38 protein-coding genes (1 of these 38 only partly in view) are annotated in these 41028 nt (G+C 72.3%); 31 read left to right on the top strand and 7 right to left on the bottom strand.

What is annotated here, in order from left to right; all coding sequences use genetic code 11:
* Positions 1 to 147: 147 nt before the first annotated feature.
* A complete protein-coding gene (locus ACIQWA_RS23635) occupies positions 148 to 1794 on the bottom strand; it encodes a hypothetical protein (protein WP_402485411.1) in 1647 nt (548 codons plus the stop codon).
* Positions 1795 to 1994: 200 nt separating this feature from the next.
* Between ACIQWA_RS23635 and ACIQWA_RS23630 the strand changes: the two genes are divergently transcribed.
* Entirely contained in the window at positions 1995 to 2441 is a 447-nt protein-coding gene (locus tag ACIQWA_RS23630; protein ID WP_402485408.1) for a thiol-disulfide oxidoreductase DCC family protein, read from the top strand.
* Here the strand turns inward: ACIQWA_RS23630 and ACIQWA_RS23625 are convergent.
* Complete coding sequence (locus ACIQWA_RS23625; RefSeq protein WP_402485405.1) at positions 2429 to 4477, bottom strand: elongation factor G-like protein EF-G2; 2049 nt, start codon at positions 4475 to 4477, stop codon at positions 2429 to 2431. The genes ACIQWA_RS23630 and ACIQWA_RS23625 overlap by 13 nt on opposite strands.
* 243 nt (positions 4478 to 4720) lie before the next feature.
* Between ACIQWA_RS23625 and pgsA the strand changes: the two genes are divergently transcribed.
* The 16 genes from pgsA to ACIQWA_RS23545 all read left to right on the top strand — a co-directional run bounded on the left by pgsA (position 4721) and on the right by ACIQWA_RS23545 (position 20694).
* Entirely contained in the window at positions 4721 to 5368 is a 648-nt protein-coding gene (gene pgsA, locus ACIQWA_RS23620; protein ID WP_360230134.1) for a phosphatidylinositol phosphate synthase, read from the top strand.
* 16 nt (positions 5369 to 5384) lie between these two features.
* The gene (locus ACIQWA_RS23615; protein WP_402485402.1) at positions 5385 to 6350 is read left to right on the top strand and encodes a phosphatidylinositol mannoside acyltransferase; all 966 of its coding nucleotides are present in this window, start codon (positions 5385 to 5387) and stop codon (positions 6348 to 6350) included.
* 41 nt (positions 6351 to 6391) lie between these two features.
* Positions 6392 to 7567: a glycosyltransferase family 4 protein gene (locus ACIQWA_RS23610; RefSeq protein ID WP_360230130.1), complete on the top strand. Its 1176-nt coding sequence runs from the start codon at positions 6392 to 6394 to the stop codon at positions 7565 to 7567.
* A gap of 121 nt (positions 7568 to 7688) precedes the next feature.
* A complete protein-coding gene (locus ACIQWA_RS23605) occupies positions 7689 to 8057 on the top strand; it encodes a 5-carboxymethyl-2-hydroxymuconate Delta-isomerase (protein WP_402485399.1) in 369 nt (122 codons plus the stop codon).
* A 43-nt stretch (positions 8058 to 8100) separates the two neighbouring features.
* Positions 8101 to 8646 (top strand): hypothetical protein, encoded by a 546-nt coding sequence (locus tag ACIQWA_RS23600; RefSeq protein WP_402485396.1) that lies wholly within the window; start codon positions 8101 to 8103, stop codon positions 8644 to 8646.
* Between the two features lie 128 nt (positions 8647 to 8774).
* A complete protein-coding gene (gene pdxS, locus ACIQWA_RS23595) occupies positions 8775 to 9686 on the top strand; it encodes a pyridoxal 5'-phosphate synthase lyase subunit PdxS (RefSeq protein ID WP_030286348.1) in 912 nt (303 codons plus the stop codon).
* A gap of 95 nt (positions 9687 to 9781) precedes the next feature.
* Positions 9782 to 10399 (top strand): pyridoxal 5'-phosphate synthase glutaminase subunit PdxT, encoded by a 618-nt coding sequence (gene pdxT, locus ACIQWA_RS23590; protein ID WP_402485393.1) that lies wholly within the window; start codon positions 9782 to 9784, stop codon positions 10397 to 10399.
* 89 nt (positions 10400 to 10488) lie between these two features.
* Positions 10489 to 11247 (top strand): YebC/PmpR family DNA-binding transcriptional regulator, encoded by a 759-nt coding sequence (locus tag ACIQWA_RS23585; protein ID WP_360230121.1) that lies wholly within the window; start codon positions 10489 to 10491, stop codon positions 11245 to 11247.
* Between the two features lie 163 nt (positions 11248 to 11410).
* On the top strand, positions 11411 to 11983 hold the full coding sequence (gene ruvC / locus ACIQWA_RS23580; protein WP_402485390.1) for a crossover junction endodeoxyribonuclease RuvC: 573 nt from the start codon (positions 11411 to 11413) through the stop codon (positions 11981 to 11983).
* A complete protein-coding gene (ruvA, locus tag ACIQWA_RS23575; RefSeq protein WP_402485388.1) occupies positions 11980 to 12591 on the top strand; it encodes a Holliday junction branch migration protein RuvA in 612 nt (203 codons plus the stop codon). The genes ruvC and ruvA overlap by 4 nt, the downstream gene beginning before the upstream one ends.
* Positions 12592 to 12652: 61 nt before the next feature.
* On the top strand, positions 12653 to 13723 hold the full coding sequence (ruvB, locus tag ACIQWA_RS23570; protein WP_360230115.1) for a Holliday junction branch migration DNA helicase RuvB: 1071 nt from the start codon (positions 12653 to 12655) through the stop codon (positions 13721 to 13723).
* A gap of 260 nt (positions 13724 to 13983) precedes the next feature.
* Positions 13984 to 14403, top strand: a complete 420-nt coding sequence (gene yajC / locus ACIQWA_RS23565) for a preprotein translocase subunit YajC (RefSeq protein ID WP_360230113.1) — start codon at positions 13984 to 13986, stop codon at positions 14401 to 14403.
* 147 nt (positions 14404 to 14550) lie between these two features.
* Entirely contained in the window at positions 14551 to 16401 is a 1851-nt protein-coding gene (secD, locus tag ACIQWA_RS23560) for a protein translocase subunit SecD (protein ID WP_402485384.1), read from the top strand.
* A 4-nt stretch (positions 16402 to 16405) separates the two neighbouring features.
* A complete protein-coding gene (secF, locus tag ACIQWA_RS23555) occupies positions 16406 to 17506 on the top strand; it encodes a protein translocase subunit SecF (protein ID WP_360230111.1) in 1101 nt (366 codons plus the stop codon).
* 29 nt (positions 17507 to 17535) lie between these two features.
* Positions 17536 to 18087: an adenine phosphoribosyltransferase gene (locus tag ACIQWA_RS23550; RefSeq protein WP_360230109.1), complete on the top strand. Its 552-nt coding sequence runs from the start codon at positions 17536 to 17538 to the stop codon at positions 18085 to 18087.
* 96 nt (positions 18088 to 18183) lie between these two features.
* Positions 18184 to 20694 carry a RelA/SpoT family protein gene (locus ACIQWA_RS23545; RefSeq protein ID WP_402485380.1) on the top strand — a complete coding sequence of 837 codons (2511 nt, stop codon included), beginning with the start codon at positions 18184 to 18186 and terminating at the stop codon, positions 20692 to 20694.
* A gap of 107 nt (positions 20695 to 20801) precedes the next feature.
* Here the strand turns inward: ACIQWA_RS23545 and ACIQWA_RS23540 are convergent, their stop codons facing one another.
* Positions 20802 to 22031, bottom strand: a complete 1230-nt coding sequence (locus ACIQWA_RS23540; RefSeq protein WP_360230107.1) for a DUF349 domain-containing protein — start codon at positions 22029 to 22031, stop codon at positions 20802 to 20804.
* A gap of 265 nt (positions 22032 to 22296) precedes the next feature.
* Positions 22297 to 23139, bottom strand: coding sequence for a peptidylprolyl isomerase (locus ACIQWA_RS23535; protein ID WP_360230105.1), 843 nt, complete (start codon positions 23137 to 23139; stop codon positions 22297 to 22299).
* A 237-nt stretch (positions 23140 to 23376) separates the two neighbouring features.
* Between ACIQWA_RS23535 and ACIQWA_RS23530 the strand changes: the two genes are divergently transcribed.
* The 8 genes from ACIQWA_RS23530 to rpsD all read left to right on the top strand — a co-directional run bounded on the left by ACIQWA_RS23530 (position 23377) and on the right by rpsD (position 31824).
* The gene (locus tag ACIQWA_RS23530) at positions 23377 to 24084 is read left to right on the top strand and encodes an MBL fold metallo-hydrolase (protein ID WP_360230103.1); all 708 of its coding nucleotides are present in this window, start codon (positions 23377 to 23379) and stop codon (positions 24082 to 24084) included.
* Positions 24085 to 24095: 11 nt separating this feature from the next.
* On the top strand, positions 24096 to 25358 hold the full coding sequence (gene hisS, locus ACIQWA_RS23525; RefSeq protein WP_360230101.1) for a histidine--tRNA ligase: 1263 nt from the start codon (positions 24096 to 24098) through the stop codon (positions 25356 to 25358).
* The gene (aspS, locus tag ACIQWA_RS23520; protein WP_360230099.1) at positions 25355 to 27145 is read left to right on the top strand and encodes an aspartate--tRNA ligase; all 1791 of its coding nucleotides are present in this window, start codon (positions 25355 to 25357) and stop codon (positions 27143 to 27145) included. The genes hisS and aspS overlap by 4 nt, the downstream gene beginning before the upstream one ends.
* Before the next feature lie 98 nt (positions 27146 to 27243).
* Positions 27244 to 27762, top strand: coding sequence for an N-acetyltransferase (locus tag ACIQWA_RS23515; RefSeq protein WP_360230097.1), 519 nt, complete (start codon positions 27244 to 27246; stop codon positions 27760 to 27762).
* Between the two features lie 132 nt (positions 27763 to 27894).
* Entirely contained in the window at positions 27895 to 28716 is an 822-nt protein-coding gene (gene ppk2, locus ACIQWA_RS23510) for a polyphosphate kinase 2 (protein ID WP_402485374.1), read from the top strand.
* 71 nt (positions 28717 to 28787) lie between these two features.
* Positions 28788 to 29405, top strand: coding sequence for a hypothetical protein (locus ACIQWA_RS23505; protein WP_402485371.1), 618 nt, complete (start codon positions 28788 to 28790; stop codon positions 29403 to 29405).
* Between the two features lie 31 nt (positions 29406 to 29436).
* Complete coding sequence (locus tag ACIQWA_RS23500; protein ID WP_402485368.1) at positions 29437 to 30897, top strand: replication-associated recombination protein A; 1461 nt, start codon at positions 29437 to 29439, stop codon at positions 30895 to 30897.
* A gap of 312 nt (positions 30898 to 31209) precedes the next feature.
* Positions 31210 to 31824, top strand: a complete 615-nt coding sequence (gene rpsD / locus ACIQWA_RS23495; RefSeq protein WP_030056230.1) for a 30S ribosomal protein S4 — start codon at positions 31210 to 31212, stop codon at positions 31822 to 31824.
* Positions 31825 to 31939: 115 nt separating this feature from the next.
* Here the strand turns inward: rpsD and ACIQWA_RS23490 are convergent, their stop codons facing one another.
* Positions 31940 to 32257: a tetratricopeptide repeat protein gene (locus ACIQWA_RS23490; RefSeq protein ID WP_360230089.1), complete on the bottom strand. Its 318-nt coding sequence runs from the start codon at positions 32255 to 32257 to the stop codon at positions 31940 to 31942.
* A gap of 48 nt (positions 32258 to 32305) precedes the next feature.
* Positions 32306 to 34525, bottom strand: coding sequence for an ATP-binding protein (locus tag ACIQWA_RS23485; protein ID WP_402485365.1), 2220 nt, complete (start codon positions 34523 to 34525; stop codon positions 32306 to 32308).
* 218 nt (positions 34526 to 34743) lie between these two features.
* Between ACIQWA_RS23485 and ACIQWA_RS23480 the strand changes: the two genes are divergently transcribed.
* From ACIQWA_RS23480 to mltG (ACIQWA_RS23460), 5 genes are all read left to right on the top strand, one after another.
* A complete protein-coding gene (locus ACIQWA_RS23480) occupies positions 34744 to 35223 on the top strand; it encodes a DUF948 domain-containing protein (protein WP_402485362.1) in 480 nt (159 codons plus the stop codon).
* A gap of 4 nt (positions 35224 to 35227) precedes the next feature.
* On the top strand, positions 35228 to 35659 hold the full coding sequence (locus ACIQWA_RS23475; protein ID WP_360230085.1) for a DUF6167 family protein: 432 nt from the start codon (positions 35228 to 35230) through the stop codon (positions 35657 to 35659).
* Positions 35659 to 38328 (top strand): alanine--tRNA ligase, encoded by a 2670-nt coding sequence (alaS, locus tag ACIQWA_RS23470; protein ID WP_402485359.1) that lies wholly within the window; start codon positions 35659 to 35661, stop codon positions 38326 to 38328. The genes ACIQWA_RS23475 and alaS overlap by 1 nt, the downstream gene beginning before the upstream one ends.
* On the top strand, positions 38328 to 38807 hold the full coding sequence (gene ruvX, locus ACIQWA_RS23465; protein WP_360230081.1) for a Holliday junction resolvase RuvX: 480 nt from the start codon (positions 38328 to 38330) through the stop codon (positions 38805 to 38807). The genes alaS and ruvX overlap by 1 nt, the downstream gene beginning before the upstream one ends.
* A 159-nt stretch (positions 38808 to 38966) precedes the next feature.
* Positions 38967 to 40202 carry an endolytic transglycosylase MltG gene (mltG, locus tag ACIQWA_RS23460; RefSeq protein ID WP_402485356.1) on the top strand — a complete coding sequence of 412 codons (1236 nt, stop codon included), beginning with the start codon at positions 38967 to 38969 and terminating at the stop codon, positions 40200 to 40202.
* Between the two features lie 185 nt (positions 40203 to 40387).
* Here the strand turns inward: mltG (ACIQWA_RS23460) and ACIQWA_RS23455 are convergent, their stop codons facing one another.
* Positions 40388 to 40618: a hypothetical protein gene (locus tag ACIQWA_RS23455; protein ID WP_402485353.1), complete on the bottom strand. Its 231-nt coding sequence runs from the start codon at positions 40616 to 40618 to the stop codon at positions 40388 to 40390.
* On the opposite strand from ACIQWA_RS23455, the gene mltG (ACIQWA_RS23450) reads away from it, so the two are divergent.
* On the top strand, positions 40601 to 41028 hold the start of the coding sequence (gene mltG, locus ACIQWA_RS23450; protein WP_402485350.1) for an endolytic transglycosylase MltG. It continues 1216 nt past the right edge of the window; 428 of the gene's 1644 nt are visible here — the first part of the coding sequence; it begins with the start codon at positions 40601 to 40603; the stop codon falls past the right edge of the window. The genes ACIQWA_RS23455 and mltG (ACIQWA_RS23450) overlap by 18 nt on opposite strands.

Below are 41028 nucleotides of genomic sequence, written 5' to 3'. Positions count from 1 at the left end.
GGGGGCGGCGGCGGCGGGGGGCCCCCCCCGCCGGGGGGGGGGGGGGGGCCGCGCGCCGGGGGGGGGCGGGGGGGGGGGGGGCGGGGGGGCCGGCCCGGGGGGTGGGGGGGGGGGGGCCCCCTCTCCCCACGTCGTTCTCGTTCCCGGTCAGTCGGCGCTGAACTCGTCGACCTTGTACGGGCGGGTGCCCTGCGCCTCGGACTTGATGATCGAGGTGCGGTTCTTGAAGAACCGGTCGGCGTCCAGGTCGTGCTCCTGGAGGAACTCCAGGGTGGCGGTGTGCACCGCGTTCAGCACCGGGACGGAGGCGTTGAGGGCGTTGTCGACCATCGAGCGGTTGTTCCAGGCGGTGCCGACCCAGGAGTGCCGGAGTCCGAACGGCTCGGGCAGGACGAGGCCGCCGCCGAGCCAGCCGAGCAGGCCGGGCATCTTGTGGAAGGGGGCGCGGACGGCCTGGCGGACCACCTCGTCGTTGTCGATCAGGGGGAGCTTGACGGTGCGCTCCTCCCAGAACTTCACCGTCTTGGCGACCGACTTCTCCTTGTCCTTGGGCTTGTCGAAGAAGACGCCCTTGACCGGGCCGAGCGCGTAGCCGGCCACCGAGATGCTGAGCACGTTGGCGAGCAGGGTCACCGTGACGGTGAAGGTGATGATCAGCTTGCCGTCGTGGGTGATGAACTGGGTGGCCAGGTAGTGCCGGGGGCCGCCGGGGAAGGTCTGCTTGTCGGCGAGGCTCTGGACGGCGAAGTCGCGCATCCGCTCGCCGTCCATGTCGGCGCCACCGGGGCGGCTGATCTCGTCGGCGCCCTCGCTGATGTCGAAGACCGCCCACTGCTTGACGGCGACGTTGGGGATGCCGCTGTTGGCGACGTGGCTGATCCCGAGACCCTTGAGGTGGGCGGAGATCCGGCGGATCAGGTCCCACGGGTGGAAGGCCCGGAAGTCGGCGTGGCCCTCGGCGGGGTGCAGGGTGTCGGCCAGGCGCCACTCGCCCCAGCGGCGGCCGGCACCGAGGATGCCCTTGGGGCCGGCGTAGTGGTGGACGTTGGTCTCCTGTTCGGCGTCCAGCCGGCCGAGCTTGTCGCGCAGCTCGTTGGCCTTCTTGTCCAGGTCGTCGCGGGGGACGGCCTTGGCGACGGTGGCGGCGACGGCGCTGCCCTCGACCAGGGCCTGCCAGCGGGAGCGGAGGTCGGTGGCGGAGCGTTCGACGATCCGGCGGGCGAGGTACCAGCCGAGCACCGGGGCGAGCATGGTGATCCGCAGGTAGATGCCGAGGAAGCCGGCCGCCGGGGGCCGGAGCAGCAGGAACCCGGCCAGGACGGCGGCCGCGATCAGGGCGAGGGCACCGTAGGTGTCGGCTCCCCGGGCGTTGTCCCGCTTGAGCCAGGCGCGCAGCTGGAAGGCGCCGAGCCAGATCAGGGTGCCGGGGAGGAACAGCAGGCCGGTGACGACGGTGACGGTGCTGAGCTGCCGGTCGCGGGCGTGCCGGAGTTCCTCGGCGGCCAGGCAGTGCTCGACGACCTGGCGGGTGTCGACGCCGAAGGAGGGGACGAGGGGCTTGCGGTCGCCGCCGAGGGCGCGGGAGATCAGGGCCTTGCTGTAGGCCTCGCCGAGGTTGGGGCGGAAGAGCGCGAAGCGACCCTTCTTCTGCTTGGCCTCGGGGACGTCGGTGACGAACTTGTCGATCTCGCCGTCGCGGTAGGCGGCGGAGGAGAGCGCCTGGGTGACGGCCGTCTGCGGGCCGGTGTCGGTCCGGGGTATCTGCGCACCCGGGGTCATGTCGAGTGTGGCCACGGTGGCGTCTGCTCCTCCCCTTGTCAGCGGCAGGTTACCGTGCCGTGGCACCCCTGCGCGGATGATCGTCTGAACTACCGTCACGAAGCGGTGCGTTCCGGCCGCACCCGGGCTCGAGGGGCATGATGCCCAGCTTCGGCCGGGTCGATACCCGCCCGGGCCGTCGGCGTGGGGGTGGAGGAGGATGGGAGGTGAAGGCGATGAAGGGGGTTGTCGTGGTGAAGGATCCGGTGCTGGTCTTCGACGGGGACTGCGCGTTCTGTTCGTCCTGCGTGCGCTGGGGGGAGCGGTACCTGCGGCAGACGCTGGCCTCGGGTGGCTGGGATTCGGTGCCGTTCCAGTTCGCGGACCTGGCGGAGCTGGACGCGCTGGCGGGCGGTCGCGGCGAGGTGTCGGCCGAGCGGGCCGAGCGCGAGGTGCTGTGGGTGACGCCGGCCGGCCGGGTGTACGGGGGCGCGCAGGCGGTGGCGCGGTTGCTGCTGCGCACCGGGGGCGCGTGGGCGTACCTGGGCGCGCTGTTGACCTTGGCGCCGGTGCGGCCGGTGGCGGGTGCGGTGTACCGCTGGGTGTCGCGCAACCGGCACCGGATGCCGGGGGGCACGGCGGCGTGCGCGCTGCCGAACCGGAAGGCCGCTCAGTCGGTGTAGCGCTCGGCCAGGGCGGCGGGCATGGGTTCGTGGCGCAGGTAGGCGCGGGAGAACTCGGCGGTGCCGTGGGTGAGCGAGCGCAGGTCGACCGGGTAGCGGACGAGTTCGAGTTCGGGGACCTCCGCGCGCAGCAGGGTCAGCCCCTGGCCGCCGGTCTCGGTGCCGAGGACGCGGCCGCGGCGCGCGGAGAGGTCGCCGAGGACGGCGCCGAGGTACTCGTCGGGCAGCAGGACGCTGACGGCGGAGACGGGTTCGAGCAGGCGGATGACGGCGTGCTCGGCGGCGTCGCGCAGGGCGAGGGCGGCGGCGTTCTGGAAGGAGGCGTCGGAGGAGTCGACGGAGTGCGCCTTGCCGTCGGTGAGGGTGACCCGGATGTCGACGAGCGGGAAGCCGGTGGCGACGCCCTTGGCGAGCTGGGCGCGGACGCCCTTCTCGACGGAGGGGATGAAGTGCTTGGGGACGGCGCCGCCGACGACGTGTTCCTGGAACTCGAAGCCGGAGCCGGCCGGGAGGGGTTCGACCTCCAGGTCGCAGATGGCGTACTGGCCGTGGCCGCCGGACTGTTTGACGAGCCGTCCGTGGCCGGCGGCGGCGGTGCCGAAGGTCTCGCGCAGGGCGACCTTGGGCTCGACGGTGTCGACGTGGACGCCGTGGCGGGTGCGCAGCCGGTCGAGGACGACCTCGGCGTGGGCTTCGCCGGTGCACCAGAGGACGAGCTGGTGGGTGTCCGGGTTCTGTTCCAGCCGTAGGGCCGGGTCCTCGGCGGTCAGCCGGGTGAGGGCCTGGGAGAGCTTGTCGTCGTCGGCCTTGCTGTGGGCTTCGACGGCGATCGGCAGCAGGGGTTCGGGGAGGGTCCAGCCGTCGAGTTCGACGGGGTGGCCGGGGTCGTGGACGGTGTCGCCGGCCCGGGCGCTGGTGAGTTTGGCGGCGCAGACGAGGTCTCCGGCGACGGCGTGCGGGACGGGGCGCTGGAGCTTGCCGAAGGGGCTGGTGAGGCCGGTGACGCGTTCGTCGCCGTTCTGGTCGGCGGTGTGGGCGGGGCCGGCGAGGTGGATCCGGCTGTCGGGGCGCAGGGTGCCGGCGTAGAGGCGCAGCAGGCTGATCCGGCCGACGTAGGCGTCGCCGGTGACGCGGACGACCTGGGCGGCGAGCGGGGCGTCGGGGTCGCAGGCGGGGGCGGGGCGGGTGCGTTCGGTGGGGTTCGGGAAGGTGTGGGCGATCAGGTCGAGGAGTTCGGCGGCGCCGAGGCCGTTGTCGCTGGTGGGGACGGCGGGGTGGAGGGTGCAGTCGAGGACTTCGCGGCGCATCCCGGCTTCGAGGGAGTCGGCGTCGAGGGGGTCGCCGGAGAGGTAGCGCTCCATGAGGGTGTCGTCCTGGCCGGAGATGGCTTCGACGAGGCTGTCGTGGGCGGGGCCGGTGTCGGGGAGGGGGTCGGCGTCGCCGTAGGTGTCGCCGGTGAGGAGGTCGACGCTGCCGTCGGGGTGCCCGTCGTGGAGGACGGGCAGGAAGAGCGGGCGCAGGGTGTCCGGGCCCAGTTCGAAGGCGTCGTGGCAGCTGGTGAGGATGTCGTCGAAGCCGGCGCGGGCGAGGTCGAGTTTGGCGACGGCGATGGCGCGGGGGATGCCCTCGGCGGCGCACTCGCGCCAGAGGGCGCGGGTGGGGGCGGTGACCGGGTCGGTGGCGGAGACCACGAAGACGGCGGCGTCGGCGGCGTGCAGGGCGGCGCGCAGGTCGGCGGCGAAGTCGGGGTGGCCGGGCGGGTCGATCAGGTTGATCTTGACGCCCTTCCACTCGAGGGGGAGCAGCGAGAGCTGGACGGAGCGCTGCTGCTGGTGCTCGATGTCCTCGTGGTCGGAGACGGTGGTGCCGTCGGCGACGCGGCCGGGGCGGCCGGTGGCGCCGGCGGCGAGGGCGAGGGATTCGGCGAGGGTGGTCTTGCCCACACCGCTGGAGCCGACGAGGACGACGTTGCGCAGGTCCGTGGGGCCGGTGACGGCGGGTGCCTGGCCGGCTCGTGCGGTGCTGCGGTCGGGCATCGGGGTCTCCTCCCGTGGCGCCGAAGCTGTCCTTGGCAGTTTAGGGTCGGGGCCTGTCGGGCGCGTGTCGTGCGGGGGGTCGCAGCCGGGGGTCGTGGCCGGGGGGCGTCCGGCGGTGCGTGCGTCGGAGCGTGTCCCGGGCGTGGCTACGATGGGTGCGCCGGGCGGGCTCATTCGTCCGGCCGTCTGCCGCGCGTGTTGCGCCAGGCGGGTACCTGGGAGATCGGAGCGGCTGGGAAGGCCATGCTCAACAAATACGCGCGTGCCTTCTTCACACGTGTTCTGACCCCGTTCGCCGCGTTCCTGATCCGGCTGGGCGTGAGCCCGGACGCCGTGACGCTGATCGGTACGGCCGGTTCGGTGGCCGGTGCGCTGGTGTTCTTCCCGCGCGGGGAGTTCTTCTGGGGCACCATCACGATCACGCTGTTCATCTTCTCGGACCTGGTGGACGGGAACATGGCCCGCCAGCTGGGCCGGACCAGCAAGTGGGGCGCCTTCCTGGACTCCACGCTGGACCGGGTCGCGGACGCGGCGATCTTCGGCGGTCTGGCCATGTGGTACGCGGGCAAGGGCGACAACGACCTGCTCTGCGCGGTGGCGATCTTCTGCCTGGCCAGCGGCCTGGTGGTGTCGTACACGAAGGCGCGGGCGGAGAGCCAGGGCCTGCCGTGCGACGTGTCGGGGCTGGTGGAACGGGCCGAGCGGCTGGTGATCAGCCTGGTGGCGGCCGGGGTGGCCGGTCTGCACGTGTTCGGGGTGCCGTACGTGGAGTGGCTGCTGCCGGTGGCGCTGTGGCTGGTGGCGGCGGGCAGCCTGGTGACGGTGGTCCAGCGGATGGTGACCGTGCGCCGTGAGGCGTTCGAGGCCGACCGAGCGGCGGCCGGGAGCTGATGGGGGGCGTTCTGCGGTGACGGACCGACTGGTGTACTGGGCGTACGCGCTGGGCTGGGCGGTGTTGAAGCACCTGCCGGAGCCGGTGGCGCGGTGGCTGTTCGACCGGCTGGCGGACTACGCCTGGCGTCGGCGCGGGCCGCGGGTGCGGCAGCTGGAGGCGAACCTGCGCCGGGTGCGTCCGGGCCTGCACGAGGCGGCGCTGCGGCGGTTGTCGCGGGCCGGGATGCGCTCCTACCTGCGGTACTGGATGGAGTCCTTCCGGCTGCCGGTGTGGAGCCGGGAGCGGGTCCTGCGGGACGTCCAGGTGGACGGCTACGAGCACCTGCGGGAGGTGCTGGACTCCGGGCGGGGCGCGGTGGTGGCGCTGCCGCACATGGGCAACTGGGACTTGGCGGGCACCTGGATAGCGCAGCTGGGCCACCCCTTCACGACGGTCGCGGAGCGGTTGAAGCCGGAGCGGCTGTTCGACCGGTTCGTCGAGTTCCGGGAGGGGCAGGGCATGGAGGTCCTGGCGCTGTCCGGCGGCGGGGTGAACGTGATCGGCACGCTGGCGCGGCGGCTGCGCGCGGGCAAGCTGGTGTGCCTGGTGGGGGACCGGGACCTCTCGGAGGCCGGGATCGAGGTGTCCTTCTTCGGTGAGCCGACCCGGATGCCGGCCGGGCCGGCGGCGCTGGCCCAGCGGACCGGCGCGGCGCTGCTGCCGGTGACGCTCTGGTACGACGGTCCGGTGCTGCGGGGGGTCATCCACCCGGAGGTGCGGGTGCCGGAGGAGGGCGACCGCAAGGCGCGGACGCTGGCGATGACCCAGGCGCTGGCCGACGTGTGGCAGAAGGGGATCGGCGAGCACCCGCAGGACTGGCACATGCTGCAGAAGTTCTGGCTCGCCGACCTGCCGGCCCGTGAGACGGTGCGGGGAGAGTCCGCGGCGGTGCGCGCCGCCGCCGTGAAGGAGCCCGCCGCCGAGGCCTCCGGCGCCTGAGTCCGGCCCGTACGACTGCCTGAAGGAAGCTTGAGGAACCCGTGAAGATCGGCATCGTCTGCCCGTACGACTGGGACGTCCCCGGCGGGGTGCAGTTCCACATCCGGGACCTCGCCGAGCACCTGATCGGTCTGGGGCACCAGGTGTCGGTGCTGGCGCCGGCCGAGGACGACGAGGCGCTGCCGCCGTACGTGGTCTCGGCGGGGCGGGCGGTGGCGGTGCCGTACAACGGGTCGGTGGCCCGGCTGAGCTTCGGCATCCTGTCGGCGGCCCGGGTGCGGCGGTGGCTGCGCGAGGGGCGCTTCGACATCCTGCACGTGCACGAGCCGGCCTCGCCGAGCCTGTCGATGCTGGCGGCCTGGTCGGCGACCGGGCCGATGGTGGGCACCTTCCACACCTCGAACCCGCGCTCGCGGGCGATGATCGCGGCCTCGCCGATCCTCCAGCCGGGGCTGGAGAAGATGCGGGCCCGGATCGCGGTGTCGGAGTACGCCCGGCGGACCCTGGTGGAGCACCTGGGCGGGGACGCGGTGGTGATCCCCAACGGGGTGGACGTGGGGTTCTTCGCGGAGGCCGAGCCGGACGAGCGGTGGACGGGCGGTGCGGCGGCGGGGGAGCCGGGCACGATCGGCTTCATCGGCCGGATCAACGAGCCGCGCAAGGGCCTGCCGACGCTGCTGGCGGCGCTGCCGCGGATCCTGGCGGAGCGGCCGGGGGTGCGGCTGCTGGTCGCCGGCAAGGGCGACGAGGAGGAGGCGGTGGCCGGCCTGGCGCCCGAGGTGCGCGCGCAAGTGGAGTTCCTGGGCATGGTCTCGGACCGGGAGAAGGCCCGGCTGCTGCGCAGCGTGGACCTGTACGTGGCGCCGAACACCGGTGGCGAGAGCTTCGGGATCATCCTGGTCGAGGCGATGTCGGCGGGCGCCCCGGTGCTGGCCAGCGACCTGGACGCGTTCAAGCAGGTGCTGGACGGCGGGGACGCCGGGGAGCTGTTCCCGGTGGAGGACGCGGACGCGCTGGCCCGTACGGCGCTGCGGCTGCTGGGGGACCCGGGGCGGCTGGAGGAGCTGCGCAAGGCGGCCTCGCGGCACGTGCGGCGGTTCGACTGGTCGACGGTCGGCGCGGACATCCTGGCGGTGTACGAGACGGTGACGGCCGGGGCGGCGGCGGTGGTCGAGGAGGACGAGCGCAGCGCTCCGAGCCGAAGGACGCGCCGGTGACGAAAGCGAGGGGCGAGTCACAGGCCCTGGCCCGGGACTGACGGCCGGGGCGTGGGTGGCGCCCGGTGTCGGTGGGGTTAGGGTCGGGCCGACCGCACCACTGTGACCCCTGGGGGAAACGATGCCGCAGATCTCCGTCGACTACTCGTCCGGCCTGGCCGGGTCCTTCGAGCGCCGGGCGCTGGGCCTGGCGATCAACCGGCTGGCGGAGGAGACGATCGACGCCAAGCCGGGGTCCTGCAAGACGCTGTTCCGGCAGAGCGAGGACCTGGTGGTCGGCTCCGACGGGCCGGTGGGCGACGCCCAGGTGTACGTCGAGTTCCAGGTGTTCCCGGGCCGTACGCCGGAGGCGAAGGCGGCGCTGAGCGAGGGCGTGCTGGCGCTGCTGGCGCAGCACGTGCGGCCGGCGCCGGGGACGCGGCTGTTCACCGCGGTGAACATCGCGGACATCGACCGGGAGAGCTACCGCAGCGGAGTCGTCCAGGGCTGACACCGGGCGGGTCGGCCGGTGACACCCGGTAACGTAGCGGACCGTGACTACCTGGATCTGGGCCGGCGTGGCCGTGGTGCTGTTCGGCATGTACCTGAGTTGGACGGCCGGCCGTCTGGACCGGCTGCACGCCCGGATCGACGCCGCGCGGGCGGCGCTGGACGCGCAGCTGGTCCGGCGGGCCTCGGTGGCGATGGAGCTGGCGACGTCCTCGCTGCTGGACCCGGCGGCCTCGCTGCTGCTGCTGGACGCGGCGCACGCGGCCCGGCAGGCCGATGACGAGCAGCGCGAGGTGGCGGAGAGTCAGTTGAGCCTGGCGCTGCGGGCGGTGTTCGAGGAGTCGGAGCAGGTGGCGGCGCTGGTCGCGGAGCCGGGGGGCGACGAGGCGGTTCGTGATCTGACGGCCGCGGTGCGGCGGGTGCCGATGGCCCGCCGGTTCCACAACGACGCGGTGCGGGCGGCGCGGGCGGTGCGGGAGCACCGGCTGGTGCGGTACTTCCGGTTGGCGGGCAAGGCGCCGTTCCCGCTGGCCTTCGAGATGGACGACGCCCCGCCGCCCGCCCTTACGCCCGAGGGAGCGCCTGCTTAGGCTGTCCTCGGATACGGCCCGTTTGTCGCATCCCGTCGTCCGGGCTGGACTTGGTGGCGCATGGTTGGGCCATCCGATCTGCCTACCATAGGGCGATAGCACTGGTTAATCTTCGAGTGAGGTCTCACGTGTCCACCACCCCCACCACCGCAGACCAGCCGCAGATCGGTACCGCCCGGGTCAAGCGCGGCATGGCCGAGCAGCTCAAGGGCGGTGTGATCATGGATGTGGTCAACGCCGAGCAGGCGAAGATCGCCGAGGACGCCGGCGCGGTGGCCGTCATGGCGCTGGAGCGGGTTCCGGCCGACATCCGCAAGGACGGCGGCGTGGCCCGCATGTCCGACCCGAACATGATCGAGGAGATCATCGAGGCGGTCTCCATCCCGGTGATGGCCAAGTCCCGCATCGGGCACTTCGTGGAGGCCCAGGTCCTGCAGTCGCTGGGTGTCGACTACATCGACGAGTCCGAGGTGCTGACCCCGGCCGACGAGGTCAACCACTCCGACAAGTGGGCCTTCACCACCCCCTTCGTCTGCGGCGCCACCAACCTGGGCGAGGCCCTGCGCCGCATCGCCGAGGGTGCGGCCATGATCCGCTCGAAGGGCGAGGCCGGCACCGGCAACGTCGTCGAGGCCGTCCGCCACCTGCGCCAGATCAAGAACGAGATCGGCCACCTGCGGGCGCTGGACCACAACGAGCTGTACGCCGCCGCCAAGGAGCTGCGCGCCCCGTACGAGCTGGTCAAGGAGGTCGCCGAGCTCGGCAAGCTGCCGGTCGTGCTGTTCTCCGCCGGTGGCGTGGCCACCCCGGCCGACGCCGCGCTGATGCGCCAGCTGGGCGCCGAGGGCGTCTTCGTCGGCTCCGGCATCTTCAAGTCGGGCGACCCGGCCAAGCGTGCCGCCGCCATCGTGAAGGCCACCACCTTCTTCGACGACCCGAAGATCATCGCGGACGCCTCCCGCAACCTGGGCGAGGCCATGGTCGGCATCAACTGCGACACCCTGCCGGAGACCGAGCGCTACGCCAACCGCGGCTGGTAACCACCCCGCCCTTCGCCCGGCCCGCCGCAGCGCCTCGGTGTGCGGCGGGCCGCGCCGCGTCCTTCCGTAGTAACGATCGATAGAGGTTGAAGACCGTGAGCACTCCAGTCATCGGCGTCCTCGCCCTCCAGGGCGACGTCCGCGAGCACCTGGTGGCGCTGGCCGAGGCCGACGCGCTGGCCCGTCCGGTGCGCCGCGCCGAGGAGCTGGCCGAGGTCGACGCGCTGGTGATCCCCGGCGGGGAGTCCACCACCATGTCCAAGCTGGCCCTGCTGTTCGGCGTGATGGAGCCGCTGCGCGAGCGGGTCGCGGCCGGCCTGCCGGTGTACGGCACCTGCGCGGGAATGATCATGCTGGCCGACAAGATCCTCGACGGCCGGGAGGACCAGGAGAGCGTCGGCGGCATCGACATGACGGTGCGCCGCAACGCCTTCGGCCGGCAGAACGAGTCCTTCGAGTCCGGCCTCGCCTTCAAGGGCCTGGAGGAGCAGCCGGTGCACGGCGTCTTCATCCGCGCCCCCTGGGTCGAGGCGGTCGGCGCGGGCGTCGAGGTGCTGGCGGAGCTGCCCGGCGCCGACGGCCCGGAGAGCCGGATCGTGGCCGTGCGCCAGGGCAACCTGCTGGCCACCTCGTTCCACCCGGAGCTCACCGGCGACCACCGCGTGCACGCCTACTTCGTGCGGATGGTCGAGGAGCACCTCGCCGCCCGCTAGGCGGTGGTGGCCGTGTGCGTCCCACCGGTGACGACACCGGTAAGATCTCAGCTGTTTCATTTCCATTTGGCGACGTAAAGGAGCTGGCGATGTCCGGCCACTCTAAGTGGGCTACCACCAAGCACAAGAAGGCCGTGATCGACGCCAAGCGCGGCAAGCTCTTCGCCAAGATGATCAAGAACATCGAGGTGGCGGCGCGTACCGGCGGTCCCGACCCGGCGGGCAACCCGACCCTCTACGACGCCATCCAGAAGGCGAAGAAGAGCTCGGTCCCGATCGACAACATCAACCGCGCCGTCAAGCGCGGTGGCGGTCTGGAGGCCGGCGGCGCCGATTACCAGACCATCATGTACGAGGGCTACGGCCCGAACGGTGTCGCCGTCCTGATCGAGTGCCTCACCGACAACCGCAACCGCGCGGCCTCCGACGTGCGCGTCGCGATGACCCGCAACGGCGGCTCGATGGCCGACCCGGGCTCGGTGTCGTACCTGTTCAACCGCAAGGGCGTCGTGATCGTCCCCAAGGCCGACGGCGTGGACGAGGACAAGCTGTTCGAGGTCGTCCTCGACCAGGAGCCGGAGGAGATCAACGACCTCGGCGACTCCTTCGAGATCGTCTCCGAGGCCTCCAAGATGGTCGCCGTGCGCACCGCGCTGGTGGACGCCGGTGTCGACTACGACTCGGCCGAGGCCAACTTCCTCCCGAGCATGCAGGTCGAGCTGGACGTCGAGGGCGCCCGCAAGATCCTCAAGCTGATCGACGCGCTGGAGGACAGCGACGACGTGCAGAACGTCTTCGCCAACTTCGACATCTCCGACGAGGTCGGCGCGCAGCTCGACTCCGAGTGACCCGGCGTCGCCCGTACGTCGGTGAGTGATCGTTCTCACTGCCCGGCCCGGTGGTCCCAGGACCGCCGGGCCGGTGTCGTCGGCGGGGTTGTCGGACCCGGGCGGTAGCCTTCGCGAAGGCCGCTCGCCGTGAGTGGCGGATCGGCGAGGGACGGGGCGTGGCGTGCGGGTGCTGGGTGTTGACCCGGGGCTGACCAGGTGCGGGGTCGGTGTGGTCGAGGGCACGCCGGGCCGGCCGCTGCGGATGGCCGGGGTGGGCGTGGTGCGCACACCGGCCGACGCCGAGATCGGGCAGCGGCTGCTGCTGGTGGAACAGGGGCTGGAGAGCTGGCTGGACGAGCACCGGCCCGACCTGGTCGCGGTCGAGCGGGTCTTCGCCCAGCACAACGTCCGCACCGTGATGGGCACGGCCCAGGCGAGCGCGGTCGCGATGCTCTGCGCCACCCGGCGCGGCATCCCGGTCACCCTGCACACCCCCAGCGAGGTCAAGGCCGCCGTCACCGGCTCGGGCCGGGCGGACAAGGCCCAGGTCACGGCCATGGTGCAGCGCCTGCTGCGGCTGGACGCCCCGCCCAAGCCCGCGGACGCGGCCGACGCGCTGGCACTGGCGATCTGCCACATCTGGCGCGGCGGGACGACCAACCGGCTGCAGGCCGCGGCCCAGGCCGCCGCCCAGGCCGCCCGCTCCGGGCCCGCGCAGGGCCGCCCCTCCTCCGTGAAAGGCAGTAGTCGGTGATCGCCTTCGTGCAAGGACCGGTGGCGGCCATCGCCTCCGGCATCGCGGTGGTCGAGGTGGGTGGGGTCGGCATGGCCGTCCAGTGCACCCCGAACACCCTGGCCGGCCTGCGGCTCGGTGAGCCCGCCCGGCTGGCCACCTCGCTGGTGGTCCGGGAGGACTCGCTGACCCTGTTCGGCTTCGCCGACGACGACGAGCGGGCCGTGTTCGAGATCCTCCAGGCCGCGCCCGGCGTGGGCCCCAAGCTGGCGCAGGCGATCCTGGGCGTGCACAGCCCCGACGCGCTGCGCGCCGCGGTGGCGGGCGGGGACGAGAAGGCGCTGGTCGCGGTGCCGGGCATCGGCAAGGCGAAGGCGGCCAAGCTGCTGCTGGAGTACAAGGACAAGCTGGGCGCCCCGCACGGCGCGGTGCCCGCGCAGAAGCCGATCGCCACCGGCCCCGCGCCGTGGAGCGAGCAGCTGCACGCCGCGCTGACCGGCCTCGGCTACGCCCCGCGCGAGGCGGACGACGCGGTCGCCGCCGTCGCCCCGGAGGCGGAGGCCCAGCAGACGCCGGACGTCGGTGCCCTGCTGCGGCTGGCCCTGCGCGGCCTCAACCGCGCCCGCTGAATCCACCTGACGACCTGTCCGTTTGTCGACACCGACACCGGAGACTCTGGAGCCCGCGAGGATGTACGACTCGGAACCCGCCGACCGGCTGGTGACCGCCGCCGCCGACGGCGAGGACCAGGCGGTCGAGGCCGCGCTGCGCCCCAAGGCGCTGGACGAGTTCATCGGCCAGGAGCGGGTGCGCGAGCAGCTGTCCCTGGTGCTCCAGGCGGCCCGCCAGCGCGGCAGCGCGCCCGACCACGTGCTGCTGAGCGGCCCGCCCGGACTGGGCAAGACCACCCTCTCCATGATCATCGCCGCCGAGCTGGGCGCCCCGATCCGGATCACCTCCGGTCCGGCCATCCAGCACGCCGGGGACCTCGCGGCGATCCTCTCCTCGCTCACCGAGGGCGAGGTGCTCTTCCTCGACGAGATCCACCGGATGTCCCGGCCGGCCGAGGAGATGCTCTACATGGCGATGGAGGACTTCCGGGTCGACGTGATCGTCGGCAAGGGCCCGGGCGCCACCGCCATCCCGCTGGAGCTGCCGCCCTTCACCCTGGTCGGCGCCACCACCCGGGCCGGGCTGCTGCCGCCGCCGCTGCGCGACCGCTTCGGCTTCACCGGGCACATGGAGTTCTACGCCCCGGCCGAGCTCCAGCGGGTGGTGCACCGCTCGGCCGCGCTGCTGGACGTCGAGATAGACCCGGCCGGTGCGGCCGAGATCGCCGGGCGCTCGCGCGGCACCCCGCGCATCGCCAACCGGCTGCTGCGCCGGGTCCGCGACTACGCCCAGGTCCGGCACGACGGCGTGGTCAGCGCCGGGATCGCCGCCCGGGCGCTGGACGTCTACGAGGTGGACGCCCGCGGCCTGGACCGGCTGGACCGCGCGGTGCTGGACGCACTGCTCCGGCTGTTCGGCGGCGGCCCGGTCGGCCTGTCGACCCTCGCCGTCGCGGTGGGGGAGGAGGCCGAGACGGTCGAGGAGGTGGCCGAGCCCTTCCTGGTCCGCGAGGGCCTGCTCGCCCGCACCCCGCGCGGCCGGATCGCCACCGCCGCCGCCTGGCAGCACCTGGGCCTGACCCCGCCGGTCCAGACCACTCGGGGCAGCGTGCCGCCCCAGCCGGAGCTGTTCCGGCCGGACGGAAGTTGACCGCTCTCGGCCGAACGGGTGAGACCTGGCCGTCGGTTCCCACCCCTCCCCGGTGCGGGGCCCCGGGGAGGGGGCGGGGGAGAAGTCCCGGGAATCGGTGCAGGCGGAGGGTCGCCACTTTCGGCGGCAGGATGCGATGCTTGGCGTTGTCCGATCAGTTCGGGGTCGCCTAGACTCCGCCGGACCGCCCCTCTCACCCGACGGGCCGACCCATACCACACAGGCCGCCGGCCGGCGGCCCGTAAAGGACCCTGGCTGCTGTGAACCTCATCATCCTCCTCCTCCCGATCATCGCGATCGTGCTCATGTTCCGGTCGCAGAAGAAGCGCCAGTCGCAGATGCAGCAGATGCAGACGTCGCTGGAGCCCGGGGCGGGGGTGCGCACCATCGGCGGCCTGTACGCCCAGGTGAAGGCGGTCAACGACGAGACCGTCGAGCTGGAGCTCGCGCCCGGCGTGGTCTCCCACTTCACGAAGAGCGCCATCGCGGCCGTCCTGGACCCCCAGGAGTACGACGCGATCATCAACGGTCGTCCCGCCGACGACGAGCTGTCCGAGCCGGAGGCCGAGGACGCCGACGCCGCGCCGGTCGAGGACAAGCCGCTGACGCTCACCAAGGACAGCGCCGAGAAGGGCGATGTCAAGGGGGATGTCGAGGGCGGGGCTCCCGCGAGCAAGTAGTACGGCCGGGCAACCCGCCCGGTCGCGCGGCGCAGTGCCGCGAGCCCACAGGACCTCAGGGCCGCAGACCCGCCATGCCCCCGTTCCGCCACGAGCCGGACGGGGGTCCGGTCGGCGAAGTGGCATGGACAGGGAGAAACGAGCAAGGTGGCAACACCCAAGTCGCGCCCGCGCGACGGCTACCCAGGGCGGGCGCTGGCCCTCATCCTGGTCGTCACCGTCGGACTGGTCGCCCTCATGTTCGGGACGGGCAACACCAAGCCCCGGCTCGGTATCGACCTCGCAGGCGGCACCAGCATCACGCTGACCGCGAAGTCGAAGGATCCCAAGGCGATCAACAAGGCGAACATGGACATCGCCGTCGGGATCATGGAGCGCCGCGTCAACGGGATGGGTGTCTCCGAGGCGGAGGTCCAGACCCAGGGCTCTGACACGATCATCGTGAACATCCCCAAGGGCGGCGACAAGCAGAACGCGGCGGACCAGGTCGGGACCACCGCGCAGCTGTTCTTCCGTCCGGTCCTGGCGGTCGCGCCGAGCGGCTTCACCCCGCCCGTGCCCACCGGCACCCCGTCCGCGGGCGCCTCGGGCACCCCGAGCGCCGCCCCGTCGGGCAGCGCGACCCCCACGGCCGGTGCGAGCGGCTCCGCGAGTCACGCACCCACCGCGTCCGCCAGTGCGAGCGCCACCAAGCAGGGCCGCTCCGTCGGTGAGGCCCTGGTCGCCGAGGGCTCCTCCCCGAGCGCCGCCGCCACGGGCGTCAGCGGCACCCCGTCCGCCCCCGCCACCGGGTCGGCCGCCCCGTCCGCCTCGGGCACCCCGAGCGCCCAGGCCACCCAGCCCAGCGCCGCCGACGTGTCCGCGGCCATGACCCAGGGCACCGTGCCGCCGGAGCTGGCCGCCGCGTTCGCCAAGCTCGACTGCACCAAGCCGGAGGAGCGCGCGGCGCAGACCGGCGCCGTGGACAAGGCCGTCGTCGTCTGCTCGCAGAAGCCCGTCAAGGGCGGCTACTACGAGAAGCTGGCGCTCGGCCCCGTCGCGGTCAAGGGCTCGGACGTCTCCAAGGCCCAGCCCAGCCTCGACACCCAGACGGGTGCCGGCTGGCAGGTCCAGCTGCAGTTCAACGGCACCGGCACCGACGCCTTCACCAAGGTCACCGGCCAGCTCGCCTCCCAGACCCCGCCGAACAACCAGTTCGCGATCGTGCTGGACAACCAGGTCGTCTCGCACCCGCAGGTCAACGGCCCGATCCCGGGCGGCAGCGCCGTGATCACCGGCCAGTTCAGCCAGGCCGAGGCGCAGGACCTCTCCAACGTGCTGAGCTACGGCGCCCTGCCGCTGGAGTTCAACAAGGGCGACGTCACCACCGTCTCCCCGGCGCTCGGCAGCGACCAGCTCAAGGCGGGTCTGGTCGCCGGCGCGATCGGCATGCTGCTGGTGGTCGCCTACTCGCTGATCTACTACCGCGGCCTCGGCCTGGTCTCGATCGCCGGTCTGGTCGTCTCGGCGGCCCTGACCTACTCGATCATGAGCCTGCTCGGCGGCGGGATCGGCTTCGCGCTGAACCTGCCCGCGGTCTGCGGTGCGATCGTCGCGATCGGCATCACCGCCGACTCCTTCATCGTGTACTTCGAGCGCATCCGCGACGAGGTCCGCGAGGGCGCCCCGCTGCGCCCGGCCGTCCAGCGGGCCTGGCCGCGGGCTCGACGCACCATCCTGGTCTCGGACTTCGTCTCCTTCCTCTGTGCCGCGGTGCTCTACGTGGTCTCGGTCGGCAAGGTCCAGGGCTTCGCGTTCACCCTGGGTCTGACCACCGCGCTGGACGTCGTGGTGATCTTCCTCTTCACCAAGCCGATGATCACGCTGCTGGCCCGGCGGAAGTTCTTCTCTGACGGCCACCCGTGGTCCGGCCTGGACCCGAAGCGGCTGGGCGCCCGCCCGCCGCTGCGCAGCACCCGTCGTCGTAACCCCTCCTCTGCCGCCGTGAAGGAGGCCTGACACCGTGTCGCGCTTCTCCAATCTGGGTCACCGGCTCTACCAGGGCGAGGTCAGCTTCGACTTCGTCGGCCGCCGCAAGCTCTGGTACTCGATCTCCGGCGTGATCGTGCTGGTCGCGGCGATCGGCCTGGCGATGGGCCTGCACCTGGGCATCGAGTTCAAGGGCGGCTCGGTCTACACCGTGACCAAGCCGGGCCTGACGGTCTCCCAGGCCCAGGACACCGCCGACGGGATCGTCTCCTCGCACCCGCTGGTGCAGTCGACGGACAACGACAAGATCCGCATCCAGGTCAGCACCGACGAGACGAAGAGCTCGGACGAGATCCGCTCGCAGCTCTCGCAGAAGCTCGGCGTGCCGCTGGACACCGTCGAGGCCCAGGTGATCGGCCCCAGCTGGGGCAAGCAGATCTCCAACAAGGCGCTCACCGGCCTGGTCGTCTTCATGGTCCTGGTGACGGTCTACCTGGCGATCGCCTTCGAGTGGCGGATGGCGGTGGCCGCCCTGGTCGCCCTCATCCACGACCTCCTGATCACCATCGGCGTCTACGCCCTGGTGGGCTTCGAGGTCACCCCCGGTACGGTGATCGGCTTCCTGACCATCCTCGGGTACTCGCTCTACGACACGGTCGTCGTCTTCGACACCGTGAAGGAGAACGCCAAGGGGATCACCAAGCAGAACAAGCTCACCTACAGCGAGGCGGCCAACGCGGGCCTCAACCAGACCCTGGTGCGCTCGCTCAACACCACCGTGGTGGCGCTGCTGCCGGTCGCCGCGCTGCTGTTCATCGGTGGCGGCCTGCTGGGCGCCGGCACTCTGAACGACATCTCGCTCGCGCTGTTCATCGGCCTCGCGGCCGGTGCCTACTCCTCGATCTGCGTCGCCACCCCGCTGCTGGCGCAGCTCAAGGAGGAGCAGCCGGAGATGAAGGCGCTGCGCAAGCGCGTCCTGCAGCACCGGGCCGCCGCGGCGGCCAAGGGCGAGGCCGCCGATGCGACGGCGTCGGACGAGGGTGCGGAGGACGACCAGCCTGCGGGTATGGTCGGTCAGCGCGGCCGGTCGGCCGGCACCACGCGTGCCAAGGGCCGTCCGTCCACCAAGCGCTGAACCGCACCCGACCCTGAGGACAGAACACCGTGACCACCGCCGACACCGCACTGGCCGAGCTGCTGAACAGCCGGATCCGGGACGTCCCGGACTACCCGAAGCCGGGTGTGCTGTTCAAGGACATCGCGCCGCTGCTCGCCGACGCCGAGGCCTTCGGCGCCCTCACCCGGGCGCTGGCGGACCGGGCGCTGGAGCTCGGGGCGACCAAGGTGGTGGGCCTGGAGGCGCGCGGCTTCGTGCTGGCGGCTCCGGCGGCCTTCGCGGCCGGGCTCGGCTTCGTGCCGGTCCGCAAGGCCGGCAAGCTGCCCGGCGAGGTGTTCCGGCGCTCGTACGAGCTGGAGTACGGCTCGGCGACGCTGGAGGTGCAGTGCGACGCCTTCGCGCCCGGTGAGCGGGTGCTGGTGGTGGACGACGTGCTGGCCACCGGTGGCACCATCGGTGCCTCGCTGGACCTGGTGAAGGAGGCCGGCGCCGAGCTGGCGGGCGTCGTGGTGCTGATGGAGCTGGGCTTCCTGGACGGCCGCGAGCGGCTGTCCGGGCACCTGGGCGACGCCCCGCTGGAGACGCTGGTCACGGTCTGAGAGGCAGGACGGAAGGACGGCGGTCGGATCATCCGACCGCCGTCCTTCCGCTTTCGGGCCCGGCCCGATGAACACCGGGCCGCCCGGCTCGGTACCATGAAGATTCATCCCCTCCCGGTTGTGCCCGGACCGCACGGGCCTCGGCGGGGGTCGGCCCCGGTGCCCCGAGGAGTGTCCTTGCCCGACGAGGTTGTGCCCACGGCCGCAGCGGCCGCCCCCGAGAACCGCCCCACGCCCTCGGGGGCCACCCCGGCACGCCCGACGCCGGCCTCCTCGCGCCAGCTCGCCCCGCTCGGCCGCGGCTCCGGCAGCGGGATGCGCGCCCGGCTGGCCCGCCTCGGCGGCCAGCGCTCCAGCGTGCTGAACCCCGTCCTGGAGCCGCTGTTCCGCTCGATCCGGGCGAACGACCCCAAGGCCGACCCGGCGCTGCTGCGCGACATCGAGCGCGCCTACGCCGTCGCCGAGAAGTGGCACCGCGGGCAGAAGCGCAAGAGCGGTGACCCGTACATCACCCACCCGCTGGCGGTCGCGACCATCCTGGCCGAGCTCGGCATGGACGCCCCGACCCTGATGGCCGGGCTGCTGCACGACACGGTCGAGGACACCGACTACGGCCTGGAGACCCTGCGCAAGGACTTCGGCGACTCGGTGGCCCTGCTGGTCGACGGCGTCACCAAGCTGGACCGGGTCAAGTTCGGCGAGGCCGCGCAGGCCGAGACCGTCCGCAAGATGGTCGTCGCGATGGCCAAGGACCCGCGGGTCCTGGTGATCAAGCTCGCCGACCGCCTGCACAACATGCGCACCATGCGCTACCTCAAGCGGGAGAAGCAGGAGAAGAAGGCCCGCGAGACGCTGGAGATCTACGCCCCGCTGGCGCACCGGCTGGGCATGAACACCATCAAGTGGGAGCTGGAGGACCTCGCCTTCGCGATCCTCTACCCCAAGATGTACGACGAGATCGTCCGGCTGGTCGCCGAGCGCGCCCCCAAGCGGGACGAGTACCTGGCGACCGTGATCGACCAGGTCCAGGCGGACCTGCGCGGCGCCCGGATCACCGCCTCCGTCACCGGCCGGCCGAAGCACTACTACTCGGTCTACCAGAAGATGATCGTCCGGGGCCGGGACTTCGCCGAGATCTACGACCTGGTGGGCATCCGGGTCCTGGTCGACACCGTCCGCGACTGCTACGCGGCGCTGGGCACCATCCACGCGCGGTGGAACCCGGTGCCGGGGCGGTTCAAGGACTACATCGCGATGCCCAAGTTCAACATGTACCAGTCGCTGCACACCACGGTGATCGGTCCCGGCGGCAAGCCCGTCGAACTCCAGATCCGCACCTTCGACATGCACCGGCGGGCCGAGTACGGCATCGCCGCGCACTGGAAGTACAAGCAGCGCGCCGTCGCCGGGGCCTCCAAGGTCCGCACCGACACCCCGACCCAGGTCCGCAAGGACGACAAGGCCGGCGCCGTCAACGAGATGGCCTGGCTGCGGCAGCTGCTGGACTGGCAGAAGGAGACCGCCGACCCGGGCGAGTTCCTGGAGTCGCTGCGCTTCGACCTGGCCAGCAACGAGGTCTTCGTCTTCACCCCCAAGGGTGACGTGATAGCCCTGCCCGCCGGCGCCACCCCGGTCGACTTCGCCTTCGCGGTGCACACCGAGGTCGGCTACCGGACCATAGGGGCCCGGGTCAACGGCCGCCTGGTGCCGCTGGAGTCGACGCTGGAGAACGGCGACACCGTCGAGGTGTTCACCTCCAAGGCGGAGAACGCCGGACCCTCCCGGGACTGGCTGGGCTTCGTCAAGTCCCCGCGCGCCCGCAACAAGATCCGCGCCTGGTTCTCCAAGGAGCGCCGCGAGGAGGCGATCGAGCACGGCAAGGAGGCGATCGTCCGGGCGATGCGCAAGCAGGGCCTGCCGATCCAGCGGATCCTGACCGGCGACTCGCTGGTCACCCTGGCCCACGAGATGCGCTACCCCGACATCTCCTCGCTCTACGCCGCCATCGGCGAGGGGCACGTCGCCGCGCAGAACATCGTCCAGAAGCTGGTCCAGGCGCTGGGCGGCGAGGAGGGGGCCACCGAGGACCTCGCCGAGACGGCCACCCCGACCCACGACAACCGGCGGGCCGTGCGCCGCCGGGCCAAGGGCGACCCGGGCGTGATCGTCAAGGGCGTCGAGGACGTCTGGGTCAAGCTGTCCCGCTGCTGCACCCCGGTGCCGGGCGACCCGATCGTCGGCTTCGTCACCCGCGGCAACGGCGTCTCGGTGCACCGCGCCGACTGCGTCAACGTCGAGTCGCTGAGCCAGCAGCCCGAGCGGATGATCGACGTCGAGTGGGCGGCCACCCAGTCCTCGGTCTTCCTGGTGGCCATCCAGGTCGAGGCGCTGGACCGCTCCCGGCTGCTCTCGGACGTCACCCGGGTGCTCTCCGACCAGCACGTCAACATCCTGTCGGCGGCGGTCCAGACCTCCCGGGACCGGGTGGCGATGAGCCGCTTCACCTTCGAGATGGGCGACCCGAAGCACCTGGGCCACGTGCTCAAGGCGGTCCGCGGCGTCGAGGGCGTGTACGACGTCTACCGGGTCACCTCCGCCCGCAAGTGAGGCCCGGCGCATGAGGCACGGCGCATGAGGCGCGGCGCATGAGGACCGGCGCATGAGGATGGCCCCCGGGGAGCACCCCGGGGGCCATCGCCGTTCAGCGGGCCGGATCAGCCGCTGAACTCCTCCTGGCTCTTGTGCGCCTGCTCCAGCAGGGTCTGCACGCCGGACAGCTCGGACTCCAGCTTGGCGATCCGGCTGCTGTTGCCGGCCGCGCGGGCCTTGTCCAGGTCGGCCTGGATCTTGTCGGCCTTGGCCTGGAACAGCCCGACCATGCCGGCCGCGCGGGCCTTGGCCTCCGGGTTGGAGCGCTTCCACTCGGCGTCCTCGGCCTCGCGGATGGCGCGCTCGACCGCGTTCAGCCGGCCGTCCAGCTTCGGACGGATGTCGCGCGGGACGTGGCCGATGGCCTCCCAGCGCTCGTTGACCTCGCGCAGCGCGGCCTTGGCGGCCTTGAGGTCGGTGATCGGCAGGATCGCCTCGGCCTCGGCGGCCAGCGCCTCCTTGAGCTTCTGGTTCTCCACCTGCTCGGCGTCGCGCTCGCTGAACACCGCGGAACGGGCCTGGAAGAACACGTCCTGGGCGCCGCGGAACCGCGCCCACAGCTCGTCCTCGACGTCCCGCTGCGCCCGGCCGGCGGACTTCCAGCGCGCCATCAGGTCGCGGTAGGCGGCCGCGGTGCTGCCCCAGTCGGTGGACGAGGAGAGCGCCTCGGCCTCGGCGACCAGCGCCTCCTTGGTCTGCCGGGCCTGCTCGCGCTCGGCGTCCAGGGTGGCGAAGTGCGCCTTGCGATGCTTGGAGAAGACCGAGCGGGCGTGCGAGAAGCGGTGCCACAGCTCGTCGTCGCTCTTGCGGTCCAGCCGCGGCAGGCCCTTCCAGGTGTCCACCAGGGCGCGCAGCCGGTCCCCGGCCTCCCGCCACTGGGTGGACTCGGCGAGCTGCTCGGCCTCGGAGACCAGCGCCTCCTTGGCGGTGCGGGTCTCGTCCTGCGCCTTGGCGCGGGCGGCCTTGCGCTCCTCCCGCCGGCTCTCGATCTCACCGCTGAGCGTGTCCAGGCGCTTGGCCAGTGCGTCCAGGTCGCCGACCGCGTGTCCCTCGGTCACCTGGGCACGGAGGTGCTCCAGCGCGGTCTGGGCGTCCTTGGCGGCCAGGTCGGTGGTGCGCACCCGCTTCTCCAGCAGGCCGATCTCCACCTCGATGCCCTGGTACTTGCGCTCGAAGTAGGCGAGGGCCTCCTCGGGCGAGCCGGCCTGCCAGGAACCCACGACGCGTTCGCCGTCGGCCGTCCTGACGTACACCGTGCCCTGCTCGTCCACACGGCCCCACGGGTCGCTGCTCATAGCGCGTCCTCCACATGACGTCGCGCCCGCGCCGGGGCGGCGCACGACCGTCGTCCACAGTTGATGTGCGGCGGACCGATGAGTCCGCCGTCCCCGTCCGCCGTGCCTTGCTGCCGAGGGTGACGGCTAGGCGGGTCCGGGCACCCTATACAACGCCAACATAGGCGACCAGGACCGGTGCTGTCCGCATCCGGGCCGGGCGATTTCGGTCCGGGACCGGGCGGGGGGCGCTCCGCGCGCCCGCCGCCGGTGGTCCCTGGGCCGGTCAACCCTTGGACACCGTAACCGAGTTGAGGGTGACGTCGGCCATCGGGTGGCCGTCGCCGGCGCCCTCCAGGGTGCCCGCGGCGGCGATCTTCTGGACCACGTCCAGGCCGCCGGTGATCTTGCCGAACGGGGTGTAGTTCGGCGGCAGCTGGGTGTCCTTGTACACCAGGAAGAACTGGCTGCCGTTGGTGCCCGGGCCGGCGTTGGCCATCGCCACGGTGCCCGCCGGGTAGGTCGCGCCGGTCAGGTTCTCGTCCGCGAACTGGTAGCCGGGGCCGCCCGAACCCTTGGCCGTCGGGTCGCCGCACTGGAGCACGAAGATGCCGTCGGTGGTGAGCCGGTGGCACTTGGTGTGGTCAAAGTACTGCTCGCCCGCCAGGAAGTTGAACGAGTTCACGGTGTGCGGGGCCTTGGCCGCGTCCAGCGCGATGGTGACCTTGCCGCAGTTGCTGTCCAGCGACATGGTGTACGAGGCACCCTGGTCGACCGACATGGCCGGCTCGGCCTTGAACTGCTTGCCGTTGGGCGAGCCCGGCGCCGGGGCGGCGCAGCCCTCGACCGGCTTGCGGGTCGGGGTGGCGGCCGGGTCGGCCTTGGTCGGGTCGCCCTGGCTCGGCGCGGCCTGCGGGGTGGTGGCGGCCGAGGTGCTCTTGTCCTTGTCGGAGCTGAACGCGCCGCTGGCGAACAGCCCGCCGCCGCCGGCCAGGACCACCACCGCGAGCGAGGCGCCCAGGATCGTGTTGCGGCGCCTGCGGGCGGACGCCGCCTCGGCGCGGCGCTTCATCTGGCGCTCGTACTTCTCGCGGGCGAGCTGCCGCCGCCGCTGTTCGCTGCTGACCACCGGCCGTGTCTCCTGAGCATGTGCGGGAAAAGTGGATGGGTTCCGGAGCGGATCATCGCACCCATCGGCGGCCAAGTGTAGGGACCGGGCCCGTAAGGACGCGGTGAACCTGTCATGGCCCGGCCCGCCGCCGCCTATCTGGTTCGCAACCGGACCCGGACCGCCGGTAGGCTTCCCTTACGTCATCACTACTGGTAGCCACCGCAGCCCACCGCCGCACACACCCGAAGGACGCGCGTGTTCATCGCCGGATTCCCCGCTGGAGCCTGGGGCACCAACTGCTACCTGGTCGCGCCGGCGGCGGGCGAGGAGTGCGTCATCGTCGACCCCGGGCACCAGGCCGCGCAGGGCGTGGAGGAGCTCATCCGTGAGCACCGGCTCAAGCCCGTCGCCGTCCTGCTCACCCACGGCCACATCGACCACGTCGCCTCGGTGGTCCCGGTCTGCGGCGCCCGCGGCGTCCCGGCCTGGATCCACCCCGAGGACCGGTACATGATGTCCGACCCGGAGAAGGCGCTCGGCCGCTCCCTGGGCACCCAGTTGATGGGCGAGCTCACCGTCGGCGAGCCCGACGACGTGCGCGAGCTCACCGACGGCAGCGTGCTGGAGCTGGCCGGCCTGCGGCTCACCGTGGACCACGCCCCGGGCCATACCGGGGGGTCGGTGACCTTCCGGACGCCCGGTGCCGAGGACCTCCCCCCGGTGCTGTTCTCGGGCGACCTGCTGTTCGCCGGCTCCATCGGGCGTACCGACCTCCCGGGCGGGGACGGCGAAGCGATCATGCGCTCGCTGGCCCGGGTGTGCCTGCCCCTCGACGACTCCACCGTGGTCCTCTCCGGCCACGGCGGTCAGACCACCATCGGCCGCGAGCGCGCCACCAACCCCTACCTCCGACAGGCAGCGGGGGCGGCCGGCGCCCCGGCTTTCCCGCGACGAGGAATGTGACGGAAGAGAAGTTGAGCACCTTCACCGCCCCCAAGGGCACCTACGACCTGCTGCCCCCCAGCTCCGCGACCTTCCTGGCGATCCGCGAGCGCATCGCCGCGCCCGCCCGCCGGGCCGGTTACGGCTACGTCGAGACCCCGGTCTTCGAGGACGTGAAGCTGTTCTCCCGCGGTGTCGGCGAGTCCACCGACATCGTCTCCAAGGAGATGTACACCCTCACCACCAAGGGCGGCGACGAGCTCGCGCTGCGCCCCGAGGGCACCGCCTCGGTGCTGCGCGCCGCGCTCCAGGCCAACCTGCACAAGCAGGGCAACCTGCCGGTCAAGCTCTGGTACTCGGGCTCGTACTACCGCTACGAGCGTGCCCAGAAGGGCCGTTACCGCCAGTTCTCCCAGGTCGGCGCGGAGGCGATCGGCGCGGAGGACCCGGCGCTGGACGCCGAGCTGATCATCCTGGCCGACGACGCCTTCCGCGCGCTGGGGCTGAGCGACTACTCGCTGCTGCTCAACAGCCTCGGCGACAAGCAGTGCCGCCCGGTCTACCGCGCCGCCCTGATCGAGTTCCTCTCCGGCCTGGACCTGGACGAGGACACCCGCCGCCGCGCGGAGATCAACCCGCTGCGGGTGCTGGACGACAAGCGCGAGTCGGTGCAGGAGCAGCTGGTCGGCGCGCCGATGCTGCGGGACTTCCTGTGCGAGGAGTGCAAGGCGTACGACGAGAAGGTGCGCGAGCTGCTCACCGCCGCCGGCGTCGCCTTCGTCGACGACCCGAAGCTGGTCCGCGGCCTGGACTACTACACCCGCACCACCTTCGAGTTCGTGCACAACGGCCTCGGCGCCCAGTCCGCGATCGGCGGCGGCGGCCGCTACGACGGCCTGTCCGAGATGATCGGCGGCCCGGCGCTGCCGTCCGTCGGCTGGGCGCTCGGCGTGGACCGCACCTACCTGGCCCTGGAGGCCGAGGGCGTCGTCCTCGACCTGCCGGCCGCCACCTCCGTCTACGCCGTCGCGCTCGGCGAGGAGGCCAAGAACCTGCTGTTCGCCAAGGTGATCGAGCTGCGCCGGGCCGGCGTCGCCACCGACCTCGCCTTCGGCGTCAAGAGCATCAAGAACGCCATGAAGTCCGCCGACCGGTCCGGCGCCCGCTTCGCCCTGATCGCCGGTGACCGGGACCTCGCCGAGGGCGTCGTCCAGCTCAAGGACATGAGCACCGGAGAGCAGTCCCCCGTCGCCCTCGACGCACTCGTCACCACCTTGAAGGAGAAGCAGCTGTGATCCGCACGCACGACGCGGGCACGCTCCGCCCGGAGCACGCAGACACCACCGTCACCCTGGCCGGCTGGGTCGCCCGCCGCCGCGACCACGGCGGCGTCGCCTTCATCGACCTGCGCGACGCCTCCGGCACCGTGCAGATCGTGGTGCGCGACCTCGACTCGGTGCACGGCCTGCGCGCCGAGTACTGCGTCAAGGTCGTCGGCGACGTCCGGGTCCGCCCCGAGGGCAATGAGAACCCGGACATCCCGACCGGCGCGGTCGAGGTCGTCGTCAGCGACATCGAGGTGCTCTCCGAGGCCGCCCCGCTGCCGTTCCCGGTCGCCGAGTACGAGCCGGGCACGGTCAACGAGGAGGTCCGGCTGCGCTACCGCTACCTGGACCTGCGCCGTGAGGGCCCGGCCAAGGGCCTGCGGCTGCGCTCGAAGGTCAACAACATCATCCGCCGGGTGATGGAGGAGAACGACTTCCTCGACATCGAGACGCCGTACCTCACCCGCTCCACCCCCGAGGGCGCCCGCGACTTCCTCGTCCCGGTCCGCCTGCAGCCCGGCCACTGGTACGCGCTGCCGCAGTCGCCCCAGCTGTTCAAGCAGCTGCTGATGGTGGCCGGCATGGAGCGGTACTACCAGATCGCCCGCTGCTTCCGCGACGAGGACTTCCGCGCCGACCGCCAGCCGGAGTTCACCCAGCTGGACATCGAGGCCTCCTTCGTCGACCAGGAGGACATCCTGGCCCTCGGCGAGAAGATCGTCGGCTCGATCTGGCGCGAGGTCCACGGCTACGAGATCCCGAACCCGCTGCCGCGGATGACCTACGCGGACGCCATGGGCCGCTACGGCTCCGACAAGCCGGACGTCCGCTTCGGCCAGGAACTCACCGACCTCACCGAGTACTTCAAGGGCACCGAGTTCCGCGTCTTCCAGGCCCCGTACGTCGGCGCCGTGGTCATGCCCGGCGGCGCCTCGCAGCCGCGCAAGCAGCTGGACGCCTGGCAGGACTGGGCCAAGGCGCGCGGCGCCAAGGGCCTCGCCTACGTGCTGATCGACGCCGAGACCGGCGAGCTGCGCGGCCCGGTCGCCAAGAACCTCTCCGAGGAGCACCTGGCCGGCCTCGCCGCCGCGGCCGGCGCCAAGAACGGCGACGCGGTCTTCTTCGCGGCCGGCAAGGAGCGCCCCTCGCAGGAGCTGCTCGGCGCCGCCCGCCTGGAGATCGGCCGCCGCTGCGGCCTGATCGACGAGTCCCAGTGGGCCTTCCTCTGGGTCGTCGACTTCCCGATGTTCGAGCCGATCGAGGACGACAAGGGCCAGTTCCAGGGCTGGCACGCGGTGCACCACCCGTTCACCGCCCCGACCGCGGAGTCGCTGGACACCTTCGACACCGACCCGGGCTCGGCCCTGTCCAACGCCTACGACCTGGTCCTCAACGGCTCGGAGCTGGGCGGCGGTTCGATCCGTATCCACCAGCGCGACGTCCAGAAGCGGGCGTTCGACGCGATCGGCCTCTCCGAGGAGGAGGCGGCCTCGCAGTTCGGCTTCCTGCTGGACGCCTTCAACTACGGCCCGCCGCCGCACGGTGGGGTCGCCTTCGGCCTCGACCGGATCGTCACGCTGCTCGGCGGCTACGACACCATCCGCGACGTCATCGCCTTCCCGAAGACGTCCACCGGTGGTGACCCGCTGACCGGCGCGCCGACCCCGATCACCCCGGCGCAGCGCCGCGAGGCCGGTGTGGACGCCCAGCCCAAGGTCCGCGAGGACGCCAAGTCCGAGGCGCAGCCCAAGAGCTGACGCCTCGTCATACGCGCTAACCTGCAACGGCCCCGGACGGTCCACCCACCGTCCGGGGCCGGTCCACAACGTGGTGTGACACAGGGAGGGTTGACTCGATGCAGGTCACCACGAGAGTCGAATGTCCGCAGGACGCCCCGGCGACCAGGCGCGTGCACATGGCCGCGTTCCCCGGGCCGGACGAGGCGGACCTGGTGGACGCGCTGCGCCGCGACCCGGCCTGGCTGCCCGGGCTGTCGCTGGTCGCGGTCGACGACGCCGGGCTGGTGATCGGCCACGCCCTGCTGACCAGGCTGCGGGTCGGTGACGGAGGCGGGTCCGGTGACGCGCTGGCGCTCGCGCCGGTGGCGGTGGCGCCCGAGTGGCAGCGCCGGGGCGTCGGCGAACTCGTCGTTCGGGCGGCGCTGTCGGCCGCCGAGGAGGCGGGGGAGAAGCTGGTGGTGGTGCTCGGTGACCCGGAGTACTACGGACGGTTCGGCTTCATCCCGGCCGGGCGGCACGAGGTCTCCGGCCCGTTCGAGGTGCCGGAGGCGTACTTCCAGGTGCTGCCGCTGGCAGCGTACGACGGCGACCCGCGCGGGCTGTGCCGCTACCCGGAGCCCTTCGTCGACGCCTAGCCGGAGCCCTCGTCGAGGTCCAGGGAGCGCCCGGCGAGCGGGTTCGCCCGTTCCTCCGGTCCGACCTGCGGGGTCACCGTTCTGCGCCTACGGTGAAGGGTCATCGGCAGGAGTCGGACGGAGGACCCGAGAGTGGCCAAGGGGCAGCAGCGGACCGCTAAGCCGGAACGACTGGCGAAGAAGCCGTACGAGCGGGAACTGCTGCGGCTGCAGCAGGAGTTGGTGAAACTCCAGGAGTGGGTGCGGGTCGAGGGCGCCCGCCTGGTGGTGATCTTCGAGGGGCGGGACGCGGCCGGCAAGGGCGGGGCGATCAAGCGGGTGACGGAGTACCTGAACCCGCGCATCGCCCGGGTCGCGGCGCTGCCCACCCCGACCGAGCGGCAGAAGACCCAGTGGTACTTCCAGCGGTACGTCGAACACCTCCCGGCGGCCGGGGAGATCGTCCTGTTCGACCGCAGCTGGTACAACCGGGCCGGGGTCGAGCGGGTGATGGGCTTCTGCAGCGACGAGGAGTACTGGCAGTTCCTGCACCAGTGCCCGACCTTCGAGCAGATGCTGATCGAGGCGGGCATCCTGCTGCGCAAGTACTGGTTCTCGGTCAGTGACACCGAGCAGGAGCAGCGGTTCCGGGACCGGCTGGAGGACCCGATGAAGCGCTGGAAGCTCTCCCCGATGGACGTGGAGTCGATCACCCACTGGGAGGACTACTCGCGGGCCAAGGACGAGATGTTCGTCTACACCGACATCCCGCAGTCGCCCTGGCACGTGGTGGAGAGCGACGACAAGCGGCGGGCCCGGATCAACATGATCGCCCACCTGCTCTCCACCGTCCCGTACCACGAGGTCGCCCCGCCGCGGATCGAGCTGCCGCCCCGCCCGGCCCCGCGCGGCTACCAGCGGCCCCCGCGCGACCTCCAGAAGTACGTCCCGGACCACGCTGCCAGACTGGAGTAGACGGGGCCCCGGCCGGGCGCTGCTACCGAACGGCCCCGCGTGGCGCCCGGGCGTGCACAGGAGGCGCGCTCATGTTCGTCCGTACCGTCTACGCGACCGGTGATCCGGACCGGATCGGCGAGACCCTCGACGGCCTCGCCACCGAGGCCGTCGAGCTCCTCTCCGGGCAGCCCGGGTACCGCGGCTACGGCCTGTTCGTGGACCGGACCGTCGGCAAGATCACGATGGGCTCGTGGTGGGAGTCCGCCCAGGCCGAGCGCGACAGCGACGCGGCGCTCGGTGGGCGCCGACGCGAGCTGCTGGCGCCGCTGGCCGGCACCGTGACCACTGACGTCTGGGAGGCCGTGGCGACGGCGCCGCCCGGTGTGGCCGGACCCGGCGCGATGTTCCGGCTGAGCAGGTCCGACATCGACCCGGCCAAGGTGGACACGGCGGCCGAGATCTTCCGGGACCAGGTGCTGCCGGTGCTGGAGAAGAAGCCCGGCTTCGTGACCGGCGCGATGCTGGCCGACCGTGCGACCGGCCGGCTGTCCGTGGGCTCGATCTACGCGGACCGGGCGAGCTTCGACGCCGCGCGGGGGCCGACGGCCGACTCCCGGGCGCGGGCGTTGGCCGCGCTGGGCGGCACGCTGCGGTCGCTGGAGGAGTTCGAGGTGGTCCTGCTGGACCGGCGGACCCCGCCGCAATAGCTCTGTCGGCGGCCTCAACTAGGCTTCCGGTGTGGACGAACCGGACCTCTTCACCGCCGCCGCCGAGGAACTCCAGACCAGGGAGCCCGGCCGGGCGCCGCTGGCCGTACGGATGCGCCCGCGCACCCTGGACGAGGTGGCCGGGCAGCGGCAGCTGTTGAAGCCCGGCTCGCCGCTGCGCCGGCTGGTGGCCAACTCCCGCGGGCCGGCCGCCACCAGCTCGGTGATCCTCTGGGGGCCGCCCGGCACCGGAAAGACGACCCTGGCGCATGTGATCAGCCAGGCCGTGGAGGGCCGCTTCGTCGAGCTGTCCGCGATCACCGCCGGGGTCAAGGAGGTCCGGGCGGTGATCGACGGCGCCCGGCGGGCGGTCGGCATGTCCGGCCGGGAGACGGTGCTGTTCCTGGACGAGATCCACCGCTTCTCCAAGGCCCAGCAGGACTCGCTGCTGCCCGCGGTGGAGAACCGCTGGGTCACCCTGATCGCGGCGACCACCGAGAACCCGTACTTCTCGGTGATCTCCCCGCTGCTGTCCCGCTCGCTGCTGCTCACCCTGGAGTCGCTCACCGACGAGGACATCCGGGCGCTGCTGCGCCGGGCGGTGGAGGACGAGCGCGGCCTGGAGGGCGCGCTGGAGCTGACCGCGGAGGCCGAGGACCACCTGGTGCGGCTCGCCGGCGGGGACGCCCGACGGGCGCTGACCACGCTGGAGGCGGCGGCCGGGGCGGCGCTGGAGAAGGGCGAGGCGAGCATCTCGCTGGCCACCACCGAGACCGCCGTGAACCAGGCGGCGGTGCGCTACGACAAGGACGGCGACCAGCACTACGACGTGGCCAGCGCGCTGATCAAGTCGATCCGCGGCAGCGACGTGGACGCCACCCTGCACTACCTGGCCCGGATGATCGAGGCGGGGGAGGATCCGCGGTTCATCGCCCGGCGGCTGATGATCTCGGCCAGCGAGGACGTCGGCCTGGCCGACCCGACGGCGCTCCAGACGGCCGTGGCGGCGGCCCAGGCGGTGGCGCTGATCGGCTTCCCGGAGGCCCGGATCATCCTGTCCCAGGCGGCCATCGCGCTGGCCCTGGCGCCGAAGTCCAACTCGGCCTACCTGGCGATCGACGCGGCGCTGGCGGACGTGCGGCAGGGGCTGGCGGGGGCCGTCCCGCCGCACCTGCGGGACGCCCACTACGGCGGCGCGGGCAAGCTCGGTCACGGCAAGGGCTACCAGTACCCGCACGACCTGCCGGAGGGCATCGCCGCCCAGCAGTACGCGCCGGACTCGGTGCACGGCCGGGAGTACTACCGGCCGAACCGGCGCGGCGGCGAGGTGCGGTACGCGGACACCGTGGAGTGGACGCGCGGGCGGCTGCGGGGGGAGCGCCGGGTGGAGAAGGCGGAGCCGAAGGCCGCGAAGCCGGAGCGGAAGGCCGAGGAGACGGCGGGGAAGCCGGAGCGGAAGGCCGAGCCGGAGCCCGGGACGAAGGGCGAGTGATCGACGGGTATACTTCGTCGGAGTGCCATGTCCCGGGACGGCGGCGGGGGAGACCCCACCGACCGGCCGCACCAGCGGGACATCGGCCGTAGGCCTCCTCCGGGAGGCCCGCAGCAGGAGCGTCGCGCACCGTTTCGGTGTCGCGGACGGCCCGGTTCCCCGGGCCCTTCGTGTGACCAGCACTTCATGTGCCCGGCTCCGGAGAGCGGCTGATCCCTTCGCGCAGGCGTCGGGGTTTTCTCCGGGTCGCGACATGCGACCTCCGTCAACACCTGGTGAAAGCCGTATTCGTAAGCAAGGAAGGTTTGGTTCATGGCGAACCAGAAGCGTCCCAAGGTCAAGATCGCGCGTGCGCTCGGCGTGCCGCTGACCCCGAAGTCCGTCAAGTACTTCGAGGCCCGCCCGTACCCGCCCGGCCAGCACGGCCGCGGTCGCAAGCAGAACTCGGACTACAAGGTCCGTCTGCTCGAGAAGCAGCGTCTGCGCGCCCAGTACGACCTGAGCGAGAAGCAGATGGCGCGCGCGTTCGACCGCGCGAAGAAGGCCGAGGGCAAGACCGGTGAGGCGCTCGTCGCCGACCTGGAGACCCGTCTGGACTCCCTGGTCCTGCGTTCGGGCATCGCCCGCACCATCTACCAGGCCCGCCAGATGGTCGTCCACGGCCACATCGAGGTCAACGGCGGCAAGGTCAACAAGCCGTCGTTCCAGATGAAGCCGGGCTACGTGGTCACCGTCCGCGAGCGCTCCAAGGAGAAGGTCCCCTTCCAGGTCGCCCGTGAGGGTGGCTACGCGGGTGAGGGCCAGACCCCGAAGTACCTCGAGGTCAACCTGAAGGCCCTGGCCTTCCGCCTGGACCGTGCGCCGCAGCGCAAGGAGGTCCCGGTGATCTGTGACGAGCAGCTGGTCGTCGAGTACTACTCGCGCTGACCCGCGCTCGGTTCGCACTTCGCGGAACCGGCAGCGAGCCCCCGTCGCCTTTCGAGGCGGCGGGGGCTCGCCCCTTTTCCGGTGCCGGCCGCCCTTCGGCCACAGCTCCGCCCGGCTACAGCTCCGCGCCGGTCATCGCGGCGGCCAGCCGCAGGTGCGGGCGGGCCTCCTGGTCGCGGCCCTGGCGCTCCAGGGTGCGGCCGAGCATCAGCCGGGCGTAGTCCTCGGCCGGGTCGAGGTCGAGGATCCGGCGCAGTTCGGCCTCGGCGCGGCCGAGCTGGGCGGAGTGGAAGTAGCTGCGGGCCAGCAGCAGCCGGACCGAGAGGTTGGCCGGCTCCTCGGCCAGCACGCCTTCCAGCATGCGGGCGGCGTCGGTGTACGCCTTGGACTCGAAGTAGAAGTTCGCGAGGCGGTACTCGTCGTGGACGGCCATGGTGCTCCTTCCGGGTGGATCCTTGCCTCCTCAAGCAATCCGCAAGCTTCAGCTATTCCGCACCGGTGCCGGGGCCGGTGCGGGCGGCACGGAACAGGGCGCGGGGCCGGGTTCCGGGCCGCCGGGCGAGTCCCCGTCGCCGAGCGCCCGGCCGACCGCGGCGTCCAGGTCCAGCCGCCCGCCCGCCAGGTAGCAGTCCTCGTACTCCTGCTCGGTGAGCCCGGCCCGGGCGCGCTCGGCGCACTCCTGGTGGGTGCCGAAGAAGGAGCGCGAACCCAGGAACGGGTTGCCGACCGCCCGCCAGATCCGGTGTGCGGCGCCCTGCAGCACCCGGGCCTCGCGCAGGGCGGCCGGCTCGCCCGGCCCGGCCGGCTCGGTCTCCAGCAGCGCCAGCAGGTCGATCCCCAGCACGATGCCGAGCAGGTCGTGGAAGCGGTGGTTCAGCCGGACGCACTCGCGGGCCAGCGCGCGGGCCGGCTGGACGGCGCCGTCCAGGTAGTGCGAGTACGCCATCGCGTACAGCACGTAGCCGTACGCCCACTGCTCGCCGTGCTCCTCGCACACCTCGCGGGCCTGGCCGAACCAGAGCTCGGCGCTGTCCGGGTCGCCCTGGAACAGGTAGGCGAGGCCCAGTTCGACCATCGCCATCACCACGTTGCTGTTGAGCTCGCCGATGGTCCGGTAGTGCCAGAGCGCCTCCTCGAACAGCTCGGCGGCGCGCTCCGGGTCGTCACCGATCAGGGCGGCGCAGCCCTGGCGGTGGACGGCGTAGGCGAGGGCCCGGTCGTCGCCGGTGTCCAGGGCCTGGCGGCGGCACTCCTCCAGGGCGGGGCGGGCGGCGCCGAGGTCGCCCTGGAGGGTGGCCATGTAGCCGGTCACCCAGAGGGCCTTGGCCCGGACCTCGGTGGGCTCGCGGTCCAGGGCGAGCGCGCGGTCCAGCCAGTGCCGGCCCTCGCCGAGGTGGCCGCAGCCGACCCAGTAGAACCACAGGGTGCCGGCCAGCAGCAGGGCGATCTGCTCCTCGCCGGGCTCGGCGAGGCAGAACTCCAGCGCGGCACGCAGGTTGGCGTGGGCGAGCTGGGTGCGCTCGGCGGTCTCGGCCTGCCGGGGGCCGAACCACTCGACCTCGCCCCAGGTGGCCACGCCCAGGTACCAGTCCCGGTGGCGGCGCAGCAGCCGCTGCTCCTCGCCGGCGGCGCGCAGCCAGTGGCCGCCGTACTCGCGCAGGGTGTCCAGCAGGCGGAAGCGGACGCCGAAGGCGCTGTCCTCGCGCAGCACCACGGACTTGGCGACGAGTTCGTCGAGCAGGTCGAGCAGGTCCTCGGGCTCGATGCCCTCGCCCGCGCAGACGTACTCGGCGGCCTCCAGGTCGAAACCGCCGGCGAAGACCGACAGGCGGGCCCAGAGTAAACGTTCCTGCACTGTGCAGAGCTCATGACTCCAGCCGATCGTGGTGCGCAGCGTCTGGTGCCTCGGCAGGGCCGTCCGGGAGCCGCCGGTGAGCAGCCGGAAGCGGTCGTCCAGCCGGGCCGTGATCTGCTCCACCGACAGTGCGCGCAGCCGCCCGGCGGCCAGCTCCACGGCCAGCGGGATGCCGTCCAGCCGACGGCAGAGCAGGCCGACCGCCTCCGCGTTCGCCTCGGTCACCGCGAAGGACGGCAGTACGGCCCGCGCCCGGTCGGCGAACAGCCGCACGGCGTCCGGCAGCTGGTCCGGGTCCTCCGGCCGCTCCGGCAGCGGGTCGACCGGCAGTGGGGCCAGCGTCAGCAGGTGCTCGCCCGAGGCCCGCAGCGCGGCCCGGCTGGTGGCCAGCACCCGCAGCCCGGGCAGCGTGCGCAGCAGCGCGTCGGCCAGCTCGGCGCACGCCTCCACCAGGTGCTCGCAGCCGTCCAGGACCAGCAGCAGGCGGCGCCCCGCGAGGTGCTCGCCCAGCACGTCCACCGGCGGCCGGGCGGTGCCGTCGGTCAGCCGCAGCGCCTCCAGTACGGCGTGGCCGAGCAGCAGCGGGTCCTGCACCGGGGCCACGTCCACCAGCCAGGTCCCGTCCGGGAAGGCCCCGGCCGCCCGGGCCGCCGCCCGCAGCGCGAGCCTGCTCTTGCCCACCCCGCCGGGCCCGGTCACCGTCACCAGCCGTGCCCCGGCGAGCAGACCCGCCAGCTCGGCCAGTTCCCGCTCGCGCCCGACGAAGCCCGTCACCTCGGCCGGCAGCCGGCCCGGGTCCGGCTCGCGCGGCCACGCCGCGGGCTGTGCTGTCCAGTCGCCGGCCAAGCGGTGCTCCCCGTTGTTCCCGGCCCGGACCGCGGCGGTCCGGACGTGCGTCGGGCCGTACGGGCGACGGCCCGCCTGGCTGAACGAGGTGACCGGACGGTAGGTTACGCGCGCGGTTCGCACATCCGGGCGAGGCCACCGCCGTGACCCGGTCCGGAAAGCGGGCCCGGGCGCGATAGGGTTCGGTTGGGAACCGCAAGGCGAGGGAGCGCGCAGAAGTGTCCGTGGGAGAGCTGGCCGGCTTGCTCGTCGCCGTGTTCTGGGCGGTCCTGGTCACCCTGCTCGCGGTGGTGCTGGTGCGACTCTCCCGGGTGTTGAAGGAGGCCACCGTCCTGGTCTCCGCGGTCACCGAACAGGCCGTCCCGCTGCTGGCCGACGCCGGCGCGGCGGTGCGCAGCGCCAACGAGCAGCTGGACCGGGTGGACGAGATCACCGCCAACGTCCAGGACGCCGCCGCCAACGCCAAGGCGCTCTCCTCCACCGCGGCCGCCACGCTGGGCGGCCCGCTGATGAAGGTCGCCGCGTTCAGCTACGGCGTCCGCCAGGCCGTCGCCAAGCAGCAGGGCACCCTGCCGAGCGTGCCGGTGCAGCCCGCCGAGCGCGACGAGCTGGCCCGGCTGATCCGAGCCGAGGTGCGCGCCGCGACCGCGCCCAGGAGCGGCCTGCTCTCCCGGGTCCGGCGAGCGGTGAGGGGCTGACCGGATGGCACGGATCTTCTGGATGGCGGTCGGCGCAGGCGCCGCGGTGTGGGCCATGAACAAGGCCAACGGCGCCGTGCAGCGGCTCACCCCGGACAGCCTCTCCGGCACCGCCGCGCGCGGTGCCCTGCACCTGGGCGACCGGGCCAAGCAGTTCGCCCAGGACGTGCGCTCCGGCATGGCCGAGCGCGAGGAGCAGCTCAAGGACGACCTCGGACTGCACGGCACCGCCGTGGCGGAGCCCCGCAGCACCCGCCGGGTGCTGCGCGGCGAGCCGCAGTACCGAGCTATCTCGGCGGTGCCCGGTCGCCCGGCCGCCGCCCTGCCCCCCGCCCGCGCCCTGCCCGACGGCGGGGGCCGCACCGTCCCACAGACCATTGAAGAAACGCCCCGCCGAGCCCTGCCGCGGGGCGGAACGAACCGGAAGGACCACTAATGGAGTCGGCTGAGATCCGCCGCCGCTGGCTGCGCTTCTTCGAGGAGCGCGGCCACACCGTCGTTCCGTCGGCGTCCCTGGTCGCCGACGACCCCACCCTGCTGCTGGTCAACGCCGGCATGGTGCCGTTCAAGCCCTACTTCCTGGGCGAGGTCAAGCCGCAGTTCTCGCGCGCCACCAGCGTCCAGAAGTGCGTGCGCACCCTCGACATCGAGGAGGTCGGGAAGACCACCCGGCACGGCTCCTTCTTCCAGATGTGCGGCAACTTCTCCTTCGGTGACTACTTCAAGGAAGGAGCCATCAAGTTCGCCTGGGAGCTGCTCACCACTCCCGTCGCGGACGGTGGCTACGGCCTGGAGAAGGAGAAGCTCTGGATCACCGTCTACAAGGACGACGACGAGGCCGAGCAGATCTGGCGCGACGTCATCGGCGTGCCCTCCGAGCGCATCCAGCGCCTGGGCATGAAGGACAACTTCTGGTCGATGGGCGTGCCCGGCCCGTGCGGCCCGTGCTCGGAGATCAACTACGACCGCGGCCCCGCGTACGGCGAGGAGGGCGGCCCGGCGGTCAACGGCGAGCGCTACCTGGAGATCTGGAACCTGGTCTTCATGCAGTACGAGCGCGGCCACGGCGACGGCAAGGACGGCTTCGAGATCCTCGGCGACCTGCCGAGCAAGAACATCGACACCGGCCTGGGCCTGGAGCGCCTCGCCGCGATCCTCCAGGGCGTCGACAACCTCTTCGAGATCGACACCAGCCGGATGATCCTCGACCGCGCCGCCGAGCTCACCGGCCACAGCTACGGCGCCGACCACAAGTCGGACGTCTCGCTGCGCGTGGTCACCGACCACATCCGCACCGCGCTGATGCTGGTCGGCGACGGCGTCACCCCCGGCAACGAGGGCCGCGGCTACGTGCTGCGCCGCATCCTGCGCCGCGCCATCCGCAACATGCGCCTGCTGGGCGCCACCGAGCCGGTGGCCAAGGACCTCACCGACATCGCGATCAAGGCGATGGCCCCGCAGTACCCGGAGCTGGAGACCGACCGCAAGCGGATCGAGACCGTCGTGGTCGCCGAGGAGGCGGCCTTCCTGCAGACCCTCAAGGCCGGCACCAGCCTGCTGGACGCCGCGGTCACCGAGACCAAGCAGTCCGGTGGCGCGGTGCTCTCCGGCGACCAGGCCTTCAAGCTGCACGACACCTACGGCTTCCCGATCGACCTCACCCTGGAGATGGCCGAGGAGCAGGGCCTCCAGGTCGACGAGGCCGGCTTCCGCCGCCTGATGCAGGAGCAGCGGGACCGCGCCAAGGCGGACGCCAGGGCGAAGAAGATGGGCCACGCCGACGTCGCCGCGTACCGCGAGGTCGCCGACAAGTCCGGCGCGAGCCTCTTCACCGGCTACAACCTGACCGAGGGCGAGGCCACCGTCGTCGGCCTGCTGGTGGACGGCGTCCCGTCGCCGGCCGCCTCCGAGGGCGACGAGGTCGAGCTGATCCTCGACCGCACCCCGTTCTACGCCGAGGGCGGCGGCCAGCTCGCCGACCACGGCCGGATCCGGCTGGAGTCCGGCGCGGTCGTCGAGATCCGCGACGTGCAGCAGCCCGTCCCGGGCGTCATCGTGCACTCGGGCGGTGTGCTGTTCGGCGAGGTCGTGCTCGGCGCCTCGGCGTACGCCACGATCGACACCGAGCGCCGCCGGGCGATCGCCCGCGCCCACTCGGCCACCCACCTGACCCACCAGGCGCTGCGCGACGCGCTCGGCCCGACGGCCGCCCAGGCCGGCTCCGAGAACGCCCCCGGCCGCTTCCGCTTCGACTTCGGCTCGCCCGCCGCCGTTCCGGGCAGCGTGCTGGTGGACGTCGAGCAGAAGATCAACGACGTGCTGGGCCGCGAGCTGGAGGTCACCGCCGAGGTCATGACGATGGACCAGGCCCGCAAGGCCGGCGCCATCGCGATGTTCGGCGAGAAGTACGGCGACGAGGTGCGGGTCGTCTCGATCGGCGACTTCTCCAAGGAGCTGTGCGGCGGCACCCACGTCGGCAACACCGCCCAGCTGGGCCTGGTGAAGCTGCTCGGCGAGTCCTCGATCGGCTCCGGCGTGCGCCGCGTCGAGGCGCTGGTCGGCGTCGACGCGTACAAGTTCCTGGCCCGCGAGCACACCGTGGTGGCCCAGCTCACCGAGCTGGTCAAGGGCCGCCCGGAGGAGCTGCCGGAGAAGATCTCGGGCATGCTCACCAAGCTCAAGGACGCCGAGAAGGAGATCGAGCGCTTCCGCGCCGAGAAGGTGCTGGCCGCCGCGGCGGGCCTGGCCGACTCGGCCGAGGACGTGCACGGCATCGCGGTGGTCGCCGCGCAGGTCGCCGACGGCGTGGGCGCGGACGAGCTGCGCAAGCTGGTCCTGGACGTGCGCGGCCGGCTCGGCTCGCGCCCGGCCGTGGTCGCCGCCTTCACCGTGGCGAACGACCGCCCGCTGACCGTGATCGCCACCAACGAGGACGCCCGCGGCCGCGGCATCAAGGCCGGCGAGCTGGTCCGCACCGCCGCCAAGACCCTCGGCGGCGGCGGTGGCGGCAAGGACGACGTCGCCCAGGGCGGCGGCTCCAACCCGGCCGCGGTCGGCGAGGCGATCGCCGCGGTGCGCGGCCTGGTCGCGGAGCGCGCCAGCTGATGGAGCAGGAGGAGAGGCCCTTCCGGCGTGGGCGGCGGATCGCCGTCGATGTCGGTGACGCCCGGATCGGGGTCGCGTCCTGCGACCCCGACGGGGTGCTCGCCACGCCGGTGGAGACCGTTCCGGCCGGCGTGAAGTCGCAGGCCAGGATCGCCGCGATCGTCGAGGAGTACGACGCGATCGAGGTGGTCGTCGGGCTGCCGCGCTCGCTCAGCGGCAAGGAGGGCCCGGCCGCGGAGAAGGTCCGGGCCTACGCCTCACGGCTGGCCAACCGGGTCTACCCGGTGACGGTGCGGCTGGTGGACGAGCGGATGACGACCGTCACCGCGACCCACGGGCTGCGCGCCTCGGGGGTCAAGGCGAAGAAGGGCCGCTCGGTGGTCGACCAGGCCGCCGCCGTGGTGATCCTGCAGACCGCCCTTGAGTCCGAACGGGTGAGCGGACGCCCGCCCGGTGAGAGCGTCGAGGCGACCGGCTGACCGGCCTGATCTAACGTCCCGAAGAGGGGTCCGTGCGGACACGTCCGCACGGACCCCTCTTTCGTTCGTTTCCGTGTCCGTTTCGGATCGATCCGCATCGATTCGTGTCGGACCGGAGCGATTCTCAGCGATTCGGGACCGCCGAGGGGGCCGCGAGCCATGACCGACCAGGACTTCCACCCGGGGCTCACCCCGGGGCACCTGGGTGCGCCGGTGCTGGAGCCGGAGGGCCGTCCTCCGGGTGCGCCCCGGCCGCGCTCCGATGCGCCGGACCCGCACCGGCGGCGTAACGGACTGGCCTGCGGCCTCACCGCCTTCGCCCTGGTCGCGGTCTTCGGCGGGATCGGGCTCACCGGCTACACCTGGTTCCAGCACCAGCGCAAGCCCGCGGCGGCCGCCGACTACGCGGGGCAGGGCAGCGGCAGCGTCCAGGTCTCGGTGCCGGAGGGCGCGGGCCTGTCCCAGATCGCCTCCGCGCTGGTCCGCAACGGGGTGGTGGCCAGTTCGCTCGCCTTCACCCGGGCGGCGAAGGGCAGCGCGGCCGCCGCCGGGCGGATCCAGCCCGGCACGTACACGTTGAAGCAGAAGATGTCGGCCGCCGCCGCGCTGGCCGTCCTGATCGACCCGGCCAACGCCAACGGCCTGACCATTCCCGAGGGTTGGCGCGGCTACCAGATCTACGCGGCGATCGACAAGAAGCTCAACCTCCCCGCGGGCACCACCCAGAAGGCCGCCCAGGAGCAGAGCGCCGAGCTCGGCCTCCCGGACTTCGCCAAGGGCAGCCCCGAGGGCTACCTGTTCCCGGCGACCTACGCCGTCACCGACGGGACCACCGCGCTGGACCTGTTGAAGCAGATGGTCGAGCGGGCGGGCAAGGAGTTCAGCCGGGACGACGCCAACGTCGTCGCGCAGAACCTCGGACAGAGCCTGTACGGGCTGGTCACCGTCGCCAGCATGGTCCAGGGCGAGGCCGACAACACCGAGGACATGGGCAAGGTGGCCCGGGTCATCTACAACCGGCTGGCCAAGGGGATGCCGCTCCAGCTGGACTCCACCATCAACTACGCCCTCGGCCGCTCGACCCTGAACACCACCGTCACCGACACCAAGCTGGACTCCCCGTACAACACCTACCTGCACCCGGGCCTGCCGCCGTCGCCGATCTCCAACCCGGGCCGGCAGGCGATCATGGCGGCGCTGGACCCGACGCCGGGGGACTGGGTCTACTTCGTGACCGTGAAGCCCGGGGACACCCGCTTCACCGACAGCTTCGAGGTGCAGCAGAAGAACGTCGCCGAGTTCAACGCCGCCCGGGCGGCCAAGCCGAGCGCGCCGGCCTCCACCGCTCCGACCGCCGCCGCCAGCCCCTCGACACCGGGCGCCGCCACACCGTGACGGCCCCGTACGCCGAGCGTGAGGTCGCTCACTGACAGTGCGTCCGCCCGGGCGGGGGTACGGCTGCGGTACGGTAACGTCTCCTCCCAGGCGCTGCGCTAGCACGCCGGTTCGAGAATCAGCCGGGACCGCGTCGTCCCGGACGGCCGGTCCGATCCTCCGGTCGTCACCGTCGGTTAAGGGGATCAATGACCGATCTGGGTCGGGGCTACGGCCCCCAGGGCGAGCCGTGGCACCCCGGTGATCCCGGTTACGGCGGCCAGCAGCCGATCCCCGGCCAGCAGGACGGCCAGTGGCAGCAGTACCCGCAGCAGGACCAGCACGGCCAGCAGCCGTACGGGGACGCTCAGCAGGGGTACGCGCAGCAGCAACAGCAGCAGCAACAGCAGCAGCAGCAGATGCAGCAGCAGATGCACGGCGGCCACCCCCAGCAGATGATGGCGCCGCAGGGGTACGGGCAGCAGGGCATGCCGCAGCAGGGGTACCCGCAGCAGCAGATGCCGCAGCAGGGCTACGACCAGGGGTTCCCGCAGCAGGGCATGGGTCAGCAGGGCATGGGTCAGCAGGGGCAGGCCTACCCGCAGCAGATGCAGCAGGGGATGCCCCAGCAGGGGTACGGGCAGCAGCAGATGCCGATGCAGCAGCAGGGCATGCAGCAGCAGATGCAGCAGGGGATGCCCCAGCAGCAGGCCGCCCGCCCGGCCCCGGTGCCCGAGGCCGCCTCCGGTCCCGGCCCGGACGGCATCGACTGGGAGGCCGAGGCCGCCGCGCTGGAGTCCGGCGCCGATCCGGTCGGCGGCGCGCACGAACCCGCGGAGGGGGAGTG

Source organism: Kitasatospora sp. NPDC098652, from assembly GCF_044760155.1.
In the GTDB taxonomy this organism is placed as follows: Bacteria; Actinomycetota; Actinomycetes; order Streptomycetales; family Streptomycetaceae; genus Kitasatospora.
The sequence above is the reverse complement of the archived record's forward strand: the minus strand, read 5'-3'. Positions and strand labels throughout refer to the sequence as shown.

What these genes read in the sequence shown, in the direction of transcription:
- ruvX (WP_360230081.1), top strand. Translation starts at nt 38,328, where the DNA reads ATGGAGCAGGAGGAGAGGCCCTTCCGGCGTGGGCGGCGGATCGCCGTC.
- ACIQWA_RS23605 (WP_402485399.1), top strand. Translation starts at nt 7,689, where the DNA reads ATGCCGCAGATCTCCGTCGACTACTCGTCCGGCCTGGCCGGGTCCTTC.
- ACIQWA_RS23515 (WP_360230097.1), top strand. Translation starts at nt 27,244, where the DNA reads ATGCAGGTCACCACGAGAGTCGAATGTCCGCAGGACGCCCCGGCGACC.
- ACIQWA_RS23625 (WP_402485405.1), bottom strand. Translation starts at nt 4,477, where the DNA reads ATGCCCGACCGCAGCACCGCACGAGCCGGCCAGGCACCCGCCGTCACC.
- ACIQWA_RS23490 (WP_360230089.1), bottom strand. Translation starts at nt 32,257, where the DNA reads ATGGCCGTCCACGACGAGTACCGCCTCGCGAACTTCTACTTCGAGTCC.
- ACIQWA_RS23630 (WP_402485408.1), top strand. Translation starts at nt 1,995, where the DNA reads ATGAAGGGGGTTGTCGTGGTGAAGGATCCGGTGCTGGTCTTCGACGGG.
- ACIQWA_RS23585 (WP_360230121.1), top strand. Translation starts at nt 10,489, where the DNA reads ATGTCCGGCCACTCTAAGTGGGCTACCACCAAGCACAAGAAGGCCGTG.
- ACIQWA_RS23540 (WP_360230107.1), bottom strand. Translation starts at nt 22,031, where the DNA reads ATGAGCAGCGACCCGTGGGGCCGTGTGGACGAGCAGGGCACGGTGTAC.
- rpsD (WP_030056230.1), top strand. Translation starts at nt 31,210, where the DNA reads ATGGCGAACCAGAAGCGTCCCAAGGTCAAGATCGCGCGTGCGCTCGGC.
- alaS (WP_402485359.1), top strand. Translation starts at nt 35,659, where the DNA reads ATGGAGTCGGCTGAGATCCGCCGCCGCTGGCTGCGCTTCTTCGAGGAG.
- ACIQWA_RS23475 (WP_360230085.1), top strand. Translation starts at nt 35,228, where the DNA reads ATGGCACGGATCTTCTGGATGGCGGTCGGCGCAGGCGCCGCGGTGTGG.
- ACIQWA_RS23545 (WP_402485380.1), top strand. Translation starts at nt 18,184, where the DNA reads ATGAAGATTCATCCCCTCCCGGTTGTGCCCGGACCGCACGGGCCTCGG.
- mltG (WP_402485356.1), top strand. Translation starts at nt 38,967, where the DNA reads ATGACCGACCAGGACTTCCACCCGGGGCTCACCCCGGGGCACCTGGGT.
- ACIQWA_RS23505 (WP_402485371.1), top strand. Translation starts at nt 28,788, where the DNA reads ATGTTCGTCCGTACCGTCTACGCGACCGGTGATCCGGACCGGATCGGC.
- pgsA (WP_360230134.1), top strand. Translation starts at nt 4,721, where the DNA reads ATGCTCAACAAATACGCGCGTGCCTTCTTCACACGTGTTCTGACCCCG.
- ruvB (WP_360230115.1), top strand. Translation starts at nt 12,653, where the DNA reads ATGTACGACTCGGAACCCGCCGACCGGCTGGTGACCGCCGCCGCCGAC.